The sequence below is a fragment of the Streptomyces sp. NPDC111606 genome (assembly GCF_055656945.1).
Map to the genome: position 1 here is coordinate 1 of NZ_JBVKBY010000012.1, position 57,671 is coordinate 57,671.

Below are 57,671 nucleotides of genomic sequence, written 5' to 3' on the forward strand. Positions count from 1 at the left end.
TACCGGATTGTGTTGACGGGTCATCACATTCTGTGGGACGGCTGGTCGGTTCCGGTGCTGGTGGAGGAGTTGTTCCGGCTGTATGCGGCCGGGGGCGAGGACGCGGGGCTGCCGGCGGTGACGCCGTATCGGGAGTATCTGGCGTGGCTGGCGCGGCAGGACCGGCCAGCGGCGGAGAAGGCGTGGGCCTCGGCGCTCGAAGGGCTGCCCGAACCGACCCTCGTCGCCGCCGGGACCACCCACGACCACAGCCCTGTACAGGACATGGTCCGTACGGAGATGCCCAAGGAACTCACCGGGGCCCTGGCCGCGACCGGGCGTCGGTACGGGGTGACGCTGAACACCGTCATCCAGGGTGTGTGGGGTCTGCTGCTGGCGCGGCAGACGGGCCGGGAGGACGTGGTCTTCGGTGCCACGGTCTCGGGTCGGCCGCCGGAGCTGGAGGGGGTCGAGCGGATGCTCGGCCTGTTCATCAACACCCTGCCGGTACGGGTGCGCCTGCGCCCGGAGGAGCCGGTGATCGGGTTGCTGACCCGGCTGCAGGCGGAGCAGTCGGCGCTGATCCCGCACCACCACTACGGGCTGTCCGACATCCAGCGGCACACCGGCTTCGGCGCCCTCTTCGACACCACCACGGTGCTGACGAACTACCCCCTGGACCCGTCGGTCCTCGACTCGGTTCTCGGTGACCTCGAGGTGCTCGACGTCGACAACGAGGACGCCACCCACTACCCGCTCCGCATGGCCGTCGTGCCGGACGGCGGCAGTCTCGGTCTGCGGCTGGGATACCTGCCGGATCTCTACACGCGCGACGAGGCGCAGCGGCTGCTCGACCGGGTCCTGCATCTGCTGGAGACCCTGGCAGAGGATCCTGAGCGCCCGGTCGGCGGCATCGACCTACTCACCGAACAGGAGCGAAACCAACTCCTCGTGGAGTGGGGAGGCTACTGATCCAACGGTGGCCGGAGCCTGTCACGGATGGCAGTGATGGCAGGCTCCTGCCACAGGTAGAAGTGGACATCAAGTGCGCTGGCGGCCCGTGGAATTGCCCTGAAATAATCGAACACGTCGAAACGAGGGTTGAAAAAGCAACAAGAAAGGTCCGTTGTGAAGGGCTTGAAACGACTGAAGCTCACTTTGCTGGTGCCTATTGTCGCCGTTCTGGCCGCGACGGCGGCGGGGGTCGCCGCGTCCCCGGTGAGCGCACACCAGGCCGGTCAGGTGTCCGGGTTCAGTGCGGAGGACGCTCCCAGTCCGCTGGACAACACCTGGGGACCGTGATCCGCAACCGGACGTCAACCGCGGAGCCAGCCCCGCGCGACGGCAAGCACACCGGCCTGGAAACGACTGGCCGCCTTGAGGCGGTTCATCATGCCGGCCGTCATGCGGCGCACGGTGCGCACGGACACTGCCAGCTTGCGGGCGATCATCTCGTCGGTGAGCCCCCGGGCGAGGAGCTCCAGTACGGCACGCTCCTGCGCGGTGAGCCCGTGTGAGTCCCGGGTGCGGTCCTCGCCGAGGGGGGACGCCTGGTCCCAGGTCCGTTCGAAGAGGGCCTGCAGGGCATTGACCACGCCCACGTCCTCAAGAGCGAGTACGGCGGCATCCGCGACCTGCGGGTTCACGGGGACGATCGCCAGGGCCCGGTCATAGATGAGCAGGCGTGTGGGCAGGTGCGGCACCGTCCGTACCTGCCCACCCTTCCGGGTCAGCCACTGTGCGTACGCCGTGGTGGCACCGTCGTTGCGGACGCTGTCGAGGTAGACGTAGCGCACGCTCACCCCCCGCTCCAGGACTGTGGAGTCGAGCGGCTTGGCCGCCTCCAGGCTCTCGGCCGGCTGGCCACCACCGGTGGCGAAGACGGCGACCTCGGACGTGCAGGTGTCGGCCATGGTCCGGATGAGGGACTGGATCGCCTCCCTGCCCTCCAGCCGCCGGGCCCCCCTGTGTTCGTCGGCCGGGCCGGCCTCGGCCTGCTCGGCGAGCAGCTGGAAGATCACCTGACGGCTGGTGACGATCTCCGCCTGGCGCCGGATCAGCTCCTCCTCCTGGCGGTCCAGGAACGAGATGAGGCTGCGCCTGATCCGGCTCGTTCTGCGCCTCGCGTCCTCGCTTCCGGGATTCAGTGAGGACATGTGGATCAGTTTGTTGAAGGCCGCGGTCACTCTTTCCGGAGACCAACCGAGAGTTTCGGAAAGGCCGGCCACGTTGAGATTCGGTTTTTCCAGCAGTACTTGGTAAACGAATTCTTCGTCGCAGTCTATTTCCAGGTTGTCCGGCATGGTGTTCCCCCGTTTTTCTTGAACACGCAGACGTCCGCGTCGCGTGTCGGCTGGATATTCTGCCCCAACGCCGTGCGGGCAGAATGAGGATCACCCAGTGGCCTTCGGCTCGGCCGCCGTGCGCGGTGTCGCGTCCTGGGGCTCGGGTGGCAGCACCCAGCCGCGCGTTGCCGCCAGTACGCCCGCCTGGAAGCGGCTGCGCGCGCCGAGGCGGTTCATGAGCCCCGAGGTGAGGCGCCGACCGGTGCGGACGGACACCCCGAGCCTGCGCGCGATCACCTCGTCGGTGTCGCCTGCGCACAACAGTTCGAGCAGAGTGCGTTCCTGGTCGGTGAACTCGTCCGCGTCGTCGTCCGCCGTCGAGCCCAGGGGGGTGGCCTGCTCCCACACGTGGTCGAAGAGGGTGAGCAGGGCCCTGACGGCGCCCGTGCCCTGGATCGCCACAGCCTCGGCGTCCGGTTGCGCGGGGTCGATGGGCACGATGGCCGAATAACGGTCAAAGATGATCATTTGGGGCGGCAGATGCCGCGCCGTACGCACCTGTCCGCCCCGGGTGGTCAGCCGGTCGGCGTACTGGACCGTAGCCGTGTCGCTGCGCGCGCCGTCGGGGTAAACGCGGCGGAGGTCGACCCGGCGGTCCAGCATCGCCGAATCGAGTCGCTCGGCGGCCTCCAGACGCTCGGCCGAGGAGGAGTTGTTGACCTCCAGTGCCGCGATCTCCACGTGGCAGGCCGCCGCGAACTGGTCGATCCTCTCCTGCACCGCATCCGGGCCCGGCAGTCGTACGACGTCGGGGCGGTCTTCCGGGGCGTTGTACGCGGCTATCACCTGGGTGACCGCGGTGCTGCTGGCGGCCACCCGCTTGCGGTGGTCGAGCAGAGTGGCCTCCTCGTCGAGGAGCAACGCAGCCAGGGCCAGTTCGGGCCGGACGAGCACCGGCCGGCCGGAGCTGTTCGGGGGGAGCCGTACGAGGGAGCGCCGGGCCAGGCGGTTGATGGCGGCGGAGACTCTGCCGGTGGGCCAGCCGAGGTGGGTGGCGAGCTCGGTGACGCTCATGTGGGAGTTCGTGAGCATCGCCCGGTACGCGGACTCCTCGTCCGGATGCAAGCCGAGACTGTTGGTTAACACCGGCGTCTCCCAAGTGGCCCTGCGTGCTGGCCTGATTGCTCACTGGAGGGGAATCAAGTGCGGGGCTGCACGTCATCCAGAAGATTCCATCCCGTGGCAGCTGTAGATAGGTCGTGTGATCGGCGTAGATCTCCTACGGATTGTAAATCAGTCGGTTCGATCTTGTGACGGTAAATTTCACAACTTCACTATTCAGGAGATTTCCTGAATAGTCCCCGTAGCGAGTTCTTCGAAAGGTCAGTCAGCGGCCGGAACGAGCCAGGTCAGGTCGGCGTCCACGGCGGCGGCTGCCCGGGCGAGCGCGGTCGTGGGGACAGGGGCGTCGACGCAGAAACCGGCCAGCGCGGTGGTCCGGCCGGAGTCCCGGGAGACCTGCATGGCGGCGATGTTGACGCCCTCCGCGGCGAACTCACCGCCGATCAGGCCGACTGCCCCCGGCCGGTCCGGGTAGCGCAGGAAGCAGAGGTCGCCGGCGAGCGGCAGGTCCAGCTCGTGACCCAGCGCCTCGACCAGCCGCTCCTGAAGACGCATTCCGGCGAGCATGCCGGTGACGGTGACGACACGGCCGTCGGAGAAGATGCCGTGCAGGGTGATCGTGGAACGGTGGCCGCCGCCGTCCTGGCAGGTCGTCAGCCGCGAGGCCAGACCACGCTCCCTGGCGACCAGCGAGGCGTTCACATGGCTCACCGCGCTCGCGGCGGCTCCGTCCAGCACCCCCTTGAGCGCAGCGAGTTCCAGCACCGGCGTGGCCGACTCCGCGATCTCGCCCGACAGCCGGACCTCCAGCTGGACGGGGGTGCCGCCCGCGGACCGGGTGAAGACCCGGCCGAGCCGCTCGGTCAGCGCAATCCACGGACGCACCGCCTCCGCGACCGGGCCGCCCTGGACGTTGACGGCGTCCGGCACATGTTCACCCGCGAGCGCGAGCCGGACGGAACGGGCCGCGGCCACGCCCGCCTTCTCCTGGGCCTCCGCGGTGGAGGCCCCCAAGTGCGGTGTGACCACCACGTTGTCGAGCGCGAACAGGGGCGAGTCGGTGCACGGTTCACTGGCGTACACATCGAGTGCGGCGCCCGCGACGCGGCCCTCCTTGAGTGCCGCGTACAGCTCGTTCTCGTCGATGATGCCGCCACGGGCCGCATTCACGACGCGCACGGTCGGCTTCACCTTGCGCAGGGCGTCGAAGCCGATCAGGCCCGTCGTCTCCGGAGTGCGCGGCAGATGGACGGTGAGGAAGTCGCACTGGGCGAGGAGTTCGTCGAGGGACAGCAGCCGCACCCCGACGGCGGCCGCCTGGGCGGCGGTCACATACGGGTCGTAGGCCACCAAGTCCATCCCGAAGGCGGCCATGCGCCGGGCCACCAGGCCGCCGATGCGGCCGAGGCCGACGATGCCGAGGACCTTGCCGCTCAGCTCCACGCCGGACCAGCGGCTGCGCTGCCAGGAACCGCTCTTCAGCGCGGTGTCGGCCTGGGGGATGTTGCGGGCGACGGCCAGCAGCAGACCCACCGTCAGCTCGGCTGCGCTGGTGACATTGGAGACCGGCGCGTTGGCGACCACGACACCGGCCTCGGTGGCGGCAGGGATGTCGACGTTGTCCAGGCCGACCCCGGCCCGGGCGACGATCCTCAGCCGCGGGCCGGCGGCGATCGCCTCCCGGTCCAGCCGGGTGGCGCTGCGCACCAGCACCGCGTCGGCGTCGGCGAGGGCGGGCAGAAGGGCGGCGCGATCGGAGCCGTCGACGTGGCGCACGTCCACATCGGGGCCGAGGGCGTCGACGGTGGCCGGGGACAGCTCTTCGGCGATCAGGACGACGGGGTGAAGCGTCACGGGGGACTGGCCTGTCTGTGCGGGCCGGGCAGGTCCGCCCGGCGGGAGGTCGGGGGAGGAAGGCCGCCGCACTCGTGCGGATCACGGTGCGGCGGCGGCCGTGGAAGTGAGCGGGGCCAGGGCCGGTGATGTACCGGGCCCTGGCCCCGCTGCGGGCTGGAGTCGGAGAGCGCTCAGTCCGACATGGCGACGAGGACCCGCCGCGGCCCGGTGAACGGGCGGCGCCCGTGGCCCACGAGCAGGTTGTCGATGACCAGCAGATCGCCCTCGTGCCAGTCGACGTCGACAGCGTGCTCCAGGCCCCGGTCGCGCACCTGGAGCACATATGCGTCAGGGATCGGGGAGCCGTCCGCAAAGGTCACGTACTGCGGCAGTTCGCTCGCCGGCATGATCTGGGCCAGGGCCTTGGCCGTCTCATCGCCGAGCGAGGCCGGGTGCCACTGGTCGGACTGGTTGAACCAGACCTCGGTCCCGGTGTCCGGGTGGCGGACCGTGGAGTGGCGCACCTGGCTGACCATCAGGCTGTTGCCCGGCCCCCAACTCCAGTCGGCCCCGGCATCCTTGAGGAAGGCGTCGACCTCGTCCTGCTGCTCCGTCTCGAAGGTGTCCTGCCAGCTCTTGCCGAGTCCCTTGCCGCCGTGCAGGTTCTGCGTGTAGCGCACACCGCTCCGGAAGGCCTCGCGCACCTCGTCGTCCAGGGACTCCAGCCACAGCGCCGCGTCCACGACCGGAGTGGCGCCGCCGGTCGCGGGCGCGACCGCACAGTAGAAGGCGAGGCGGGTGGGCCAGGCGTGGGCGTACGACATCTCGTTGTGCATCGAGATGGTGTACTCCGGCGGGTACTCCGTGGAGGTGTATACGTTCGAACCCACCTTGGTACGCGGCGAGTTGCCGTGCACATAGGCCAGGCGGCGCGGCAGCAGGCGGTCGAGCACCGGGTCGAGTCCGTCGGCGGGCACCTTGAACCCGCGGAAGACCACGGCCTTCTCCCGGACGAGCAGTGTGTCCAGGTCGGCGGAGTTCAGGTGCTCGACGAGTGCCTCGGGTGTGCCGTCGGCGCCGATGTCTCCCGGCGTCACCTCCAACGGCGCCCAGCCGTTGCGGTCGCTCATGGATCGGTTCCTCTCGTGTGGTGCGGTGTGGATCAGCCCGCGGTCGGCGGGGCGAGCCGGGACAGGTGAGGAGTGAAGGGGCTGAAGACGCCGTCGCCCGAGCTGGTGACGGCGTACAGCGAGCCGTCGCCGGCTTCGGCCAGTTGATCGACGTCCGTGCCCTTGGTGAGCGTGGTGTCCTGCGTCCACGCCGTGCCGTTCCAGCGGAGCAGTTTCGGGTGGTTGCCGAAGCTGTTGACACCGGCGTGGACCTGACCGCCGTGGGAGCCGAACGACACCCCGGCACCGGATTCGCCGGAGACGTCGTGGCGCGTCCAGACGCTCCCGTTCCAGTGGCTCACCCGCTTGCCGGAGGCGACCCACACGTCGTTCGGCCCGTTGCTGATCACATCACGCAGGATGTACATGCTGTCCGGGGTCTCGGGGACGGGGACCTCACGCCAGCCGGTGCCGTCGTAGTGCATGGCGAGCGGCTGGTAGTCGCGCTCGGTGTGGGTGACATTCCTGTCGCGGTACCCGACGGCCCAGATGTCGTTCTCGGACCGCACGTCGATGGCGTCGAACGTGCCCTCGAAGTCGAACTTGGTGGTCTTCCAGCCCTGGCCGTCCCAGTGACTCACGGCGGGGTACCAGCCGGTCGGGGCGCCCTCGACGCGGACACTGCCCGCGCCCCACACGCTGTTCCTGGCGACGGCCTCGGCGTCGGCGACCTCCAGGCCCTTGGGGTCGGGGCTGAGGTTCGCCGACCACGTGCTGCCGTTGTAGTGGTGGATCCGGTTGCTGCCGGTGGACGCCCACCTGGTGCCGAAGACCCACAGGTCGTCGGTGGCGGTGCCGGCCATGACGTCGGGCGCCGCCTCGGCGGGCGGGACCAGCTGCTTGTACGTGTCGCCGGTTTTCTGCCACAGCCGCACGGTGGGCGTGCACTCGTCGAAGCAGATGCTCTGGGTCCGCGCGAAGAGGTTCTGGCCGTCGACGGGCAGAACTGACGTCCTGTGGTTGGCGACGGGCACGGTCAGTGAGTCCCAGCCGGTCGCGGCGCTCGCCGGCGACGCCACGAGACCGAGACCGACGGCTGCGGCGGCGGCCGTGGCGAGGACCGAGGCGACGCGTCGCCCGTGGGAGGTGCTTCTGGTCATGTGTGCTCCCGTGTCGATTCCGGCGTGGTGCGTACGGTCATGACGGGTCGAGATCACGGCAGGAAGCCCTCCACCTCCACACCGAGCCCCTGGGCGCGGGCGGCGGTGAGGACGTCGTCGGCCAGGGCGATGTCCAGGACACCGAGCCCGAAAGGTGCGTAGACGACGGTGCGGCCCGGCGCCGGGACGAACGCCTCGTCGGTGCCTTCGTCGAGGAGCAGCCGGCCGATGGGCGGATCGATGAACTCGCGGTGACCCGCGGCCTGTACGGCCAGGTCCAGCGAGGTGCGCTCGCGCACCGCGTGATCGACGTCGTCGACGATGTTGTGCGCGTCGAGCAGCGACTCGGGCAGCAGGTCGCGCAGTGAGATGTGCAGTACGACCGTGCCCGGCACCGCCGCCTTGAGGTCCAGGTGCGGCTCGATCGCCGAGGTGGCGATGGAGACCAGGCCGTGCGCCGCGAGCGCCTGCTCCGCGCTGTCGAGCGTGACCACCTCGGCACCCGGCAGCACCGCGGCGGCCCGGGCGGCGAACTCGGCGGCCCGCTGCGGGGAACTGTCGTACAGGGACAGCGTCCTCAGACCCGGCAGAGCCGCCCGCACATGGCGCAGGATCTCCATGTTGATGACCCCGCAGCCGACCAGCGCCAGGCCGTCCGGGCGACGGCCGCGGGTGAGCACCTCGGCGGCGAGCGCGGCGCTGGCGGCGGTGCGCGTGGCGGAGATCAGAGAGCCCTCGATCAGGGCCTCGGGCCGCCCCGTCTCCAGCGAGTTGAGGATGATCGACGCGCTGGCCCGCTCGATGCCCCGCTCGATGTTGGCGGGGAAGGAGGCGATCCACTTCATGCCCGCGACCGGCTTCTGCCCGCCCCGGTAGGCGGGCAGGCCGATGATGCGGTTGCGCGGCTGACCGGGAAAGCGGAGGAACACGGAGTGCGGCACCGCGGTGTCGCCCTGCGCGTGCACGCGGTAGGCGTCGGCCACGGTCCGGATGTTGTCGAGTTCACGGCCGTCGAGGATCTGCGCGACCTCGGAGTGCCGCAGGATGAGCATGACGGGATTCAGTCCTTCCACAGGTGCGCGCGGCCGCCCGGGAACAGCAGTCGGCGCCGGCGCGTCGGATCGGAACGGATCGTGTCGGGGTCGAGAGCGCGATCACCGCCGCCCGGCCCGGGAGGCGGACACAGCCGGGGCCGGGGTCTCCCCCAGGCACCGGCCACACGGATCACCGGGTACGACGGTCACCTCCCGCGAATCGATCCTGCGGGGAGCCCCTATCAGGGGCCTATACCGCCGGTATGCCGTCGTCCTCGCGAGCGGACGGGCCCGGGTCGGGGTCGCCCGAGGCCGGATGGGCGGCGGCCCGCACGGCGGGCACCGCGGCCGCCGCGAGCGCGGTCACGGCCATCAGCGCGGCGACCAGGAGGACGGTGCTGCGACTGCCCCAGGCGTCCAGCAGCACCCCGCCCGCGAGCGCTCCCAGGGCGCTGGCGCCGTACGCGAACATGCCCGCGGCCCCGGCGGAACGGCCCAGCAGTTCGTCCGGGGTGATCCGGAGCTGGTAGACGGCGGCCACCACGTTGAACAGCCCGCTGACATAGCTCATGGCCCCGCATGCCGCTCCCATCAGCAGCGGTTCACGCACGACCGCCAACAGCGGCACGAGCAGCGCCCACAGCGCGAGCCCGCCGATGAGCACGGTCCGCAAGTACAGGCGGGGGATCCACCACTGGGCGCTGAGCGCCCCCAGCATTCCGCCGATCCCGCCGGCCGCCAGCACGACGCCGACCGCGACCGGGGACCGGCCGTCCTCCTCCACCAGCGCGAACGGAACGGCCAGCATCATCACTTGGAACAGCACGTTGGTGGCGGCCACCAAGGACACCGCAGCCCGCAGGAACCGCTGCCCGAGAAGCCACGCCACCCCCTCCCGCATCTCCCGGACCAGCGACCGCTTGTCACGCTTCCTTCGGTCCTGGAACTCCCGGCGGATCAGGAGCAGGGCGAGCAGCGACAGCAGCTGCCCGAGGGCGGCGAAGGCAAACGGCAGCCAGCGGGTCAGAGCGAACAGAGCGGTCCCCAGAGGCCCGCCGACCAGCCCCGCCGCCCGGAACCGGGTCTCGTTGCGGGCGAGGGCGGCTCCCAGCTGGTGCGGAGCGACCACATGGCGTACGGCACCCTGCTCGCCCAGCTGATGGACCAGGCCCAGGCTCGTCTCCACCAGGGCCACCGCCATCAGATGCGGCAGCCAGAACCGCCCGGTGGCCGCAGTGACGGCCACGCTCAGCAGTGCCAGTAGCCGGCCGATCTCGCAGGCCACCATCAACCGCTTGCGGTCCCACCGGTCGACCAGCACGCCGGCCGGCAGCTGGACGACCAGGTTCGGCAGCAGCGCGGCGAACGCCACCAGACCGGCGGCCTGCCCCGACCCCGTGTGCCAGAGCACCAACAGCGCGTACCCGGCGGCGCCGGCCCGCGAGCCGAGCACGGAGAGCCCGCTGCCGGTCCACAGCAGCCAGAAGTCCCGGTTGCGGCTCAGCGGGGGTATCCCGTCCACCGCGTCCCGGTCGGCCACGGTGCTCATCGCGCACCACCGATCCGGCGCAGCACGTCACCGAGCGTCCGGCCGATGGCGGCCACAGGAGCGGCGTCCAGCATTCCGGCGTGACTGGACTCGATGCCGTACTCCTCGATCGGTCCGGCCGTGTATGGCTCCCAGGCCGTGACGTCAGGGCTGCCCGGCGGACGTTCCAACAGCGCCGTGAAGTACAGCAGCGGCACATCCAGCGGCTCGGGTACGTAGTCCCGAAGGATCAGGCTGGTGTTCACCGACGTGTCCCACATGGCGCCGATCTGCTCCCGGGACAGCCCCTTCATCACGCTGAGCTCCCTGCGCAGGGTGCGTCCGAGCTCGGATTCGTCCCGGTCGAGCCACTCGAAGTCCGCCGCGTCCACGTCGAAGTCGGCGACCACCTTGTGCAGCCGCTCACGCTCCAGCGCGGGCGTGGGCTTGTCCATCAGGTCGCTGGGGCAGGAGTCGAGCAGCGCGACGAGTGCGACCGGCTCACCGAGCCGACGCAGCCGTACGGCGACCGCGTGCGCCACGTTCCCGCCCACCGACCAGCCGAGCAGCTGGTACGGCCCGTGCGGCTGCACCCGGCGGATCTGCTCGACGTAGTCGTCGGCCATCTCCTCGATCGTCCCGGCCGGGCGCTGCCCGTCGGCGGTGATGCCCCGGGCCTGCAGCCCGTACACCGGGAACTCTTCGCCGAGATACGGCACCAGCCGGCCGTAGCACCAGCTGAGACCGCCCACCGGGTGCAGGCAGAACAGCGGTGTGCCGGTGCCCTGCGGCCGTAGCGGCAGCAGGACGTCGAGCGAGTTGTCGGCCGCGTCGTCCTGCTCGACGAGCGCGGCGAGCGCGGCCGGCGTCGGCGCCTGGAACAGGCTGCGCAGATGCAGTTCCACGCCGAGCACCGCCTGCACCCGGCTCACCAGCCGGGCCGCCAGCAGCGAATGCCCGCCCAGGGAGAAGAAGTTGTCGTCCACCCCGACCCGGTCCAGCCCGAGGACATCGCAGAACAGCTCCACCAGCGTCTTCTCGACCGGCGTGGCGGCGTCCCGGCCCTCGCCGTGAGCCTGCTCCGGCATGGGCAGAGCCCTGCGGTCCAGTTTTCCGTTCGGACTGAGCGGCAGCGCGTCCAGCAGGACGAACGCCCCCGGCACCAGGTGCGCGGGCAGTCGCTCCTCCAGGGCCCGCCGCAGGCCGTCCGCCGTCGGCTCGGCCCCGGGCTCGGGCACCACATATCCGGTCAGCAGCTGCCGCCCCGGTACGTCCTCCCGCACCAGGACACCGGCCTGCGCGACCCCGTCCACAGCCGCCAGCACCGCCTGGATCTCGCCCAGTTCGACGCGGACGCCCCGCAGCTTGACCTGGTCGTCGGCGCGTCCGTGGAACTCGAGCGTGCCGTCGGCCCGCCACCGCGCGATGTCGCCGGTCCGGTACATCCGGGCACCTGGACGCGTTCCGTACGGGTCCGCCACGAACCGCTCCGCGGTCAGCCCCGGCCGGTTGGCGTACCCGTCCGCCAGATCGTCACCGGCGAGATACAGCTCACCCATGGAGCCCGCCGGTACCGGCCGCAGCCACCGGTCGAGCACATAGCAGCGGGCACCCGCGATCGGCCGCCCGATCGGCACCCGAGCACCCTCCCGCGCATCCTCCTCCGTCACCGGATGGAAGGCCGCGGTCATCGTCGACTCGGTGGGCCCGTACTGGTTCACCAGCCGCCAGCTCGCGCCGATCGCCGCGGCCCGCCGCACATGCGCGGCCGTCAGCTCCTCGCCGCTGACCAACCCCATCCGCAGCCACGGCGACGGTACGTCGTCCGCCTCGGCCGCATCCCGCGCCGCGTCCGCGAGCGCGTCCAGCATGGTCGGCACCAGCGCCGGAAGCACGGTCACCCGGTGCCGCAGCAGCAGCCCCAGCAGCGCCGCCGGGGACGTCGCCTCCTCCGGCTCCGCCACGACGAGCCGCGCACCGGCTGTCAACGGCCCGAAGATGTCCCGCACGGACGGGTCGAAGGACACCGAGGCGAGGTTCAGCACCGTGTCGTCGGCGCCGAGTCCGGTCAGCTCATGCAGGTAAGCGAGGTAACTCACCACCGCCTCGTGGCGGATGACCACACCCTTGGGGCGCCCCGTCGAGCCGGAGGTGTAGATGACGTACGCGGGCAGCCGGGCGGCCGTATCCGCGTCCGCCGGGCCGTGCGGGTCGGTAGTGGGCCACGCGCCCGGCTCCCGCACCTGCTCCAGGTCGTCCAGGAGAGCGACCGACTCGACGTCCTCCAGCATGAACGTGATCCGTTCCGCCGGATAGGTGGGGTCGACCGGCAGATAGGCGGCCCCCGACTTCAGGACCCCGAGCAGCGCGACGATCAGCTCCACCGAACGCGGCAGCGATACGGCCACGACAGTGCCGGGCCCCGCCCCGTCGGAGACGAGCCGGTGGGCGAGCCGGTTGGCCCGGGCGTTGAGCTCGGCGTAGGTGAGCTGTTCGGCGCCATGGACCAGGGCGATCCGGTCGGGGGTGGCTGCGGCCCGCACCTCGAAGCGGTGATGGAGGGTGTCGGGGGCCGTCGCGGACGGGGCGCCGTTCCAGTCCGTCAGCAGCCGGTGGTGCTCCTCGGGGCTGAGGAGGTCGTACCGCGAGAGCGGTTCGTCGGGATGCTCGGCGACGGCTTCGAGGAAGCGGACGAGCCGTTGTCCCAGCAGATCGACGGTCTCCTGGTCGAACAGGTCGGCCGCGTACTCGATCGCACCCAGCAGCCCGCCGTCCGCGGCGCCACGCACCGTGAACGACAGATCGAACTTCGCCTGCCCGGCATGCACTTCGACCTCGCTCACCGCGATGTCGTCCGCCAGGTCCAGGACGCCTTCGCTGTTGTTCTGGAAGTTGAGGGCGACCTGGAAGAGGGGATGGCGGGCGAGGGACCGCTCGGGGTTGAGGACCTCGACGAGGCGCTCGAAGGGCGTGTCCTGGTGGGTGTAGGCGTGGAGGTCCGTCTCCCGGGCACGGTGCAGCAGGGTGCGGAAGGTCGGGTTGTCGCGGGTGTCGGTGCGCAGGACGAGGGTGTTGACGAAGAAGCCCACGAGGTTGTTGAGCGCTTCGTCGGTGCGTCCGGCGATGGGCGCACCGATGGGGATGTCCTCGCCCGCGCCGAGCCGGGTGAGCAGTCCGGCGAGGGCGGCCTGCACGAGCATGAACAGACTCGCGCCGGACTCCCGGGCGAGCGCCTCCAGCCTTCCGAGCAGCTCCGCGTCGACATTCCAGTACGAGAAGCCGCCCCGGTGGCTGGCCACCGCGGGCCGCGGCCGGTCGGTGGGCAGGTTGAGCTCGGTGGGCAGTCCGTCGAGTTCGGAACGCCAGTGGGCGAGTTGGTGAGCGGCTCGGCTGGCGGGGTCGTTCTCGTCGCCGAGCAGTTCCTGTTGCCACAGCGTGTAGTCGGCGTACTGGACGGGCAGAGGCTGCCAGTTCGGTGTCTCGCCCTGGGTCCGGGCCCGGTAGGCGCCGGACAGGTCGCGTGCGAAAGGAGCGAAGGACCAGCCGTCGCCGGCGATGTGGTGCACGACGAGCAGCAGTACGTGCTCGTCCTCGGCGAGCCCGAACAGTACGGCCCGCACGGGGAGCTCGGCGGCCAGGTCGAAGGGCTGCGCGACAGCGGATGCCAGCAGCTCCGTCAGCCGATCCCCCGGGACAACCGGCCGCCGCACCAGCACCGGCCTGTCTTGGGTCCCCTCCAACACCTTCTGCAGGGGTTCGCCGTCGTGTTCTTCGAAGGTGGTGCGGAGGCTTTCGTGTCGGTGGATGACGTCGGTGAGGGCCTGTTGGAGTGCCTTGGTGTCGAGGTTGCCGTGGAGGTGCACGGCGAGGGGCATGTGGTAGGTGGGGCTGCCGCCTTCCATCTTGTCGAGGAACCACAGCCGGCGTTGGGCGTGGGAGAGGGGAGTGTGCTCGGGTCTGGCGCGGTGCGCCGTGAGGACCGGCCTGGGCTCGGCTTCGCCGTGGATGCGTTCCACGAGTTGGGCGATGGTCGGCGCTTCGAAGATTGTGCGGAGGGGGAGTTCGGTGCCGAGGGTGGTGCGGATGCGGCTGGCCAGGCGGGTGGCGAGGAGGGAGTGTCCGCCGAGGGTGAAGAAGCTGTCGTCGATGCCGATGGGGGTGCTGGTGCCGAGTGTTTCGGCGAAGAGGGTGCAGAGGAGTTGTTCGTGGGGGGTGCGTGGGGGGCGGGTGTTGCTGGACTGCTGTGTTGCGTTGGGTGTGGGGAGGGCTTTGCGGTCGAGTTTGCCGTTGGGGGTGAGGGGGAGGGTGTCGAGTTCGATGTAGGTGGTGGGGACCATGTGGTCGGGGAGGGTGGTGCGGAGGGTGGTGAAGTCGGGTTCGGCGTCGAGGTTGGTGCTGGGGTTGGTGACGTAGTAGGCGGTGAGGCGGTCGTTGTGGATGAGGACGGCGGCCTGGACTATGCCGGGGAGGTTGGCGATGTGGGTTTGGATTTCGCCGAGTTCGACGCGTTGGCCGCGGATTTTGATTTGGTCGTCGGTGCGGCCGAGGTAGCGCAGGGTGCCGTCGTTTTGCCATTGGGCTATGTCGCCGGTGTGGTACATGCGGCTGCCGGGGGTGCCGTGGGGGTCGGGGAGGAAGGTGTTGGCGGTGAGGTCGGGTCGGTGGGTGTAGCCGCGGGCGAGTTGGATGCCGGCGAGGTAGAGGTCGCCGGGTCTGCCGGTGGGGACGGGTTGGAGGTGTCGGTCGAGGACGTAGACGCGGGTGTTCCAGACGGGCCGGCCGATGGTGACGCTTGGGTCGTCGGGGTGGCAGGGGGTGTGGGTGACGTCGATGGATGCTTCGGTGGGGCCGTAGAGGTTGTGTAGTTCGGCGTGGGGGAGGGTGTCGAAGAAGGCATCTCGTGTTTCGGTGGGGAGGGCTTCGCCGGAGCAGATGACCCGGCGTAGCGAATTGCAGGCACCGCTGTGGCTGTCTGTTTCGCTCAGGAAGACCTGCAGCATCGATGGCACGAAGTGGGCTGTGGTGACGTTGTGTTGGGTGATGAGTTTGCGGAGGTAGGTGGGGTCTTTGTGGCCGTCGGGTTCGGCGATGACCATGGTGGCGCCCTGGAGGAGGGGCCAGAACAGTTCCCAGACGGAGACGTCGAATCCGGTCGGGGTTTTGTGCAGGACTCGGTCGTGGGTGGTGAGCTGGTAGGTGTGCTGCATCCATTGCAGGCGGTTGACGATGCCTTCGTGGGGGATGATGACGCCCTTGGGGCGGCCGGTGGAGCCCGAGGTGTAGATGACATACGCCGCGCAGGCCGGGTCTGTCGTGATATGTGGATCATGGTCGGGCTGTTGGTCGAGCAGGCCCGCAAGGGTGGTGTCGTCGATGACGTGTGCGGCGCGGGCGTTGGCGAGCATGTACTGGCGTCGCTCAGTGGGGTAGCCGAGGTCGATGGGCAGGTAGGCGGCCCCGGCTTTGAGGACTCCGAGGAGCGCGGCGACCATGTCGGTGGAGCGGTTCAGGGCGACGGCGACCACTGACTCCGGTCCCACACCCCGGGCGATCAGACCGTGAGCGACCCGGTTGGCCCTGGCATTCAGCTCCCCGTAGGTGAGCTGTTGTTCGTTGAAGCGCAGGGCGCAGGCGTCCGGTGTTGCTGTGGCCTGCTTCTCGAAGCGCTCGTGCAGGGTGCCGGGGCCGGCGACCTCGACAGCGGTGTCGTTCCACTCCACCAGCACCCGATGCCGCTCTGACTCCTGCAGAACGTCCACGCGGTGGAGCAGAGTGTCGGGCGCTGTTTCGAGTGCGGTGACCACGCGCTCGGCTGTCACACTCACTTGTTCACACATCGCCTGCGGATCGATCGGCGCCGCAGTCTGGGCGGTGATCGTGAACGCGTCGCCGCTGTCGTCCACCGAGACGGTGACCGGATAGTTGGTGCGCTCATGGGCGTGAACCAGCTCGATGCCCTCCAGCACCGTGCCCGTGGTGGATGCTTCGTCGAAGTCCTGGCTGTGGCGGTAGTTCAGCAGCGAGGTGAACAGAGGCGTGCGGGCCGGCACGCCGCTGAGCTGCTGTGCCAGGGACAGCGGTGCGTGTTCGTGGACGATGAGGGCGGCCAGCTGGTCCCGCATGCCGGACACGGCTTCCCCGACGGTGACCGAGCTGCCGCGCGCTCGTACCGGCAGGGTGTTGATGAAGAGGCCGGGTACACGGTCCGATCCGGCTCCGGCGTGCATGCGGCCGAACAGGACGGTGCCGAAGACGACGTCGTCCCGTCCGGACGTCGCAGCCGTCATACGGCTCCATATGACGTGGAACAGCGTGGCCGGGCTGGCGCCATGACGCCGAGCCTGTTCGCGCAGGCGATTGGAGAGCTCGGAGTCCAGCGACAAGGACGCCTCGGCGGTACCGGAGCCGTCGCCGTGGATTTCGAGCACACCGAACGGAGCGGTCGGCTCGGTCACGTCGCCCAGAAGGGAGGAGAAGTAGGCCTGATGTTCCTCCTGCGGCACGCCCAGGCGCGCCTGCGCGACCACGTCGCGGAACGGGAGGGGTGTGGGCAGCTCGTGCTCCCGGGCATCAAGAACGGCCCGGACCTCCTCCAGTACGACGGAGAGTGCGGTGTGGTCCAGGATCAGGTGGTGGAACTGAAGAACGGCGTGCAGTGGCTGACCCTCGTCCGGTTCCGTGACGTGCAGGTGCATCAGGGGCGCCGCGCGCAGGTCCATCACGGACGGACAGGCCGTCAGGATCCGCTCCACCAGGTCGCTACGGCCCTGTTCGGGGCGAACAGTGGTGACAGGGATTTCGGCGTGGCGCAGTACGACCTGGACGGGTTCCCCAAGCCCTTCCCAGAGCACTGCGGTGCGCAGGATGTCGTGCCGATCGACGACCTTCTGCAACGCCGAGTGGAAGCGGTCGAACCGGTCCCGGGAGTCGAAGCGCAGGATCACCGGCAGTACATAGACGTCGTCACCACCGCGCGCGGTCATGAGGTGGTGGAAGTGGATGCCTTCCTGCAGGGGTGCCAACGGGTAGACGTCGGCGATGTTGGACACTCCGCCGGACACCTGGGCGACGATCGCCCCCACTTCCTCCGTGCTCAGGTCCACCAACGGCAGCATGTCCGGAGTGATCGCCACTGCATCCGCGGGGATGAGGTTGGGCGGCACCGCGACCTCGGTCCGCCCGGCCGCAGCGGCCAGACTGGCCACGGTCGGGTGGGAGAACAGCGCCCGTACGTCGATCGACACACCTCGTTCGCGCAGGCGCTGCACCAGGGTGACGCCCAGGAGTGAGTGTCCGCCGAGGGTGAAGAAGTTTTCGTCGATGCCGATGGGGGTGTCGATGCCGAGGACTTCGGCGAAGAGGGTGGAGAGGAGTTGTTCGTGGGGGGTGCGTGGCGGGCGGGAGCTATCGGACCGCTGTGTTGTGTCCGGTGTGGGGAGGGCTTTGCGGTCGAGTTTGCCGTTGGGGGTGAGGGGGAGGGTGTCGAGTTCGATGTAGGTGGTGGGGACCATGTGGTCGGGGAGGGTGGTGCGGAGGGTGGTGAAGTCGGGTTCGGCGTCGAGGTTGGTGCTGGGGTTGGTGACGTAGTAGGCGGTGAGGCGGTCGTTGTGGATGAGGACGGCGGCCTGGACTATGCCGGGGAGGTTGGCGATGTGGGTTTGGATTTCGCCGAGTTCGACGCGTTGGCCGCGGATTTTGATTTGGTCGTCGATGCGGCCGAGGTAGCGCAGGGTGCCGTCGTTTTGCCATTGGGCTATGTCGCCGGTGTGGTACATGCGGCTGCCGGGGGTGCCGTGGGGGTCGGGGAGGAAGGTGTTGGCGGTGAGGTCGGGTCGGTGGGTGTAGCCGCGGGCGAGTTGGATGCCGGCGAGGTAGAGGTCGCCGGGTGTGCCGGTGGGGACGGGTTGGAGGTGTCGGTCGAGGACGTAGACGCGGGTGTTCCAGACGGGCCGGCCGATGGTGACGCTTGGGTCGTCGGGGTGGCAGGGGGTGTGGGTGACGTCGATGGATGCTTCGGTGGGGCCGTAGAGGTTGTGTAGTTCGGCGTGGGGGAGGGTGTCGAAGAAGGCATCTCGTGTTTCGGCGGGGAGGGCTTCGCCGGAGCAGATGACCCGGCGGACGGAACGACAGACTTCGGCATCGGCTTCACGGAGGAAGGCCTGGAGCATCGATGGCACGAAGTGGGCTGTGGTGACTCGTTCTTGGTTGATCAGGCGGGTCAGGTAGACGGGGTCTTTATGGCCGTCGGGTTCGGCGATGACCATGGTGGCGCCTTGGAGGAGGGGCCAGAACAGTTCCCAGACGGAGACGTCGAATCCGGTCGGGGTTTTGTGCAGGACGCGGTCGTGGGTGGTGAGTTGGTAGGTGTGTTGCATCCACTGAAGGCGGTTGACGATGCCTTCGTGGGGGATGATGACGCCCTTGGGGCGGCCGGTGGAGCCTGAGGTGTAGATGACATACGCCGCGCAGGCCGGGTCGATGACGGTGGCCGGGTTGTTTTCCGGCTGGCCTTCCCGGAGTCCGGCAAGGGTGGTGTCGTCGATGACGTGGGCGGCGTGGGCGTTGTCGAGCATGTACTGGCGTCGTTCGGCGGGGTAGCCGAGGTCGATGGGCAGGTAGGCGGCTCCGGTTTTGAGGACTCCGAGCAGGGCGGCGACCATGTCGGTGGAGCGGTTCAGGGCGACGGCGACCACTGACTCCGGTCCCACACCCTGGGCGATCAGACCGTGAGCGACCCGGTTGGCCTGGGCGTTGAGTTCGCTGTAGGTGAGCTCGTGTCCCTCGAAGCGCAGGGCGCAGGCGTCCGGTGTCGCGGTGGCCTGCTTCTCGAAGCGTTCGTGCAGGGTGCCGGGTCCGTCGGTCTCGGCAGCGGTGTCGTTCCATTCCACCAGCAGCCGATGCCGCTCATCGGGCCTCAGGAGTTCGTATTCGGCCAGCGGGCGGTCGGGGTCGGCGGCGACGGCTTCGCAGAGCCTGACGAATCGCTCGGCCATGCCCTGAACGGTTCCCTGATCGAACAGATCGGTCGCGAAGTCGACGGTGCCGCGCAGCGCGCCGTCGGCAGCCGTGACCACGTTGAACATGAGGTCGAACTTGGCCGCGTCGATCGCGACTGCCTCGGCGCTCACTTCAATGCCGGGAAGTTCGAAGGAGGAGGCGGCCAAATCGTCTTCGAGGTTCAGCATGACCTGGAACAAGGGGTGCCGTCCGGCCGAGCGCACGGGGTTGAGCTCTTCGACGAGGCGCTCGAAGGGGATGTCCTGGTGGGTGTAGGCCTGGAGGCTGGCTGCTCGGGTGCGTTGGAGGAGAGTGCGGAAGGTCGGATCGCTGCTGGTGTCGGTGCGCAGGACGAGGGTGTTGACGAAGAAGCCGATCTGCTGGTGAAGAGCTTCGTCGGTGCGTCCGGCGATGGGCGCGCCGAGAGGGATGTCGTGGCCGGCGCCGAGTCGGGTGAGGAGCCCGGCGAGCGCGGCATGGACGAGCATGAAGAGGCTGGCCCCGGACTCCCGCGCGAGCTCCTCCAGTTTCTGGCGTACGCCGGCCGGGAGTTCCCAGGCCACGCTGCCGCCCTGATGACTGGGGTGACGCGGCCGCGGCCTGTCGTAGGGCAGCGCGAGCTCGTCCGGCAGATCGGCGAGCTCACCTAGCCAGTGGGCGAGTTGGCGGGCGGCGCGGCTGGTGGGGTCGTGCTCGTCGCCGAGCAGTTCTCGCTGCCACAGGGTGTAGTCGGCGTACTGGACGGGCAGTGGCCGCCAGTCCGGTGCCGTGCCCTGAGTGCGGGCCCGGTAGGCGGCGGACAGGTCTTGGGCCAGCGGCGCAAGGGACCAGCCATCAGCCGCGATGTGGTGCACGACGAGCAGCAGTACGTGTTCGCTCGGGCTGACGGTGAACAGCGTCGCCCTTAGCGGCAGATCTGCGTTCAAGTTGAAGGGACGTGCCGCGGCGGGCGACAGCAGGTCCGCCAGTCGTCCCTCGGATACGACCACTCGCTCCAGCTCCGGCTGGGCTTCGGCACAGGGCAGCACCTTCTGCAGGGGTTCGCCGTCGTGTTCTTCGAAGGTGGTGCGGAGGCTTTCGTGTCGGTGGATGACGTCGGTGAGGGCTTGTTGGAGTGCCTTGGTGTCGAGGTTGCCGTGGAGGTGTACGGCGAGGGGCATGTGGTAGGTGGGGCTGCCGCCTTCCATCTTGTCGAGGAACCACAGGCGGCGTTGGGCGGGGGAGAGGGGGGTGTGGTCGGGCCGGGGGTGGCGCGCGGTCAGGGGCGGGCGTCGGTCGTCCGCGTCCTCCACATGTTCAGAGAGCAGTGCGGCCGTGGGGGCTTCGAAGATTGTGCGGAGGGGGAGTTCGGTGCCGAGGGTGGTGCGGATGCGGCTGGCCAGGCGGGTGGCGAGGAGGGAGTGTCCGCCGAGGGTGAAGAAGCTGTCGTCGATGCCGATGGTGTCGATGCCCAGGACTTCGGCGAAGAGGCTGCAGAGAAGCTCTTCGCGCGGGGTGCGTGGCGGGCGGGAGCTATCGGACCGCTGTGTTGTGTCCGGTGTGGGGAGGGCTTTGCGGTCGAGTTTGCCGTTGGGGGTGAGGGGGAGGGTGTCGAGTTCGATGTAGGTGGTGGGGACCATGTGGTCGGGGAGGGTGGTGCGGAGGGTGGTGAAGTCGGGTTCGGCGTCGAGGTTGGTGCTGGGGTTGGTGACGTAGTAGGCGGTGAGGCGGTCGTTGTGGATGAGGACGGCGGCTTGGGTGATGTGGGGCAGGTTGGCGATGTGGGTTTGGATTTCGCCGAGTTCGACGCGTTGGCCGCGGATTTTGATTTGGTCGTCGGTGCGGCCGAGGTAGCGCAGGTGGCCGGTGGGGGTCCAGGTGGCTATGTCGCCGGTGTGGTACATGCGGCTGCCGGGGGTGCCGTGGGGGTCGGGGAGGAAGGTGTTGGCGGTGAGGTCGGGTCGGTGGGTGTAGCCGCGGGCGAGTTGGGTGCTGGCGAGGTAGAGGTCGCCGGGTGTGCCTGGGGGGACGGGTTGGAGGTGGTGGTCGAGGATGTAGACGCGGGTGTTCCAGACGGGTCGGCCGATGGTGATGTCGGTGTCTGGTGTGCAGGGGGTGTGGGTGACGTCGATGGATGCTTCGGTGGGGCCGTAGAGGTTGTGCAGTTCGGCGTGGGGGAGGGTGTCGAAGAAGGCATCTCGTGTTTCGGCGGGCAGGGCTTCGCCGGAGCAGATGACCCGGCGTAGCGAGCTGCAGGTACCGGTCTGGCGGTCTGTTTCGCTCAGGAAGACCTGGAGCATCGACGGCACGAAGTGAGCGGTGGTGACGCTCTGTTGGGTGATGAGGTCGCGGAGATAGACCGGGTCTTTATGGCCGTCGGGTTCGGCGATGACCATGGTGGCGCCCTGGAGGAGGGGCCAGAACAGTTCCCAGACGGAGACGTCGAACCCGGTCGGGGTTTTGTGCAGGACTCGGTCGTGGGTGGTGAGCTGGTAGGCGTGCTGCATCCACTGCAGGCGGTTGACGACGCCTTCGTGGGGGACGATGACGCCCTTGGGGCGGCCGGTGGAGCCCGAGGTGTAGATGACATACGCCGCGCAGGCCGGGTCGATGACGGTGGCCGGGTTGTTTTCCGGCTGGCCTTCTCGGAGTTCGGGCAGGGTGGTGTCGTCGATGACGTAGGCGGCGCGGGCGTTGGCGAGCATGTACTGGCGTCGCTCGGCGGGGTAGCCGAGGTCGATCGGCAGGTAGGCGGCCCCGGCTTTGAGGACTCCGAGGAGCGCGGCGACCATGTCGGTGGAGCGGTTCAGGGCGACGGCGACCACTGACTCCGGTCCCACACCCCGGGCGATCAGACCGTGAGCGACCCGGTTGGCCCTGGCATTCAGCTCCCCGTAAGTGAGCTGTTGTTCGCTGAACACCACCGCCGTGTTGTCCGGTACCGCGGCAACTCGGGACTCGAAGAGGCTGGGGAGGGTTGCCGGAGCAACCTCGGCAGCCGTGCTGTTCCACTCCTCCAGCAGTTGATGGCGCTCACCCGGCAGCAGGAGCGGCAGGTCGGCGATCTCTGAGTCCGGACTGTCGGCGAAGGCGGCGAGAAACTCGACGAACCGGCTCAGGTGGGAAGCGAGTTCGGTTTCGCTGTACCGGCCGGGGTTCGCGGTGAGCTGGAGCTGGAGGCCGCCTTCACCGGGCACCGGGTAGACCGCGAACTCCATGTCCTCGATGGGGCCCGCGGTGAGCCGATGTGCCGTGCCGGGGGTGTCGGCGAAGGAGAAGTTCAGGTCGAAGCCGAGGACGTTCACCACGGGGCCGAACTGCCGCCCCGCGCGCGTCGAGCCGGCGCCCGTGGCAGAGGGGGTGGCCTCGCGGAGATCGCGCAGGATCTCCTCGTACCGATACTGCTGGTGACGCAGTGTCTGTCGGGTCTCGTCCAGCGCCCGGCGGATGAGGGAGCGGACGGTCGTGCCCCGGCCCGAGTCGACACGCACCGGAAGGATGTTGGCAGTCATGCCGGGGGTCTGCTTCGCCATGGCGGTGGCGCGGTTGGCCACTGGAAGGCTGAACAGGATGTCATCCCGTCCGGTCATCCGGTTCAGATAGGCGACGACGGCGGCGATGAGGCCGGTCGACCAGTTGGTACGGGCGAGGCGGGCCGTGGCGGTGAGGCGGTCCAGGGTCTCCTGCGGGATACGGCCGGCACAGCGCAGCGGGTTGTACGCGGCTGTCGGTACGGCGAAGGCGCCGTGGCTCAGCGTGGAGGCTTCGGGCAGGTCCACGAGCCGTTCGGCCCAGTGGGCGCGGTCGGCGGCGTACCGTTCTGAGGCCCGGTACGCGGCCTCGGCGGAGTGCAGCTCGGCGAGGCCGGGCAGCGCGCCTTCGGCCGGGTCCCGCCCTTCACGCAGGGCCGTGTAGATCTCCGCGGTCCGGCGCAGCACGAGGACGCCACTGTGTCCGTCGAGGGTGAGGTGATGGGCGCGCTGGTAGAAGAGGTGGTGCTCCGGCGAGATCGCTATCAATGCGTAGGTGAACAGCGGGTCACGGGAGACGTCCGTGGCGCGGGCGAGGTCGGCGCGCATCCAGGCCTGTGCCGCTTCCTCGTCCACGGCCTCGACCACAGGCAGCGTCCAGTTGCCGTCGAGATCCCCGATCTCCTGTGTCGGCCCGCTCTCGTCGTCGTCCGCCACGAACCGGACCCGGAGCGCCTCGGTCTCGGCCACGGCCTGACGCGCGGCCGTACGGAAGTCCCGGAGATCCAGTGGGCCTCTGATGACGGTGTAGAGGCTGACGTAGTACTGCTGTCCGGCGGCGCCCAGCTGCAGGTCGAACCAGATTCCGGACTGCCCGGCGAGGAGCGGGAGGCGACGTGCTGTGTCAGCCGGAGTCGTTACGGGCGCGGGGTCGGGGCTGGACATCGGTCACTCCATCCGGGAACGGGATTCGAGACAAGTGGGCATGCGGCTCAGGGCGACAGGCGGCTGACGTCTGGTGGCAGGCGATCAGCGACTGGCGACCGGGGGCGAGCGCGGAGCCGGGAAGCGAGGGGAAAGGCGGGACTTCGATGCGGCTGAGCCGAGCGGCCACGTCCGTCCTGCGGGCGGAGTCGACGTGGAGTCGCCGAGTGGGCCGGAGCGCGAGACACGGCCCTCGTGATGCACCCGGGGCGCAAGGCGCCGAGCTCAGCAAATGTGGCGGGCGTCGTGCGGGGCCGCGTAGCAGCTCGGCGCGATCCCAGGACCGCCGTAGGTCGGGGCGCGGGCCAGTTCCACCGCAGGTCTGTCGCGCGGGCCGGTCAGTACGGGGCCGCCCGCCCCGGGCGCCAAGCGGTGGCGGTGGCCGTCATGGCGGGGTGGCGGAGCACGGATCCTCCAATGGCGGGCGGTTGTGTGCAACGAGCACCCACCAAGATTCAGGACCGATCTATATCCCGCCTCTTACGAGATGCCTAACTTTGCACCAGCCCGGTCCCGCCAAGTCCGGATCCGCAGCGGGGTGCCGTCGGCGGGGGCGCCGGCGGTCGAGCAACGGCGCGACGTGGCTGCCGGGCTTGAGCGACGGCCTGGTCGCACCCGCCCACCGGTCCGGACAGCACCGGGGCCGCGGCCGAGGACGAAGCCTTCTCGGCCGCGGTCGCTTTCACCGTGGTCCATGAACGGTCAGGCTGTCCGGCGGCCCCGGCACTCGGCACTCGCCGAGCGGCCGTGAACAACGCTGAATGAGACGTCAGTTGAGACGGTTGGGCGACTGCAGGCCGGGTCGGCGCCGCTGACGCCCAGGCCGACCGCTACGCCTTTCTGACGTGCAGCACATTGCCGTCCAGGGGCAGTGGTGACTGGTCCACCAGCGCGAGGCCCGCGTCGGCGAAGAGCCTGCCGTAGTGGTCGGCCTGCCGTTCGCGCCCGCCGACGTTGCACATCATGTGGAGATCCCAGGCGGTGGCCAGCGAGACCGAGCCGTCGGAGGGCAGTACGCGTTCGACGACGAGCAGATCGGCGTGATCGGGCATCGCGCGGGCGCAGTGGCGCAGGATCTCGCGGCAGCGCTCGTCGTCCCAGTCGTGCAGGACGCGGGACAGGACATAGACGTCGCCGCCCGCGGGCACGTCCGCGAAGTCGCCGGCCACAAATGCGCATCGCGTGCCGAGTCCGGCCTCCTCAAGTCGGCGGCGGGCGGCTTCCACAGCGTGTGGACGCTCCAGCAGGACCCCGTTCAGACTCGGGTGCGCGGCGAGGACGCGGCCGAGCAGTTCCCCGTTGCCACCCGCGACGTCGACCACCGTGGCCCCGTCGGGTGCCTCGGCCGCGGCAGTGAGCGCCGGATGCGTGGGGACCGGGTCGAACATGGCGGATCCGGCAGCCATGGACTGGTCGAAGAGTTCCGCGAGTTGAGGGTCGCGGGCGAAATGGTCGAAGTGGTTCTCGCCGAAGAGGTGCTCGAAGGCGACCTGTCCCGTGCGCACCGTGTGCCCGAGTCCGGCGAAGGACTCGTAGAACGGGCCGCCGTACATCAGCGCCAGCGCCCGCATCGACCCCGGGACGCCGGCCCGCAGCAGTGCGCCCAGCTCGGTGAGCCGGAAGCCGTCGCGGCCCTCCGTCACCGCGCCCAGCATCGTGAGATAGCGCAGCAGTGTCGCCAGGTTCCGCGGCCTCGCGCCGACCTCCCGCGCCAGTTCCTCGACGCCGACCCCTCGCTCGACATCCATGGCGTCGGGTACCCGGAGCTGAGTGAAGGTGCTCAGGGCTTGTGTCGTCCACGCCCCGGTCAGCAGCCGCAGGAGCGTTTCGGCGGGCTGCCGGGCGCGATGCTCGTCGAGGTGGGCGGTGAGCAGGTCGCGGTGGTCGCCGGGGACGTACAGCTCCACGCGCCGGTACTCGACCTTGGCTTCGGCGGGCGCGCCGAAGTAGAAGACCGTGCCGTTCTCGTGCGGGTTGTAGCCGCCGCCGTCCGGGGTGGCTCCGTAGCGCGCGAAGGTCGCGCACAGACCACGCAGCACCAGCGGATCGGGCGCTACGACCTCGAAGGCGACGTGTGCCTCGTGCTGCCGCTCCCGCTCGGCCACAGCAATCGCGTCGAGACCCGATCCCGTCGGCACGGTCAGCGCGAGCACCTCGACCGTACGGCGCGCCCCGTCCGCCCCGACCACTGTGGGGCGCAGGATGCCGACGTCCAGCTCAGCCGCCTGTCGCTGGTGTCGCACGGCCAGTCGCCCGCGTACGACAACACTCGGCTGCGGTGGCAGGACCGCGACGAGCCCGCAGTCGGTGAGCATGGCACACAACTCCGCCTCGTCCGACGGGAAGACAAGCAGCGCGGCATGGGAGAAGTGGCAGTACTCCACAAGAGTCCGCAGCTCCGGACCGTCGAGCCCGGGGAACAGGAGCGGAAGCAGGGTGGCGGTGTCCTGCTCCTTGACGAAGTCGACCGTCGAGAGCAGGCGGGACGTGTCGCCCGACAACGTCGTGATCATTGCGGGGTCCTCATTCAGATCTGGGATGACGCGGTACAGGAAGAAACAGGGCGGAGGGAGGGACAGACCTCATACGCCGACGTAGTGCTCGGCGAACCAGTCCTGGTGGCTGCGCGACGTACGCAGCGAAGCGATGCGGGAGCGCCGCAGGGAGTTGTGGAACAGGGACGGCCCGTCCGAGCCGGACGGGCCGTGCAGCAACCGGATCATCCAGTGCGAGAACTCCTGCGCACGCCAGATGTACGCCAGGCACCGCGCGGAGTAGGCGTCGAGCCCCTCGGAGTCGCCGTGGACGAGGTCGTCGACCAGGGCGCCGGCGAGGATCTCCGCCTCCAGGACCGCGAGGTTGGCGCCCTTCGCCGCGGAAGGGCTGATGACGCCGGCGGCGTCGCCGGCCAGCAACAGCGAACCGTGACGCAGTGGTTCGAGCACGTCGGACTCCAGGTCGACGACGGCTCGCTGCACGACGCGGCCGCGGTGCAGCGGGCCGTACTCCGTCCCTCGCATCCGTAGATCCAGCTCGTCCCAGATCCGGTCCTCGGACCAGGCATCGGCCGGGGTGCCGCGCTCCCACTGCACGTAGTAGCGGGTGATCTCGCTCGTGCGCGCCATGTGCCCGGCGAAACCTCGCTCGTGCACCGCGTACCCGACGGCGTCCAGACTGGGCGGCGCCTCGGCGAGCAGTCCGAGCCAGGTCACGCCGTGGTCGCAGTGGTGGCGGCGCACCGAGTCGGGCGGCAGCGATCGCCGGGCCGCGCCGTGCCGCCCGTCGCACCCGGCCACGTACCGCGCCCGCCATCGGCCGGGCCGCCCGTCCGCCTCCCGTACGGTCACCGAGGGCCGGTCGGTGTCGGAGTCGAGGACGGCCACCGCCTCGGTGGTGAAGTCGACCCGCCCGCCGGCGGCCAGGAACCTCGTCAACAGGTCGGTGACCAGCTGCTGTTGGGGATAAACGGTGTGCCGCTCACCGCGCCCGAGTCCGCTGTAGTCCAGCCGGAACCTGCCGTCCACGGTGCGGAACTCGCACGTGCTGTGCGCCTGTCCGTGCCGGTGCAGCCCCTCGGCAAGCCCGTGTCGCTCCAGGATCCGTACGGTGTTCGCCGCCAGGAACCCGGCGCGCGCCCGCGTCTGGATGTGCGCGCGCTCGGCACGCTCCAGGATGACGCAGTCGATCCCGCTGTCCTGAAGGAGATTGCCGAGCACGAGCCCGGCCGGTCCGGCGCCGAGGACGACCACGTCGGTTGCTCTCCGCGTCTGTCTTTCTGTCACGAGACGGGATAGTACGTCCGGTGAAGTGGCTTACTGGGCGGAAAATCACCTGAACGAGGAGAGCCGTAGCAGTGAGGTGGGGCGCGCGGGGCAGAGTGGCGCGCCGACCCGGTGGACGTGCGCGGCCACCGAACAGTCGCGGATGATGCAGACCTGTCAGCCGGTCAGTTGGGCCCGTCCGGGCTCCGGGAGAAGGCCGTGTCGCCGGCCGTCGCCACGATCGCGTCCTTGACGAGCAGCACGCGCGGCGGGGTGTCCTGCGCAATGTCCCCGGGGTCGTCCAGTGCGGGGGTGCGCCATGCCTCCGCTCCGGTACGGCTGTCGAGAGCCAGCAGGCGGCCGAAGCGGTTGGAGAAGTAGACCCGCTTGTATGTCGCTGACACCACGGGCGCGGACAGACTCTCCATGTCCGTGGCCTTCTGCCAGAGTTGTCTGCCGCTGTCCGCCGACACCGCGGTGACCGATCCGTCGGCCCGGACGAAGTAGACGACGCCGTCCACCAGGGTGGCCGCGCCGGTCAGCGGACGTGCCAGCGGTATCCGTCTGACCTGCCCGGTTTCCGGGTCCACGCGCAGCAGCGCGTTGTACGGCCGTTCGTACCCTGACTCGTACACGTCCTTCGCGGTCTGAGGGGCGAGGAACAGGGGTCGCCCGCGGACAGCGCCGAGCGCTTCCGCCTTCCGGGGCAGCGTGGCGGTTTCGGTCATGCTGCCGGGTTCGAGCCTCATCAGGTCGACCGGGGTCTGGCCGGGCTCGGTGCCTGCCTCGCACAGGGCGTGAGGGACGCCTCCCAGCGCCGACGGAGCGCAGTACTGGTCCAGCGAGGGCGCCTGCCACAGTTCCTTGCCGGAGGGCCCGTACGCGATGAACGACGAGGAGTCGGGGGACAGGGTCAGCAGTCCGCCGTTGTACAGGACCGGGTCCGCGGCCTTGTCGATGTCGCGCTGCCAACGCCGCTGCCCGGTACCGGCGTCGAGGGCCACCACGCGCCTGATCGTGTCGTCCGGATCCTCGTACGCATAGACCAGCCCGTCGCGAACGCCGATCGGCTGCACTCCCTGAGGACGGGTGCCGGCCCGCCACAGGGTGCGGCCGGAGGCCGGGTCGATCCTGGCGACGGTGAAGCCCGTACCGCCGCAGAACAGGGCGTTCCCGTTCGCCACGCAGCCGGGGCGCTGGTAGTCGAGGGGGACGCCCTTCACGTCGTCCCGCAGGGCCGTACGCCACGGCTTCCAGCCGTTGGGCAGGGACGCGGCACGGGTGGTGGTCGTGGCGGAGGCGTCGGCGGCGGTGGTCGTGTCCTGGCCCGCCACGAAGACACCCGCCCCGATGCTCAGCCCCATGACGGCCAGTGCCGCGGCGAGGCCGGTGAGCAGCATCCGGGACCGGCGGCCCTTGCCGGTGCCGGTGCCCACCGAGGTGGTGGCCGAGCTCCGGGGAGTGGGTCGGGGCCGGGGTGTGGCGAACTCCCTGGCCTTCAGGGGCGCGGTGGCGTCGGACTCCGGCAGCGCCTGGAGCATGCGATGCAGATCCGCCAGTTCCGGCCGTGCGGCCGGGTCCTTGTCGAGGCAGCGCTCGACGATGCGCCGGAGCGCTTCGGGCACGCCTTCGAGGTCCGGGGCCTCGTGCATCACCTGATAGCCGGTCATGTAGGGGCTGTCGGCGTCGAACGGCCCTGTGCCGACGGCCGCGAACACCATCAGTGACCCCAGCGAGAACACGTCCGAGGCCGGGGTGACGTCCCGGGGCGAGGCGAGCTGTTCCGGCGACATGAAGGGCGGAGTGCCGATCACCCGCCCGGTCACCGTGAGGCTCTGGTTGTCGGCGGCGCGCGATATGCCGAAGTCGATGACGCGCGGCCCGTCGTCGGTCATCAGGACGTTGGCCGGTTTGAGGTCCCGGTGCACCAGGCCCGCCCGGTGGATGTCGCGCAGCGCCTCGGTGAGCCCCAGCCCCAGCGCGCGCAACTCCCGTTGGCTCAGCGGGCCGTCCTTCTTCACGACATCGGCGAGGTTGAGCCCCGGCACGTACAGCGTCGCCATCCACGGCCGGTCGGCATCCGGGTCGGCGTCCACGACCGGCGCGGTGAAGGCGCCGCTGACTCTGCGCGCCGCCGCGATCTCCTGCCGGAAGCGCGTTCGGAACTCCTCCTCCTCGGCGTACGACCCGTGCACGAGCTTGACCGCGACCTGGCGTCCTGACGCGGAAACTCCCAGATAGACGACCCCCATGCCGCCTGCCCCGAGCCGACCGAGCAGGGCGTACCCGCCTATGGACTCCGGGTCCCCGCTGCTCAGGGGCGTCATCGCCGATCATCCTTCCGCGTGCCTGCCTACCTCACGGGGATCAGCGTAGGGCCTGCCGTCGCGGAGGCGGAGTGGCGCCCTACCACGGCGCGGTGTCCCTGCGTCACTTCACCAAGCGGTACTTCAGGTGGGTGGCGAGGGGCGTGGCGACCACCCGCACCGGCTCGAGGGTCCGCCGCCCGGCGCCCAGGCCCTCGAAGAGCCGCAGCCCCGCACCGAGAAGCGCGGGCACCACGTGCAGTTGCAGTTCGTCGATGAGTCCCGCGCCGAGGTACTGCTGCACGGTGCTCGCCCCGCCCGCGATGTCGACGTTCCTGTCCCCGGCGGCGGCCTTCGCCCGGTCGAGGGCGTTGTGGATGCCGTCGGTGACGAAGGTGAAGGTGGTGCCGCCCTCTCTGACCAGGGTGGGCCGGGGGCGGTGGGTGAGCACGAAGACCGGGGCCTTGAAGGGTGGGTCGGCGCCCCAGAACTCCTCACCCGTGTCGTACATCATCCGGCCCATGACCACCGCTCCGGTGGCGTCGAACCACTCGCGCATCAGCTCGGAGTCGCGGTTCTCCACCCCGCCGGTCATGCCCTGGCGCCGCCGCCAGCTCGCCAGGTCGTGGATCCATGCGAAGAGCGGCTCGGCGCCGTCGCCTCCCGGGTTGTCGAGGGTGATGCCGGTGCCGGCGATGAAGCCGTCGAGGGAGATGGCCAGGTCCGCGGTTACGGTCACGACGAGTGCTCCTGAAGTCCTGGGATGTGCTGCCTTCACTCCCACGTCGATCGGGAACGGGCACATTCGACACTCCCGGAGAGACATCGTGGGCGCGACTGCTCCCGCCATGGTGGCGCCGCACATGAGACCGGCCGCGGGCTCTTCACCTGCGGGCGTGCAGGAAGGCGGGAATGTCGTCACGCTTCGGGTAGTCCGGCAGGGGCGCCGGCCTGTCCTGAAGGAATGCGGTGATGACGGCCGCGGCTCGGTCGTCGTTGTCGTCCAGGCCGTTCCACATGTGGTGCCCGACTCCGGGCATGTACTGCGTGCGCCGGACGGCGGGGTCACCGGCAAGGACGGCGGTCGCCCATTGACGGACCTGGGAGGAGCACTCGGCGATCATCAGCATCGCGGGGACCTGGGAGCGCTTCAGCTGTGGGGCGATGGAGGGTGAGTCCTTGGTCGTCCGCTGGACGCGGAGGCTGGCGGCGGGGCTGAAGGAGAAGTTCCGTGCCGTGTCCTCGGTCGGGATGCGGTGCGCGTCACGCGCGCAGTAGGCGGATGCGGTGTCGCTGCCGAGGTCGGCGGCGGTGAACGCGTTGTCCCCTTCGGCCTGTCCGACCAGGCCCGTGTCGGGGGTGAGCAGCCCGAGCCGCATGAGGCCGAATGCGACGGCGTACCGGGGGACATGCGTCGACCGCGGTCCGGTCATCGCCGGAGCGAGGCCGCGCGCCGAGGGTCGGCCCTTGTGCCCGGCGATCCGTGCGGTCGGGCCGTCCATCGGGCCGGGCTCGGCGATGATCGCCCGGTGCAGGCGTGCTGCGACACGCGGGTCGGCCAAGGCCCGGGTGAGCACGACCCCGCCCGAGGAGAATCCGAGCATGTCGACCTTGCCCCTGCCCAGGCGGTCGATGAAGGCGCCGAGGTCACGCACCGACCTCGAGATCGTGTACTGGCCCATGGGCAGCAGGTCGCTCCGTCCGCCGCCGGCCTGCTCGTAGGCGTAGACGTCGTAGCCCTGTCGCGCCAGGCGTTGCAGGAACCGGTGGTCGAGTACCGAAATGCCGCGGACCGGCCCGCCGTTGAGGTACACCAACGGAACGGGGTGTCGGGCGCCGGTCGTCACGGGCGGATAGTGATACACCGCGACCCGGCTGCCTGTGGCCAGGCTCCAGTGCTGCGTGGCCACGAACGGCAGAGCGGGCGGGCGCTGCCGTGCCGTGGGCACGGTCGGGACGCAGACCGACGCGGTCAACGCCGCCGCGACGACCACCGGCAGGAACGGGGCGAGCCGCGCCGCCCGGGTACGACGCCGGCCCCGCCACAGTGCGGCGGCAGTCCCGATGCCAAGGGCCGTCAGCCATGCGGCGAGCCCCGAACCGGCCCCGTCCGTGAGGACGATCGCGACGAGAAAGGCGACGACCAGCGTCGCGACGGCGGCCAGGGTCAGCAGTAAGCGTCCGGTGAGGCGAGCCAGGCGTATGGCGAGGGTGGGCACAGAGGACCTCCGTGGTCGGCATGGTTCCGCAGTTGCGTAACGCGGTTTCAGAACGCTGTTTCAAAACGACGTTATCAAACAAGGTAGGCTTCGTGGCATGGGTAGGCCGAGAACGAACGACGCGACCGTCAAAGCGCGCCTCGTGGAGTGCGCGACCGAACTGCTCGCCACCCGCCCGCAGGAGTCGGTCACCGTCCGCGCCGTGGCCACGGCCGCCGAGACCTCGACGGCGGCGGTCTACTCCCTGTTCGGCGACAAGAAAGGACTGATCGGAGCGGTACGCGACAGATCCGTCGCCAGCCTTTTCCAGGCGGTGACGGTGGTGCCGACCTCCGAGGACCCCCTCGCCGACATCTACGCACTGGCCGCCGCGTACCGACGGTGGGGACGCGAACACCACCACCTCTACTCGGTGTTGTTCGGCGGAGTGCAATCCTTCGAGCCGTCAGGCGCGGTCGGTACCAGTGACCCCGTCCGCCCGCTCATCGCGGCGATCGATCGAGCCGTGACGGAGTCCGTCCTCGACGGCGAAGCGACGACGATCGCTGTCTCGCTCTGGGTGACCCTGCACGGGCTCGTGACACTCGAACTCGCTGGCGCCTTCGACGCCCCGACCGCAGAGACCGCCTTCCGGTCGACGATCCACGCCACGCTGCGCGGCTGGACGACCCCCGAGGTGTTCCGCAGCCTTCGCGAGGACGAACCCGCCTCCTGAAGAGAGGGCTGGTCGTCCAACTCCACGGCGCTGCCGAGCCGTTCGGAGGCAGCGCACATGCGGTTCCGCGCGCGTAATAACCGGAGGACAGTGGGCCGAGGGGCGGGGCACACTGCCGAAGTGACTGATCATGATGGGACCGAGCCGGCCCGTGCTTTCCGCATCAAGCCCACCCTGAGTGGGGAGCTCGTCGTGCTGCGACCGGTCACGGTGGATGACGTGCCCGCGTTGCTGCCCATGTTCCGGGACGCCGAGGGGTCGCGCCTGACCGGCAGTCACGGCGACGAGGAGCCCGACGAGGCGCGCATCCGGGCGTGGTACGACTCGCGAGGTGACCAGGACGATCGGCTGGACCTCGCGGTGGTTGAGCGGGCGACGGGGAACGTCGTCGGAGAAGTGGTGCTCAACGAGTGGGACCCGGACAACGAAAGCTGCGGCTTCCGAATCTCCCTGGTCCCGGGCGCCTTCGGACGCGGCCTGGGAACAGAGGCGACCCGGCTGATCGTCGGGTACGGCTTCGAGGAGCCTGGCCTGGGTCTGCACCGCATCTCGCTGGAGGTGTACGCCTTCAACCCGCGCGCTCGCCGCGTCTACGAGAAGGTCGGCTTCGTCACCGAGGGCGTACTGCGGGACGCTCTGCTGTGGGAGGGCGAGCGGGTTGACGCCACGGTGATGTCCATTCTCAGGCCGGAGTGGCTCCGACACCGGGGGCGGGACGGGGCGGTTGGGCGGGTGGCGTCATAGGGCGGGAGGCCTCATAGGCGGGCCTTGTCGCTTCAGCGCTCGTCGTTGCTCGCTGCGGCGTTCCCGTCCGGGGCTGTCGACTCGGCGGCTTCGCCGTACATGCTGACGCGGAGGCGCTCCTTGGCCGCGTCGAGCCGCTGGGAGTAGTCGGGCATGAAGATCTCGCTCAGCGTCGTGTCCAGCGTTCCCGAGATCGCGTGGATCGGCGACCAGACGGCTCGGTCGCGCACGATCCCCTCAAGGTCGTCGGACTGGAACATCACTTGATGGAGCCAGTCCGACAGCACGAACGCCTGATCGTGCGTGAGCTTGATGGTGATCGCTTCATCCTCCACGAGGGTCAACCTAGCTGCCCCGGTCGAGGGTGTCCGGGCCCAGCCGGACGGAGGCGCGCTCTCGGCTTCAGGGCCTGAGCCGGCCCTGTTGAGGGTCGAAGCAGACCAGCTCCATGGAGTCCGCGAGAGCGGCCGCGTAGCCGGCAACCTCCTCAGCCGTGCTCCATCGCATCGGGAAGTAGACGAGGGGGCCGCACGCCGCTTCGATCAACGGCCCCGTCGACCAGGGCGAGGTGTCCGCCACGTCCTCGGTCAGGTCGCACCACCGTTCCAGGAGCGCGGCGACGTAGGCCGCTATGCGCTCGGTCGCCGGATGCTCCGTATCGGTGTCGACGTAGCGGTCATAGAGGTCCGTGAACGCCCGCCCGGCCGCCTTGTCGTCCGCCGGGCGCTCGCCCTCCCACACAGCCAAGTCGTAGCTCATGCCCGGAGGCTCTCACGCCGCACTGACAGGCCGACCGCGCTACTGGCCCGGAGCTCAGAGCCCGGGTTCTCCACGTCGGGGCCCGAGTGGTCACCACCGCGCTGTTACTCACTTTCGGGTGATGGCCCGATCCCTGCAGGGGTGGCGCACCGCGGCGGGGCGACGTCACACCCCAACGCCCGCAAGGCTTCCCGGCCTGTCAGCGCGTCAATACTCGGCCATAGAAGGCATACATGGATGTTGCATCCGAGAGTCATAGAAATATGGACAACAGGTAACAGACGTGATGCCTTCTCCTGAAGTTCTCCACGACGTGGACAAGGTGTGCGTGCGGCCAGCCGGCCGCCAACCCACACCACACCGACTCCCGGCAGCCCGTAACGGCCTCTCGGGAAGGTGCCCGCACCATGGGAGACCCCTTGTCCGCTTCCGCTTCTGTCAGCGCCCGCCGTCTCGCCGCCGCCGCGCTCGCCGCCGGCGCTCTGGTCTCGGTCGTCACGCTGCCGGCCTCCGCCTCCGACCACGTCCGTCCCGAGCGGCCGAAGGTGAAGATCTCGGACGTCCAGTACGACTCCCCGGGCCGTGACGACCGCAGCAACCGCTCCCTGAACCGGGAGTGGGTCGAAATCACCAACACCACCCGCCGCACGGTCAACCTCGACGGCTGGACCCTCGAGGACGAGGACGGCCGCACCTACACCTTCGACCACTACCGCCTGGAAGGCCGCGCCACGGTCCGCATCCACACCGGCATCGGCCGCGACACCGACAGCGACCTCTACCAGGACCGCCGCCACTACGTCTGGGACAACCGCTCCGACACCGCCACCCTCCGCAACGACCGCGGACGCTTCATCGACAACAAGTCCTGGGGCTACGACCGCCACCACGGCGGGCACCACGGCGGGCACCACGGCGGGCACCACGGCGGGCACCACGGCGGCTACCACCACCACCGCTGACCCCAACACCACGTGCGTGACCTGAACACGTTCCCCACGCACCGCTGAGCCCCTGGCGCGCCCGCCCTCTCCCGAGGCCGGGCGCGCCTCAGCGGTCGGCACCCAACGCGCCAAGCAGGGCCCCTCCCTGACGCGCTGAGTGATGGATCACAGAAAATGCGCGGCCTACGCAGGCAACTGTGCACGTAAGTGCCATTTGTGCGCACGCTGTGCACGCTTCTCCGGCAGAGGCGCGAGAAACCACCTGCGGTCTTGATCAGGCAGGTCATACGATCGCCGCGGCGTCGCCCCGCGTGAGCAGTCCGCAAGCCCGACGCCCAGCGCACCTTTTCGCCACCCGACCAGGGGTCCCTTGTGAAGATTCGCCGTGTTCTCGCGACCGCCGTCGCCGCCGCCGTGACCGCCCCGGTCGTTCTCCTCTCGACCGCACCCGCCTTCGCCGACGAGAAGCCGGCCGCGCAGACGCAGAAGGCGAAGCCGACGATCGAAGAGCTCGAGCAGGCCGTCGAGCTCGCGCAGAAGGAGTACGACGCCGCCGTCATCGCGGTGAACGACGCCATCAAGTTCCTTGAGGAGGGACTGGAGGCGGAGACGTACCCGACCAAGGCCGCGGTCATCGAGACCAAGAAGGCCGCTGAGGACGCCGCCAAGGCCAAGACCGAGGCCGACCAGGCCGTCGTGGATGCCCAGGCCAAGCTGGACGCCGCCACCACCGACGAGGAGAAGGCCGCAGCGCAGACGGTGCTGGACGAGGCCGAGAAGGCCGCCCAGGACGCCGCGGCGGCCAAGACGGCCGCGGACACCAAGGCCGCCGCGGCGCGTACCGCCCACGACGACGCCCGCGTCGCCCAGGCCCGGAAGATCGGCCTGCTGCAGAAGACGAGGGACGAGGCCAAGAAGAAGCTGGACGACGCGAAGAAGGCGCTCGCGGACGCCGAGGCCGAGGAGGGGGAGGAGGAGTCGGGCGGCGAGTGCGTCCCCGAGCCCGAACTCACCGCTGTCGTCAGCGGGTTGGCGGACAAGGTCGTCGGCGGAACCACGGAGAACTTCACGCTGCGCGTCACCAACGGCACCGACAAGACGATGGACGAGGTGTACCCGTACGCGGCCGTCCACGCCTTCGACGACAAGGGCTTCAAGGAACTCGACTCCTACCTCGACCTGGAGTGGTCCACCGCCGCGAACCCGGACTGGCGCGACTTCGACCTGTTCGACGGATCGAATGTCGGCTCCCTCAAGGCGAAGGCCTCGGTCGACGTCAAGCTGCGGCTGAAGGTCGACGCGGACATCCCGGCCGGGCAGGGCGCCGTCTTCGTGTCGGCCGACTACGTCAACGCCGACGACTCCTGCGGCGGTTACCCGGACCTCGACCACCGCGAGTTCCAGATCCTGGCCAAGGCCGACCCGGGCAAGACCGACGAGACCGAGGGCAGGACCGACAACACCACCGAGCAGGGCGGTTCCTCCACCACTCCGGTGAACGGAACCGGCGGCAGCGGCAGCGGCTCGCTCGCCGAGACCGGCTCGAGCGACGTGCTGCCGAAGGTCGCCCTGGCCGGCGGCGCGGCGCTCGTGCTCGGCGCCGGCGCGGTGGTCGTCGCCCGTCGCCGCAAGGCGGGCGCCAACGCCTGACCGGCAGGGTGACACGCGACCGGGCCCGTTCCCCCGAGGGGAGTCGGGCCCGGCTCATGTGCGGCGGCGACCGCGTCGCCCCCGGTCATGTCCGCGACGCCCGTGCTACCGCGCACCTCGGTCGGTCGTGTCGCGGGGCGACGGTCCGCGGGAGGTGAGCGGGGTTTCGGACTCGACGCGGGTGAGTTTTTCCGGGTTGCGGACGTAGTAGAGGCCGGTGACCTGTGCGTTCTCCACGCGGAAGGCCAGCACACCGTCGATCTCGCCGTCCAGGCGCAGAATGAGTCCGGGGTTGCCGTTGACCATCGTGAACTCACCGGTGAGGGTGCCGCCGGCCTTGTTGATGCTGCCGGCCATGTAACGGAGCGCCTTGTCGGCGCCGACGACCGGCTGCAGGGCCGCCAGCTTGAGGCCGCCGCCGTCGCTGACGAAGACAACGTCCGGGGCGAGTACGTCGAGCAGCCCCTGCAGGTCCCCGGTCGCGAGCGCGCGCTGGAACGACTTCGACGCCTCCCGGGCTTCCTCCGGGGAAGCCGGTGTGCGCGGTCGGTGCGCGTCGACGTGTCGGCGGGCGCGGTGGGCGATCTGACGTGCGGCGGCGGGCGTCTTGTCGATCGCGGCCGCGATGTCGTCGTAGCCGAAGTCGAAGACCTCGCGCAGTACGAACACGGCGCGTTCGGTCGGCGAGAGGGCCTCGAGGATGAACATGAGTGCCAGCGACAGGTTCTCGGACAGTTCGACGTCCTCGGCCACGTCCGGCGCGGTGAGCAGGGGCTCGGGCAGCCACGGGCCGACGTAGGCCTCCTTGCGCCGTTTGAGGGTGCGGAGCCGGTTGAGCGCTTGCCGGGTCGTGATCCGGACCAGGTAGGCGCGCTGGTCCCGCACCTGCGCCAGGTCGACCTTGACCCACCGCAGCCAGGCCTCCTGGAGGACGTCCTCGGCGTCCGCCGCCGATCCGAGCATCTCGTAGGCGACGGTGAACAGCAGGTCGCGGTGGGCGACGAAGGCCTCGGTCGCGGGGTCGTTGACGCGGTCGTTCATGTCGTGCGCTTCGCTCTCTCGTGGTCGGCCCCATGGGCTCGAAGCAGGCCGTGGAACATGTACCCGGTCCGGTGCCGGGGTCGTCGGCAGCGGCCTCCCTGCGACCGGGCCGTGCGCGGTGGGCGCGCTGGTGGGAACGGCGTCCCGGCGCCCGGCCACGGCCTGCGCACACCTGGTCGCGGCGGCGTGTCCCGGTCAGTCCGGCTCGGTCCTCCTCGGGCCGGACCGTGCAGTCCGGCCCGAGGAGGACCGGACGGCTAGGCCGCGCGTCGGGTGCCGGACGGCGTCGTGGGGTGTTCCGGCTGAGGCGATTCCGGGCGGTCGGTGCTGTCGCCGCGGGATGCGCGGGAGCCGGCCTTGCGTGCCCCGGACACCAGCTTGTTGAGGGTGAACCGGCAGGCGATCTCCTTGACGCCGGCACCGAGGCCCCCGCTGATGCTGAGCGCGTTCACCTTGTCGTTCGGGTACGAGAACTGGGTGACGCCCTCCTTTCGGCCGAGGCTGAGGCACTGTCCGGCGAAGAACATGCGCACGGGGGCGGTCTTCTTCCCCGCGATCCGGCGCAGGATCGTGTCGGCGGCGGCCGGGCCCAGCTGTACGGCGGCCTGGCAGCTCATCCGGAACGGGTGGTCCGGCATCACCCCCGCGTCCCCTGCGGCGACGATCCGCTCGTCGTCCACGCTGGTCAGCGTCGTGTCGGTGAGCAGGCGCCCTTCGGCGTCGGTGCGCAGTCCGCTGCGGGCGGCCAGGTCCGGGACACGGAATCCCGCGGTCCAGACCGTCACCGCGCCGGGCAGGACGCGACCGTCGTCGAGCCGTACGGCGTCCTGGGTCACTTCCGTCACCTGCGCGCCGGGACCGTCGAGGACGGTCACACCCAGCTTGGCGAGCCGGCGGGCGACCGGGCGGCGAACCCGGGCATGCAGGGAGGGGCCGAGCACGGCGCCGCAGACCAGAGTGACCTTGCGGCCCGCTTCCGCCAGCTCGGCGGCGGTCTCCAAGCCGGTCGGGCCGGCCCCGACCACGGTCACCGGAGCCGACGCGGGCGTCGCGGCCAGCGCCGTCCGCAGTCGTTGTGCCCCTTCCAGATCGGACACCCAATGAGCGAACTCCGCCGCTCCGGGGACGCCTGGATCGGAGGCGCCGCTGCCCACCGCGTAGACGAGGTAGTCGTACCCGACCGTGCCACCGCCCGCGAGGGACACCTGGCGGTCGGCGGCGTCGATCCGGGTCGCGGTGTCGACCACCAGCCGGACGTTTCCGCCCAGGACCTTGCCGAAGCTCTCGACCGCGTCGTCGGAGCCGGTCACGAGCTGGTGCAGGCGGATCCGCTCGACGAAGTCGGGACGCGGATTGACCACTGTCACCGACACGCCATCGCGCCGAGCCAGGCTGTTGGCCGCCGTCACGCCCCCGTACCCGCCGCCGACCACGAGCACCTGCACGTTCCCGTTCATCATGTCTCCCTCGCGTTGTGGTTTCGGCATGGAGACACCGGTGGCGCGGGCGGTGTGACACCCCGCGGATGAGACGTGGCGCACATCGGTTGGCGGCGGGAACGTCGCCCCTTCCGAGGCGAGTGGCGTGACGCGCAGCTGCACCGGGGCCATGCCCCGGGGATGACGACCTGGCGTCCCCGGCGGGGACACGGGTCATCTGGTTCCGGCGGCGCCCGTCGCGACGAGTCCCAGCAGGTTGGCGTGAATCTCGCTGAACCGGGCCCGCACCGCCTCCGCGGCCTTGGCGACATCGCGTGCGGCGGGGTCGCGAGGCCGTTCGAGCAGCAGTTGGACGGTGTCGCCATCACCCAGGTCCTTTCCCGCCCTCCCACCGATACCGGCGACGACCGCCCGGCCGGGCGTCGGTGGCCAGGCACGCCGACCGGGACCGTCATCCAGTCATCCCGTCATCACTGGGAGCCGCCCGTACCGGAAGCCCTCCGTAGCAGCCCCCTCTCCAGTGCCACCACCACCGCCCTCGTGCGGTCGTTCACGCCGAGCTTGGCGAACAGGCGGAGCAGGTGGGTCTTCACCGTCGCTTCGGCGATGACAAGTCGCCGCCCGATCTCCGCGTTGGTCAGACCGTCGGCCACAGCGTTCAGAACGTCCGCCTCGCGGGCTGTGAGCGGGACCTGGGCGGGCTGCCGCATACGGGCGACGAGCTTCTCGGCCACCCGGGGCGCCAGCACCGTCTCACCCCGGGCCGCCGCGTGGATCGCGTCGACCAGCTGCTCGCGGGTCGTGTCCTTGAGGAGGTAGCCGATGGCCCCGGCCTCCACTGCGCGCTCGATTTCCGTGTCGGTGTCGTACGTCGTCAGGATCAGCACCCGGGTACGAGGAAAGCGCGCCACGATCTCGGCCGTCGTGGCCACTCCGTCGAGCACCGGCATCCGCAGGTCGACCAGGGCTACGTCGGGCTCGTACCGCTCGACGAGTTCGAGGGCCGCGCGGCCGTCGCCCGCCTCGCCGACGATCTCGATCGTGATCTCGGAGGCGAGGAGGGCCACTACTCCGGCCCGCATGACGGTGTGGTCGTCCACCACGATGATGCGGATCGCTCCGCCGGACACCCCGGACACTCCTGCAACCCGTCGGTCGGTCACGCCGCCGCCTCGCTTTCACCGGGCGCCTGGGAAGCCATGGGAATCAGCGCCAGCACCCGCGTTCCGTCACCCACCGAACTCGTCACCGTCAGCCTTCCCCCCAGCTCCGCCAGCCGCTTGCGCATCCCGTCCAGACCGAAGCCCCTCGACTCCTCCACCACGAATCCGGCCCCGTCGTCGGTGATCTCCAGCTCCACCCCGTACGCCTGCCGGGTCAGGACCACGCCGACCGTGGTCGCACGCGCGTGCTTGCGTACGTTGGCAAGGGACTCCTGGGTGCAGCGCAGGAGCGCGATCCGGGTCTGCTGGTCGCACACCAGGTCCTCCAGTTCGGCGTCCACGGTGAGCCCGGTGTCCTCCGTGAAGCGGTCCAGGGTCCGGCGCAGCGTCTGCGCCACCGAACCGGCCGCCGACTGGCCCGGCCGGTGCGCCGATCCGACCAACTCCCGGGCCTCGGCCAGGTTCTCCCGGGCCGTGGACTCGATCGACCGCAGCTGTTGGACACTGCGCGCGGTGTCGGAGTCGAGCCCCGCCCGGGCCGCCTCCGCGAGCACGATGATCGAGGCGAAGCCCTGCGCGAGCGTGTCGTGGATCTCCCGCGCCATCCGCTCGCGTTCGTCCGCCGCGCCCTGCCGCTGGTGCGCCTCGGACAGCTGTGCCTGGGTCTGTTCCAACTCGGCGATGAGCCGCGCCCGTTCCGTGCTCTGCGCCACCACCGAGTGCGCCCACAGACCGATGAGCGCCCCCACGGCGACGACGATCAGCGTGGAGACGACCGTCTCGCTGAAGAACTCCACCGTCCAGCCGTCCTGCCGAAGCACGCTCCCGGCCAGGGTGCCGATCGTGGCCAGCCCCAGAAATCCCATCGAGGCTCTCGGTGAGCGCCCGAACATCCAGTAGTGCGGCAGCGTCACCATGAACAGCGCCGCGTAGTTGCCACGCAGATACGCGAGCCCGCCCAACGCCAGCGCCAGCACCGAGAGATAGACGTGCGGTCGTACGACGGGGTTGTCCGGGAAACGGTCGAGTACCGCGTAACACAGCACCACGCTGCCCAGGAGCGCGAGCGCCACGTACCTGCTCCCGCCGGGCCGGTCCATCGCCGCGAGACCGAGGGCCATCACGGCGAACAGCACCCAGCACACCGCGTTCCAGCGTCGCAGTGACGTGGCCCAGAAGGCGTCGGCAGCGGGCCCGGCGAGAGCGGTCATGGCGATCAACGTACGTCGACCGCCGAACGCCGTGTGACCCCTTTTTCCGACCCGCTCGTCACCCGAGGCAAGCGCGAGGGCCACCAACTCGCCTCACCCAGCAGCAGCATCGCCGACGGCAGCACCATGACCCGGACCACGAAGGCATCGAGCAGCACTGCCGCCGCCAGCACGAACCCGATCTGCTTCATCTCGATGATGTGCAGGAAGACGAAGCTGGCGAAGACGGTCGTCATCACGACCGCGGCACTGGTCACCACGCTCGCCGAGCTGCGGATTCCGTCGAGCACCGCCTGACGCGTGGGTACTCCCGCGAGCGCGGCCTCCCTGATCCGACTCACCACGAACACCTGGTAGTCCATCGAGAGCCCGAAAAGGATCACGAAGAGGAACAGCGGGACACGCGATCCGATCGATCCCGTGGAGTGGAAGTCCAGCAGCCCCTCGGCCCAGGTCCCCTGGAAGACCAGGACGAGCAGACCCAGGGCCGCCGCCGCGGACAGCAGGTTCAGTACGACACCGATCAGGCCGAGCATCACCGAGCGGAACGCGTACACGGTCATCGCGAACGTCACCAGCAGCAACGCGCCGAGGACCAGCGGGAGTTTGCTGTTCTGATGGGCGGGATAGTCGGTGTAGCGGGCGACGTCGCCGCTCACGCCGTACTCGGCACCGTCGATCCGGCCGACGGTGACGGGCAGGAAGTCGTCCCGCAGCCGGTCCAGGGAGTCGTACGCCTGCTCGGAGTTGCCGAGATGCGGCACCTTCAGCTCCAGGGTGCTGGTGCGGTGGTCGGCGGACGTCCGTATCCGCGGGGTACCGGCGAACAGCGGGTCGGCGTCGGCGCGCCGGGCCACCTCACTTAGAGCCGAGTCGACCTCGGCGGCCCGGGAGGCGTCGGCGCGTACGACGATCTGGTGGGTGACCCGTTGCTCGGGGAACGCCGCGTTGAGCCGGTCGTACACGCGCATCGCGGGGATGTCGCGGGAATGCGTGTCCCGGCTCATCTCGGTGATCTTCAGTCCGGCCAGCGGCGCGACGAGCGCGAGCAGACCGAGGACCGAGACGCACAGGGTGGCCAGCGGATGCCGGGCGGCGGGCCGCAGCAGCGCGCCCCACACCCGTCCGCCGCCTGCGCCTTCTCCCCGGCCCGGCGTCCGGCGTGCGGGCTTCCCGCGCCGCGCCCGCCGCAGCGCCTTGCGCTCCTCCCGCTTCCCGAGCTTGACGAGGAGCGCGGGCAGCGCCGTCAGCGAACTGGCCACCGAGACCAGGACGACGACGATGGTGCCGGTCGCGAGCGAGGAGAAGATCACGTCGGAGGCCAGATACAGCGTCGCGGTGGAGGCGACCACCGCGAGCCCGGAGACCACTACCGCCCGGCCCGACGTGGCGGCCGCCAGTTCCACCAGTGCCTCCGAGCCGAGCCGGCCGCCGGAGCGGGCCCGCTCCTCGCGCTCACGCTTGAGGTAGAAGAGCGTGTAGTCGACGCCGACCGCGAGGCCGATCATCAGGATGACGTTCGTGCCGACCCCGGTGTCGGGGGAGAGGTGCGAGGCGACCATGGACAGCCCGATCGCCGCCGCGATCGACGACAGCGCCAGCAGCAACGGCACCCCGGCCATGGTGACCGACCCGAACACGACCAGCAGCGTGATCAGCGTGACCGGCAGGGTGATCGCCTCGGAGAGCGCCAGATCGTCGCTGCGCTGCTGGTCGACTCCCTTGCTGATGGACGGGGATCCGGTCTCCTGGAGGAGGCGTCCGGGGTGGCTCCGCTGCACCGCCGTCGTCTGCTCCACGAGCGCGTCGACCTTGTCATCCGCCTCCCGCTCCTCGCCCTTCAGCGTCACCTCGACCATGAGGATCGTGCGGTCCTCGGAGAGCAGTGGGGTTGCCACGCCCGCCACTTCGGGCAGCCGCTGCATCCGCGCGGTGAGATCCTTCGCGGCGGCTTGTGCGGCGGCCCGGTCGAGAGCGCCCGACTTGGCGGAGATCAGCACCTGCTCGGTGGACCTGCGTTCCAGGTGTCCCTCAGCGGCCAGGGCCTCGGCGCGGCCGGCCTCACCGACCCGGTAGTCCGCCGTATTCGCGCTGTTCATGCCGACGGCACTGCCGACCCCCAGGCACAGCACCACGAACACCAGCCAGCCGACGATCGCCCGCCAGGGATGGCGCGCGCTCCAGCGAGCCATGCTCACAGAGATTGATTTCATGCCCAAGAGCCTTGTTGAACAGGGCAGTTGCCCGACAGAGGTACTCGGTTGATCCTGTCGTCCACCGTTCGGTGGACACCGACGCTGGGGAAAACCCCACGCGTGCCGGAGTTCTCTTCCGGGCGCGGTGTCCTTTGCCCGTCCCCGGAGAGATGAGGCGATGCCGAGCCTGGCGGCAATGACGTCCTGAGTAGCCAAGACGCCGCGCCCAGGCCCCACCGAAGGGCAGACTGCGGGCATGAAGGAAGTCGTCGCTGTCGCGCTCATCACGGCAGTAACCACCCTTGCGGCCGGCGCGATCGCCGGTGGGTTCACGTATGGCGCTGCGCGGCGGCAAGCCGCGAATGGCGGCCCGTGACAGTGAGGCTCTGCTGGATGTCCACTCCGTGCAGTACACGGAGTTCACCGACCGCCGCGATGAGCTTGAGCAGGTCTTCGTCGAAGCCGCCAGGAAGGTGCTGGGCGGGGGCGTTGGGGATCCGCCGGCCTGGTGATCAGTCTGGTTGGTCAACCCGTTGGCCGCTGCTCGATCGGGCACGCAAGGGGCACGGTGGCCCTTCTCCCGGCTTCCCGGATGGCGGCCGCCTAAGTCCCGGCCCGATCGAGCCTAGTCGGTCCTCAGGCGGTCGTCCGCGGCTGTCGCGCTGATAGGGCCCTCACTGCTGAGCCCGAGACGAGCACTCCTGACAGAGCGATCAGACTGGTCAGGATGTCCTGGATCTGTGCCGCCGGGGCATAGACGATCACGATGACGATGACCAGGGCCGCCCAGTCCTTCGGGCGAGCGATTGACAGTACGGAGCGGGTTGGAGCCACACTCATAGCGGTACCTCCTGGTACTCAGTGCCCGCCTCACCGATCTTGCCGCCAAGCCCGTTCGGTGGTGCGGGCCTCCTGCTTAGGCACATAGTGGCGTCTCTTTTGTCAGGACGTATCTTGAGCGCCTCGGACAAGGCCTACGGTCCCTCGGACGGGTGATTGCGCGGGCGTGCGCTTGTCGCTCGACCGCCCCAGCCGCACCGGGTTTCGCTCCGCGCCCGCGCGCCCGCAAGGCCCGCGTCACGGCCGGCGGTGTGTGCGCCCGGCGTAGATCCGTTGGCCTACGCTTCGGTTCATGGGGGCGGTGATCCGGAGCGGCGTCCGAGAGCGGGTGGAGACTTCGGCCCGTGCTGAGAGGCGCGGGAGAGCTTCGGCGCATGGGGCATGTACGGGGGAACGGGGCACTACTTCCAGCTTGCTGATCCGCTGTCAGAGAAGGGTGTCGCCGGGGCGGAGGCTCAGTGGGGTGTCTCGCTGCCTGCGGACTACCGGGCCTTCCTCCTCGAAGTCGGCGCCGGCGGTGCCGGACACTTCTATGGACTCACGACCCTGTCCCGCACAGATGACAGGTGGCTGTGGAGGGACCCCGGTGGCGGCACCGTCCACGAGAGACTGCGTTTCCCCTTCCCGGATGCGGAAGAGCATGTGTGTGCTCAGGCCGAGCACGAGCGCAAGGCCCCGTCGAGTCCGACTTCGAGGACGAGTGAGCGTTTCAGGTGGCGTACCGCGCCTGGCTGGAGGAGGACGAGAAGCAGTCCGACGGGTTCTTGTTCGGTGCGGTGTGCCTCAGCCACGAGGGGTGCGGCTACTTCGACTGGCTGGTCGTCTCGGGCCCACAGCGCGGGCAAGTGTGGCTCGACGAGCGTCCGGGGGACGGCTGAGGCTGTCGTACGGCGTGGCCGCTAGGACGGTTGGGCCCTGACGTCCGGACCATGTCGGCGTCGTGGGGCGGCTGGAAGGCGAAGTTCCTCTCAGCCGACCTGGTCCGGACGACGGACCCTGGGCCGGGCACCCTGACAGATGTCAGGTACCCGGGGCCGCCCCCGTGCCCTTCACTGAGGTCAGCACACGCAAACCGCGACCTCTCGGGGGCACGAAAATGATCCGCAGTAAGAAGATGTTCGTCGCAGGTCTGGCCACCACCGTCTCGGCGGCGGCCCTGTCCGTCGGCGCCATGGCCGCCCCGGCGTCGGCCGCGGGTTCGGTCGACTGCCGTGGCGCGGTCCACGGTGTCGACACGGACCGGGGCATCGCCAGCTGCACGAACAACAGCGACCGCACCATCCGGTTCCGCGCCGAGGTCGTCTGCGGCCGAGCCCCCGACGTCTCCGGTGACTGGGTGACCCTGAACCCGGGCCAGTGGGGCCAGTCCTCCGCCACCTGTGCCTGGTACAGCACGGGTGTCGGCAGCGTCGGCTGGACCATCGAGTAGGACCCGGTCGAACGGGGGAGGGGCGGCGGCCGGATGCTCTCAGGAGTACGGCCGCCGCCCCAGGGCTTAGGCCGTTTCCTTCGGATCATCTGATCGTGGGTTTGGTTGTGTGGCTGACTGACGCCCAATGGGCGCGGATCGAACCGCTGTTACCCGATCGGGCGCCGAAGCGGGGCGGGCGTTGGCGGGATCACCGGCAGGTGCGCGACGCGATCGCGTGGAAGCAGCGGGGCTGCCTGATGGCCAGCAGCAAAGGCAGGCCAGTACCGGAGCGTGCGGCCGCGGAATTCATCTCCTCCCACACTGTCGGCCGGTACGAGGCGCGCCATCCGGTGCCGGACGGCGTGATGCGTCCGGCCCCGGTCACCTTCGAGACGACGGCTGACACGGACGACTGGCCTGCCGAGAAGCAGACGGAGATCCGCCGCGGCGAGCGGCGTGATCCTCCAGCGCTGATCTACCAGCACTCTGACGAAGCGCGGCAAGGGAAGGTCGCCGCCAGGCCGGAGCGACGGTTCGGAAGGCTCGTGCCGCCGTGGGTGCGGAGAAGGAGCCTGACAAGCCAGCCGGGCCTGCTGGCCAGCTGGCCTCGCCGCGGTCGCGACGGCCCTCCTGCTGACCGCGGCCCCCGCCGGTGCCGGCTTCTGGCTGACGGCAGCGGTCCCAGCGACGCTGGTTGCCCTGTTCTTGCCGGCAGGGGTCGCGGTGGCGCACACCACCGCGCGCACCACCGCGCGCACCGGCCCGACCGGCTCGCGCTCATGAGATGTCCCCGGCCGATCCGCTGGTGGTCCGGGACGCCCTCTGGGAGGAAGGCGGCCCGGACACGGGTCACTTCGAGACCGTCACCTTGAGCGGGGCCAGATCCGGGCTCGGAACGGGCTTGCCGGTGCTCGCGGACAACGGCTGGGAGGCCGGGCTCTGCGGGAGGGCACCCTTGTAGTACGGGGTGTACGCGTAGGTGCTGTCCACGCCGATGGCCCTGCCGATCAACGGGACCACCTTCGCGTCGACGGAGCCGTTGCCGCCGAACACGGCCACGTGGTTCAGGCTCGCCGACGCGCGCATCATGTACCACTTGGTGTCGTACGTCAGCGAGGTGACGTCGGTCCACAGCAGCGGGCCGAAGGTGGTCATCGCCGACGACGCGGAGACGCCGCCGGTCCAGCTGTTCACCGAGGCCACCGCGGCGTCCGAAGGCGACGACCACCAGAACTCGGCGAGCCTCGCGGCGACCGGCGCCGGACTGCCGCCGAAGCGGTAGTAGCTGTACTTGCTGGGCCAGTGGGGCAGCTTGCCGGCGTTGTACGCCTTGGTCAGCGCCGACTCGGCGTCGCCCCCCACCGTGATGATCTTCGTCGTGCTCGGGCTGTACTTGTTCAGGTAGCCGTACACGGACGCGGTCATGGTCGAGCCCTGGGTCAGCAGTACGACCGCGGTGCCCGATGTGCCCATGGCGCCGGCGGCGGAACTGGCCGCGAGGGCGTTGTGGTAGTCGGTGCCGGTCGCCAGGAACACGTACTTCGGGGCGCTGGTGATCGTCTTGGCCACGGCCACCGAGGTGGAGTAGCGCGAGACGTCGGACAGCCGCTTGGCGACGTATCCGAGTGAGGTCACTTTGGACGCCACCGAGCTGCTGAGGATGCTGGTGCCGCCGACCAGGTAGACGGTCTTGCCCTTGGGCAGCATGCGCTTCAGCTCGGTCTGGACGGAGGAGTCCAGGCCCGTGCGGGAGGTCATCAGCACCGGTCCGTGCTTCTTGCCGGCCAGCGAGGTCGCGGTGGTGGCGTACGCGGAGTCCGACTTGCTGATCAGGACGGCCGAGCTCGCGTTCATCAGGCCCGGCACGCTTTTGCCGAGGGTGTTCCACGTCCACTTGGACGACGCGATGTTGGTGTCGTAGGTGTCGGAGCCGTAGACCCGGGAGATCGCGTTCTTCCGGAGCGGCTGCCAGGCCACGTCGGTCCCGTCGGCCATGGGCACACGCGTCTCCGTGCCCGTGCCGAGGTCGTGGATCCATATCTGCGAACCGCTGGGGCCGGTGTCCGGGCCGCCGGTGAAGTAGGTGTCGTACGCGATCCGGTCGCCCTTGGGCGACCAGGCGGGACGGTTGTGGTCGGCGGGGTCCGTGGTGACCTGGGTCAGCCCGGTGCCGTCGACCTTGACCGTGAAGAGCTGTTTGTGTCCGGCGACGGTCCGGGTGAAGACCAGCGACTGCCCGTCCGGGGACATGCTCGGCTCGTCCGCGTCGGCGGCCACCTTGGTGAACGTCTTGGTGGGGCCGTTGTAGACCCAGACGGCCGGACTGCCGGTGGTGGAGCAGCTCGTGCCGGTGCGCACGAAGGCCAGCTTGCCGTTGACGGCGCCGCCGGCCTTGGAGTCGCAGCCGTCGACGTCGGTGCCGAACAGGGCCGCGGGAGCGCGGCCGCTGTTGGCCACGGCCACCCGCAGTCGGCCTCCGGCGGTGAAGACGATGTCGCCCCCGCCGCCCCAGAACGTCGGATCGGTCGGCTGCCAGCCACTGCCCGCCGGCATGACGATGTCGTTGCCCGATATCGACTCCTGGGCGTACGTCTTCGTGCGGAGACGGCCGTCGGCGGAGCCCACATAGGCGATCTGGCTGCCGTCGGCGGACCAGGCCGCCTGATTCGCGGTCTCGTAGAACTGGGCGCTCTTGGTCCCGTCGGGGTTGATGTAGCGCAGCGAGCCGAGTTCGTTGTACAGCAGCCGGCCGTCCGTGGCCGGCCAGCCGGCGGTGTCGGCGGTCGCGTGGCCCGGGAGCCCGGCGACGAGACCGGCCGCGAGTGCGGCGACGGTCGTGAGCGCCGCGAATCCGCGACGCGCAGGGATGTTCAATGTGCCCCCACAGGTGAATGGATGGCTGCGTTGCCCCTCCCCCGAGGCGAACGGACGGCATCGTGTTCGTCGTCCGTACGGCAGCGGCGAAACTTTAGCGCCGTGCCACGGCATCTGCGGATGCAGGGGCACCGGGTGCCGACGCGCCCGTGGTCCGCTATTGACAGCCCCCTCTCTCCGATTCCTGCACCGGGGGCACTCACCACGGACTGGGCGGACCAACGGGCCGCTCTCACCCAATTCCTGCGCCTGGATCTGTCGCTGGCTCAAGCGTTGTCCCCGACACTGGGATCCTCGCTCCCTTCGCAACCAGCGCTCTGAGCTTGGTGCTACCCGGCGGGTAGTGATCTGGCATGGAACATCGGCTTGCGTAGCTCAGTCTTCTACGGCCCAATGTCGGCTGGCCTGAGGGGAGTGGGCGCCGCGGCTCGGTGGCCGTGGAGCAGGCACCTGTCTTTGGAGGCACCTGAGGGCGCTTTCGTGCATATATCTGCCCCCTCTGTGCGCTGGCGCTCGCCCCATGCGGTGAACTGCACGCCCATCCTCTGGCCGTAACCTCACACGCCCCGTTTCACTGGGCACTCACTCGCTTTCAATGCACGTCACCAACAGGCACGCAGCAGTCATAAGTGATCACCCGGTGCGCCAGGGACAGAAGCAGGGAATGCGGCCCCCTCGGACTGTGCCGCACTCGCCAATGACCGGCCATGACCTGCCGGTTGGGGTACGGAAGCAGCAACGCCGTGTGGGACCACCCGACCATGGCGTCTGCTTCGGTCGGCTCCGCCCAGCCTCAGGGCGGTCTCCCTTCTCACGTCCTGCCCGCTCCCCGGATGACCAAGGTGATCCGTCGGATCAGCCGTTGACCCGCCGGGCTCCGAAGCCCGACATGACGCAGGAGGTTTGTGATGGCACTGGCGCAGTGGACCAACGCCGTGGAGTGGCTGGCCGCCGCCGCACGGGAACCCCGGTTATGCAAGGAGGACTGGCAGCGCGGCACCACCGGCGTCCAACTCCTGGCCGCCGGACGATTCTGGGACGTACTGATCGTCCCCGCCTGCCTCGGCCTGCGCACGGCCGACATCATGGCCGGCATGCCTCGCCTCGAGCCCGGCCCGGCTCTGTTGGACAGCAGGCGGCAGCACGTCGGCTTCTTCCTGCCGCCCGCACCCATGACCATCTGGGTCGGGCACGACATCCGCTACCTCACCACGGGCGGGTGGATCGCCACGCCCGCCCCGCACTGCCGCTGGGGCGATCTGCGCTGGATCTGCCCGCCCGACGGAAGCGGCGCCCTGAACGCACCCGCGGCTCTGGAATTCGCGCTGCATGAATCAATGCTCGAACTGGCCCGCGACCACGGCACCGCACACCACCTCGACGCCCCCCACCGACACGCGGACACACCAGCAGCGCCCCCTACGACCCGCGCCCCACACCTCCCGCGGCCGTGACTGCTCGAACGGCCCCAAGACGGTCCGGAGGGTGCCCAGTGCGTGGACGGCCGCTCCCTCGCCGAGCAAGCGCGGACTTCACCCGCTTGTTGAACACCCACGCAGTGCGTGGGCAGACCCAGGACGCCAAGCACTTGCTCCACCCGCACGTCGGCCCCTTGACGCTCACCTACCAGGCGTTCGACGTACGCGACGCTCCGGGCCGGCAACTCGCCGTCCACCAGGCCGAACCGGGCAGCCCCAGCGCCCAGGCACTGGGCCTTCTCGGATCCATCCACGCCACCTCGAATCAGGCCGCCATACAGCCGAAGTGAACGGCCGGATCCTGCGAGCAATTCGCTTGAGTGGCTGCTCGACTTCGGACACCACTAGTGCGCCAGCCCGGAAACGCCGGGATCCCGTCCGTGCAATCCGATCGGACGGGATCCCGTCAATCACGCAGACTCGCTCAGGCGCCAGCAGTTGACGCGCTCCGTGACGCCCTCCGGGATGCTGGCCTTGATCGCCGCGCCGACGCAGCCGGCGTACCCGCGGCCCGCCTCGTTTTGCCGCGGGGTCGGGTGACGCCGTCCAGCCGGGTGCTGGGCCGCTGCCGAAGCCGGCCGTGCGTGGGCGGGGTGCTGAGGGTTCGGCGTTCACAGCCGGAGGGCGAACCAGGTGGTCTTCCCCCGCTCGTCGGGGCGGACGCCCCAGTTGTCGGCGAGGGTGTCGACAAGGATGAGGCCGCGTCCGGACTCCTCGTCCTGGGCGGCCAGCCGCGGCTGGGGCAGATGCGGGCTGAGGTCGCTGATCTCGACGGCGAGTTCGGCCTCGGTGCGACGCAGGTGGAGGACGACAGGGCCTTCCGCGTGCTGGACGGCGTTGGTGAGAACCTCGGAGACCAGCAGTCTGGCGTCGTCGGCTTTGTCGGCGCAGCCCCAGGCCGCGAGGGTCTCGACTACGAAGGAGCGGCCCGAGGCCACCGCGGAGGCAGTGGCCGGCAGTTCCGTACGGGCACTGTCCAGCGGGGCGGCGGGGAGCTGGGCCAGAAGAAGGGTGACGTCGTCGTCGTGACCCTCGCAATCGGGCAGCAGCGTGGCGAGTACGTGGTCGGCGGCACCCTCAAGGCCGCTGGAGAGCGTGAAGGCGTCGTTGAGGACCTCGGTGAGCTTGTCGATCTCGTACTCGATGTCGCTGCCGGGGGTTTCGACCAGGCCGTCGGTGTACAGCACGAGGGCGGCGCCGGGCGGTATGGCTGCGCTGGACTGCTGGTAGAGGATGTCGCCGACGCCGAGAGGGGCGTTCACCGGCGCGGGAAGCCGACCGACGCCGTTGCCGGGGGTGGCGACGAGGGTGGGCAGATGGCCGGCGGAGCACATGGTGACGGATCCGGCGTCCGGGGCGATGACCAGGTAGCAGCAGGTGACCAACTGGTCCGGGACATCGAGGTCGGCGACGACCGCGTCCAGGGCCTGCATGAGCTGACGGGGCTGCATTCCGGTCTTGGCCAGGGCATGGGCGGCGGAGCGCAACTGACCCATCACGGACGCCGCTTCCAGACCTCGGCCCATGACGTCGCCGATGAGGATGCCGACCCGGCCGGCGCCGAGCGGGATCAGATCGAACCAGTCGCCGCCCACGCCGGCGCCCTGGGTCGCGGGCCGGTAGCGGCTGGCAGCCGCCAGACCGGGGATGGCGGGCGGGGTGCCCATGAGGCTGCGCTGCAGGGTGAGGGCGATGTGCTTCTGCTGTCTGTACAACTCGGTGAGTTCGGCCTCGGCGCGCTTACGGTCGCTGATGTCACGGACGATGGCGCAAGCGCCGACGACCGTTCCGGTGGCGTCCCGGGTCGGCCACAGGGTGACATCGACATCGAGCATGTCACCGGTGCTGGTGACCCGCAGGGTTTCGAAATGCTCGATCTTCTCGTCCTGCCGCAACCGCTCCAGCAACTGGATGATCTCGTCCTTGCGCTCCGGCGTGGCCAGCATGGACACGTGCTGCCCGACGGCTTCCTCGGCCGTATAGCCGTACAGCCGCTGGGCGGCGGTGTTCCAGTATGTGATGCGGCCGTCGAGCGTCTTGGCGAGGATCGCGTCCTGAGAGGACTCGACCAGGGCGGCGAGCTCGGTGATGCGCGCCTCGGCGGCCTTGCGTTCACTGACATCCCGTACGGCCGCGGAGACGAGGAGCCCGTCAGCCGTCTCCAGGGGGCTGAGGCTGATCTCGACGGGGAACTCGCTGCCGTCCTTGCGCAGCCCGTGCAGTTCGAGCCCCGCGCCCATCGGCCGCACCTGCCGGGCGCCGGCGTAGCCGTCCCGGTGCCTGGTGTGGTGGGTCTGGAACCGCTTGGGTACCAGCAACTCGACCGGACGGCCGAGGAGTTCGTCGCGCTGGTAGCCGAAGAGGGCTTCGGTCTGGGCGTTGACGAGTTTGATGGTTCCCTTGTCGTCCACGATCACCATCGCGTCCGGGGCAGCCTCCAGCAGTGCCCGGAACCTTTCTTCGGCGGCCTTGCGTTCGCTGACGTCCCGTACGGCCGCGGAGACGAGGAGCCCGTCGGTCGTCTCCAGGGGGCTGAGGCTGATCTCGACGGGGAACTCGCTGCCGTCCTTGCGCAGCCCGTGCAGTTCGAGCCCCGCCCCCATGGGGCGCACCTGCCGGGTGACAGCGTATCCGTCGCGATGGGTGGCGTGGTGGGCGTGGAATCGGCTGGGAATGAGGATCTCGACGGGATGGCCGAGGAGTTCGTCGCGCTGGTAGCCGAAGAGGGCTTCGGTCTGGGCGTTGACGAGTTTGATGGTTCCCTTGTCGTCCACGATCACCATCGCGTCCGGGGCAGCCTCCAGCAGCCCCCGAAACCGGTCCTCGACTGTTTTGGGCGTGCTCGCACGGCTCCTGGCGCCGCGTCGGCGGCCGGCCTGCTCGGCAGCTCCTGCTCTGCCGGTCGACCCTGATGTGATCGTGTCGCTCATGTCGGCCCCAACTGACTGGCAGGTTGCGGTGAGTCGGGCCATCCCAGCGCATCCCGGTCAAGCCCGCCCCGGTCTGCCCCTTACTGGCCCCGAGACGGCCGTACCTGCCTGATTTGCGACCGGACGCTGTTCCTGTCTGGCGAAACGAGAGGGAGGCGCGATGCCACTGGTCCAAATCGTCCGACCACGTGTTCGACGCATCCCGGCGGGAGCTGTTCATCGATCCCCTGCACCGGCGGGACACCGACGCGCAGAGCGACCGGGAGACCCGAGTGGCGTGCCTGCGCCGAGCCGTCACCGAGGCCAAGAGCAAGCGGCTCATCCGCAACCTGGAGCTCGTCGACACCCCTGCTGGCCGGGCTCCGCCGCAGGGATGTCGCCATCCACATGGAGTTGCAGGCAGGTAAGGGAACGGGCGGGCTCGTCTTCCTCGGCGAGAGGCGCGCCCGTTCCGTCGAGGGCATCCTTGAGACGTCCGTCGACGACGACCTGAGCAGCCGCAACCCATGTCGAATCAAGGGAGCGGGCACGGAGTCAGCCGCTGCACGCCGTATCGCCACCGTCGGTCAGGTCGACGCTCCTGCCGACGCCATCGGGATGCGCTGGCGCCTCATGGTCGACCTCGGCACGTACGGCCCGATGCGGCCGTAGGAACTGGCCGGCCTTCGTCGCAGGGACGTCGATCTCGACAACCTGGTGATCCGTGTCCGCGTCGCCGAGCCGGAGCGGACCAACGGCAAGCGGCCCCTGGCGGGACCAAGGCCGACGCGGGTGTCCGCACCGTCGTCCTCCCAGCCTTCCTCCGCAAGGAAGTGAAGCGGCACCTCGTCTGGTACGCCGAGAAGGGGCCCGGTGGGCTTCTCTTCGTGGTGAGAAGAACGCTGCTTTCCGGCGCACCTCCTTCGGTCGGAAGTGGCGTCATGCAGGCGTAACCAAGGACACGATGGTCCGCGGGATCGAGTCCTCCGAGGAGGCCGCGCTGATCTACCAGCACGCCGACGAGGAGCGGCAACGCGAAGTGACCGCCGGCCTCCACGACCTGGTCCGCACCGAGCGTGCGCGGGACGACCGTGACAATCCTGCGCAACACAACGAGGAGTCCGCCGAAAGCTAATGGTGCGGTTGTGGTGCAGGACTGACCCACCGGTCTAGACAACAAGAAAACCCCCGGGTCCCTGACCTGGGGGTTTCGCATGGAGCGGGTGACGAGAATCGAACTCGCGCTCTCAGCTTGGGAAGCGACGGCGCTCGGGCGAGGACATTCCTTCTGACCTGCGGATATGTGCTCCACGGTAGCGGTGTGATCTTGCGTGGACGCACTCCTGTTGCCCGTGGTTGTCCGCTCCTATGGGCACGCTGTGGGCACGACGTTGCTGAGCAGTCCGGCCAGGAGCACAGGTGGCGCTTGCGCTGGCCGATGCTCGCTGTCTTTCAGACAGATCGGCGCCTTGGTCGCGAGTGCACATGGCAAGGGGCTGCCTGTCTCGGTACCCGTCGACACACGCGCTGCTCACCGCGCCTACAAGGACGAAGCGGTGCTCAGCGCCCCGGCCCGCCGTAGGACGGTCGGCCAGGGCGCCGGGCGGAGGGGGGGTCAGCCCTTCAGGTTGGTGTTGTAGAAGTCGGTTAGCTTGGCGACGGCCTGCAGGACGAACGGGTCCTTGTAGTACAGGTCCATGTGGCTGGCGCCCTCGATGTCGAACAGCTCGGCGGTCGGACCGGCCAGGGCGACCGCGTTCTCGCTGAAGTGACGGGTGTCCGCCTCGGTGCCGGCGATCATCAGCAGCGGCCTGGGGGCGATCCAGTCCTGGTGCTCGAACGGCCGGAAGTGCGCCAGCACGTCGAACTGCAGCAGCCCCCACCCGAGCGAGTTCGGGTGCTTGCCGATGCCGTCGACGTAGTAGTCGTACGACTCACGGAACATGCTCCGCTCCGGGTACGCCTCCGCCTCGGTCGGGGTCCCGGGGTTCACGTGGGTCAGGAACGCCCCCTCACCCTTGCCCGCGAGGTTGCGCAGCACGCCCGCCTGGTTCAGCAGGAACTCGCGCGTCTCCGGGTCCTCCAGCAGCTCACCGGCGGGGTCCACCGCGCTCACCGTGGCGACCGCGCGCATCCGGCGGTCGGTCTGCGCGGTATAGGACACGTAGCTGCCGCCCGCGCACACCCCGAGGATGCCCACACGGTGCTCGTCCACGAAGCTGCGGGTGGACAGGAACGTGACCGCGCTGCGGATGTCCTCGGCACGTTGGAACGGGTCTTCGAGCTGACGCGGCTCACCGCCGCTCTCACCCTGACGCGCCGCGTCGAAGGTGAGGGTCGCGAAGCCCTTCCTGGACAGCTCCTCCGCATACCGGCCCGCGGTCTGCTCCTTGACGCCGCCGGCGGGGTGGGCGACGACCACCCCGGCCAGGGTGCGGCCGTCGTAGTCGTCCGGGATGTACAGGACGCCGGCGATCTCGATGTCGTTGCTGGAGAACGTCACGGAAGTCTTCATGAGCGCTTTTCCTTCGGGGGTTCGTGTTCGGGCGTGGGTGCGGTGAGGGGTTATGCCTTCAGGGCGCTGCCGAAGAAGGCGGCGAGCTTGTCGACGGCCTGCGGCACGTACTCGTCCTTGTCGTACAGGTCGATGTGGCTGGCGCCGTCGATCAGGAACAGCTCCTTGGGCTCGGCGGCCAGTTCCACGGCTTTCTCGCTGAAGGGGAGGGTGTCCGCGTCGGTGCCGGCGATGGCGAGGAAGGGGCGCGGGGAGATCCAGTCGTTGCGGCCCCAGGCGTCGAACTGTGCGGCGACGTCCAGGCGCATCGGGCCCCACTGGGTGGAGCGCAGATGGGCGGCGCGGTCGGTGCGGTAGTACTCCCATGCCTCGCGGAACATGCTCCGCTCCGGGAAGGTCTCGGCCTCACCGCGGGTGGTGGGGGTGTGCTTGGTCCAGAACAGTCCCTCGCCCCGGGCCTCAGCGGTGCGCAGCAGTGCGGCCTGGTCCAGGAGGAAGTCGCGGGCCTGGTCGGACTCGAAGATCGCGGCGGTCAGGTCGATCGCGCTCACCGTGGCCACGGCCTTGATACGGCGGTCGGTCTGGGCGGCGTGGGGCACATAGGAGCCGGAGGCGCAGATCCCGAGCGCGCCGATCGCCTCGGCGTTCACGTCGCTGCGGGTGGCGAGGTAGGAGACGGCGGACTTGATGTCCTCTACCCGCTGGAAGGGGTCTTCGAGCCCGCGCGGCTCGCCCTCGCTCTCGCCCTGGTAGGCGGCGTCGAAGACCAGGGTCGCGAAGCCATGGTCGGCGAGGCGCTCGGCGTACAGGGAGGCGGTCTGCTCCTTCACACCCCCGGCGGGGTGGGTGATGACGACGGCAGGCAGCTCCGCGCCCATCCAGTCGTCGGGCTTGAACAGAATCCCGGCCAGCTCGATGTTGTTGCTGGTGAACGAGACGAACGTCTTCATGGCGGGTGCGGTCCTTCTCCGGTGTCGTGGCGCCGTCCGATCCGATCCGGACGGCATGACATCCACCATCTGTTTTCGACCGAAGCCCAGGCAGACCGGACCGATGCGGGGGCTGGCGAGAGGGGGTACCAACAGGGCCCCTCACGTATGCCTGGCACGGGTGGCGGCGGCGGAGACAGTCCGAGCTCGCCGTGTCGATGGCCCGGGGACCGGGCAGGTCAGCGACGCGGGCGCTCGGCGGCCGGCCTGCCGGGTCCGGGCCGGGCGGCGGGGGCCTCTCTGCCGAGCTCGTCGAGGCGGGTCAGGGCCTCGTGGCTGGGCGTGCCCGGCTCGGCCGCGTAGATCATGAGCTGTTGTCCTGGTGTCCCGTCCAATCGCATGGACTGGAAGGTCAGCTCCACGTCCCCGACCTCGGGGTGGTGGAAGACCTTGACGCCGCGGGATCGGCGGCGCACGTCATAGCGGTCCCACACCCGCGCGAAGTCCGGGCTCTTGACCAGCAGCTCGCCGACGAGCCGGGTGAGGTCCTCGGCGTCCGGCTCGGTCCCGGCCAGCGACCGCAGGTCGGCCACCATGGCGGTCACGTGATCGTCCCAGTCGTCGAAGAGGCCGCGGGCAGCCGGATGGAGGAAGACGTAACGGCTGATGTTCCACTTCTCCGGCGCCCAGTCCTCGATGCCCGGCAGCAGACTCATTCCCGACGGGGTGGCGGCAAGGATGTCTCCGACCCGGTTGGCGACATAGGCAGCGCTGGGACGGACCTGCTCCAGCATCACCCGCGTCGCGGTGCCGACCTCGCTCCGGCGTTCCGGACCGGCCCCCTCGGCTCCCGCGCCGCCATGTTCGGCAGCGGACAGGAGTTCGCGCAGATGGGCGTGCTCATCGGGGTCGAGACGCAGCGCCCGGCCGAGGGAGTCGATGACGGAGGCGCTGGGCCGGGCCTCCCTGCCCCGCTCGATCCTGGTGTAGTAGTCGATGCTGATCCCCGCGATCGCCGCGAGCTCCTCACGGCGCAGGCCGGGAGTGCGGCGTACGCCTGAGCCGGGAGGCAGACCGACATCGGA

At 69.7% G+C, this 57,671-nt stretch carries 36 protein-coding genes and 3 pseudogenes (1 of these 39 running past the window's edge); 14 read left to right on the plus strand and 25 right to left on the minus strand.

Annotation, left to right across the window (positions count from 1 at the left end):
* Positions 1 to 951: condensation domain-containing protein (locus tag ACZ7M7_RS34685; RefSeq protein ID WP_472123883.1), on the plus strand; the 951-nt coding region annotated here is incomplete at its 5' end.
* A 344-nt stretch (positions 952 to 1,295) separates the two neighbouring features.
* Here the strand turns inward: ACZ7M7_RS34685 and ACZ7M7_RS34690 are convergent.
* The 13 genes from ACZ7M7_RS34690 to ACZ7M7_RS34750 form a co-directional block, all read right to left on the minus strand.
* A complete protein-coding gene (locus tag ACZ7M7_RS34690) occupies positions 1,296 to 2,135 on the minus strand; it encodes a helix-turn-helix transcriptional regulator (protein ID WP_472123886.1) in 840 nt (279 codons plus the stop codon).
* Positions 2,136 to 2,372: 237 nt separating this feature from the next.
* Positions 2,373 to 3,410: a helix-turn-helix domain-containing protein gene (locus ACZ7M7_RS34695; RefSeq protein WP_472123889.1), complete on the minus strand. Its 1,038-nt coding sequence runs from the start codon at positions 3,408 to 3,410 to the stop codon at positions 2,373 to 2,375.
* Between the two features lie 237 nt (positions 3,411 to 3,647).
* A complete protein-coding gene (gene serA, locus ACZ7M7_RS34700) occupies positions 3,648 to 5,240 on the minus strand; it encodes a phosphoglycerate dehydrogenase (RefSeq protein ID WP_472123892.1) in 1,593 nt (530 codons plus the stop codon).
* A gap of 173 nt (positions 5,241 to 5,413) precedes the next feature.
* Positions 5,414 to 6,352 (minus strand): TauD/TfdA family dioxygenase, encoded by a 939-nt coding sequence (locus tag ACZ7M7_RS34705; protein WP_383633596.1) that lies wholly within the window; start codon positions 6,350 to 6,352, stop codon positions 5,414 to 5,416.
* A 32-nt stretch (positions 6,353 to 6,384) separates the two neighbouring features.
* The gene (locus ACZ7M7_RS34710; RefSeq protein WP_472123895.1) at positions 6,385 to 7,491 is read right to left on the minus strand and encodes a hypothetical protein; all 1,107 of its coding nucleotides are present in this window, start codon (positions 7,489 to 7,491) and stop codon (positions 6,385 to 6,387) included.
* A gap of 53 nt (positions 7,492 to 7,544) precedes the next feature.
* Positions 7,545 to 8,543, minus strand: coding sequence for a 2,3-diaminopropionate biosynthesis protein SbnB (gene sbnB, locus ACZ7M7_RS34715; protein WP_472123898.1), 999 nt, complete (start codon positions 8,541 to 8,543; stop codon positions 7,545 to 7,547).
* A gap of 232 nt (positions 8,544 to 8,775) precedes the next feature.
* Positions 8,776 to 10,074 (minus strand): MFS transporter, encoded by a 1,299-nt coding sequence (locus ACZ7M7_RS34720; RefSeq protein ID WP_383617068.1) that lies wholly within the window; start codon positions 10,072 to 10,074, stop codon positions 8,776 to 8,778.
* Positions 10,071 to 23,444: an amino acid adenylation domain-containing protein gene (locus ACZ7M7_RS34725; protein WP_472123902.1), complete on the minus strand. Its 13,374-nt coding sequence runs from the start codon at positions 23,442 to 23,444 to the stop codon at positions 10,071 to 10,073. The genes ACZ7M7_RS34720 and ACZ7M7_RS34725 overlap by 4 nt, the downstream gene beginning before the upstream one ends.
* 869 nt (positions 23,445 to 24,313) lie before the next feature.
* Positions 24,314 to 25,996 carry a methyltransferase gene (locus tag ACZ7M7_RS34730; protein ID WP_472123905.1) on the minus strand — a complete coding sequence of 561 codons (1,683 nt, stop codon included), beginning with the start codon at positions 25,994 to 25,996 and terminating at the stop codon, positions 24,314 to 24,316.
* A gap of 69 nt (positions 25,997 to 26,065) precedes the next feature.
* Positions 26,066 to 27,232 (minus strand): 4-hydroxybenzoate 3-monooxygenase, encoded by a 1,167-nt coding sequence (locus tag ACZ7M7_RS34735; RefSeq protein WP_472124481.1) that lies wholly within the window; start codon positions 27,230 to 27,232, stop codon positions 26,066 to 26,068.
* A 197-nt stretch (positions 27,233 to 27,429) separates the two neighbouring features.
* Positions 27,430 to 29,571, minus strand: coding sequence for a protein kinase domain-containing protein (locus tag ACZ7M7_RS34740; RefSeq protein WP_472123907.1), 2,142 nt, complete (start codon positions 29,569 to 29,571; stop codon positions 27,430 to 27,432).
* Between the two features lie 103 nt (positions 29,572 to 29,674).
* Positions 29,675 to 30,289 (minus strand): dihydrofolate reductase family protein, encoded by a 615-nt coding sequence (locus ACZ7M7_RS34745; RefSeq protein ID WP_472123910.1) that lies wholly within the window; start codon positions 30,287 to 30,289, stop codon positions 29,675 to 29,677.
* 145 nt (positions 30,290 to 30,434) lie between these two features.
* The gene (locus ACZ7M7_RS34750; protein WP_472123913.1) at positions 30,435 to 31,769 is read right to left on the minus strand and encodes an alpha/beta fold hydrolase; all 1,335 of its coding nucleotides are present in this window, start codon (positions 31,767 to 31,769) and stop codon (positions 30,435 to 30,437) included.
* A gap of 97 nt (positions 31,770 to 31,866) precedes the next feature.
* Between ACZ7M7_RS34750 and ACZ7M7_RS34755 the strand changes: the two genes are divergently transcribed.
* Together ACZ7M7_RS34755 and ACZ7M7_RS34760 are read left to right on the plus strand one after the other, a co-directional pair.
* Complete coding sequence (locus ACZ7M7_RS34755; protein ID WP_383615173.1) at positions 31,867 to 32,484, plus strand: TetR-like C-terminal domain-containing protein; 618 nt, start codon at positions 31,867 to 31,869, stop codon at positions 32,482 to 32,484.
* 174 nt (positions 32,485 to 32,658) lie between these two features.
* Positions 32,659 to 33,228, plus strand: a complete 570-nt coding sequence (locus ACZ7M7_RS34760; protein WP_472124484.1) for a GNAT family N-acetyltransferase — start codon at positions 32,659 to 32,661, stop codon at positions 33,226 to 33,228.
* A 32-nt stretch (positions 33,229 to 33,260) separates the two neighbouring features.
* Here the strand turns inward: ACZ7M7_RS34760 and ACZ7M7_RS34765 are convergent, their stop codons facing one another.
* Positions 33,261 to 33,563 carry a hypothetical protein gene (locus ACZ7M7_RS34765; RefSeq protein ID WP_383633109.1) on the minus strand — a complete coding sequence of 101 codons (303 nt, stop codon included), beginning with the start codon at positions 33,561 to 33,563 and terminating at the stop codon, positions 33,261 to 33,263.
* Between the two features lie 67 nt (positions 33,564 to 33,630).
* Positions 33,631 to 33,987: a hypothetical protein gene (locus ACZ7M7_RS34770; protein ID WP_472123917.1), complete on the minus strand. Its 357-nt coding sequence runs from the start codon at positions 33,985 to 33,987 to the stop codon at positions 33,631 to 33,633.
* Positions 33,988 to 34,394: 407 nt separating this feature from the next.
* On the opposite strand from ACZ7M7_RS34770, the gene ACZ7M7_RS34775 reads away from it, so the two are divergent.
* Both ACZ7M7_RS34775 and ACZ7M7_RS34780 read left to right on the plus strand, forming a co-directional pair.
* Complete coding sequence (locus ACZ7M7_RS34775; protein WP_472123920.1) at positions 34,395 to 34,949, plus strand: lamin tail domain-containing protein; 555 nt, start codon at positions 34,395 to 34,397, stop codon at positions 34,947 to 34,949.
* 354 nt (positions 34,950 to 35,303) lie between these two features.
* Positions 35,304 to 36,581: a peptidase gene (locus tag ACZ7M7_RS34780; RefSeq protein WP_472123923.1), complete on the plus strand. Its 1,278-nt coding sequence runs from the start codon at positions 35,304 to 35,306 to the stop codon at positions 36,579 to 36,581.
* A gap of 105 nt (positions 36,582 to 36,686) precedes the next feature.
* Here the strand turns inward: ACZ7M7_RS34780 and ACZ7M7_RS34785 are convergent, their stop codons facing one another.
* The 5 genes from ACZ7M7_RS34785 to ACZ7M7_RS34805 form a co-directional block, all read right to left on the minus strand.
* On the minus strand, positions 36,687 to 37,622 hold the full coding sequence (locus ACZ7M7_RS34785; protein WP_383615190.1) for an RNA polymerase sigma-70 factor: 936 nt from the start codon (positions 37,620 to 37,622) through the stop codon (positions 36,687 to 36,689).
* Positions 37,623 to 37,879: 257 nt separating this feature from the next.
* The gene (locus tag ACZ7M7_RS34790) at positions 37,880 to 39,079 is read right to left on the minus strand and encodes an NAD(P)/FAD-dependent oxidoreductase (protein WP_472124487.1); all 1,200 of its coding nucleotides are present in this window, start codon (positions 39,077 to 39,079) and stop codon (positions 37,880 to 37,882) included.
* A 452-nt stretch (positions 39,080 to 39,531) separates the two neighbouring features.
* Positions 39,532 to 40,191 carry a response regulator gene (locus ACZ7M7_RS34795; RefSeq protein ID WP_472123927.1) on the minus strand — a complete coding sequence of 220 codons (660 nt, stop codon included), beginning with the start codon at positions 40,189 to 40,191 and terminating at the stop codon, positions 39,532 to 39,534.
* A gap of 29 nt (positions 40,192 to 40,220) precedes the next feature.
* A complete protein-coding gene (locus ACZ7M7_RS34800; protein ID WP_472123930.1) occupies positions 40,221 to 41,435 on the minus strand; it encodes a sensor histidine kinase in 1,215 nt (404 codons plus the stop codon).
* 5 nt (positions 41,436 to 41,440) lie between these two features.
* Complete coding sequence (locus ACZ7M7_RS34805) at positions 41,441 to 43,648, minus strand: MMPL family transporter (protein WP_472123932.1); 2,208 nt, start codon at positions 43,646 to 43,648, stop codon at positions 41,441 to 41,443.
* Positions 43,649 to 43,965: 317 nt separating this feature from the next.
* Between ACZ7M7_RS34805 and ACZ7M7_RS34810 the strand changes: the two genes are divergently transcribed.
* From ACZ7M7_RS34810 to ACZ7M7_RS34830, 5 genes and pseudogenes are all read left to right on the plus strand, one after another.
* The gene (locus ACZ7M7_RS34810) at positions 43,966 to 44,142 is read left to right on the plus strand and encodes a hypothetical protein (protein ID WP_472123935.1); all 177 of its coding nucleotides are present in this window, start codon (positions 43,966 to 43,968) and stop codon (positions 44,140 to 44,142) included.
* A 709-nt stretch (positions 44,143 to 44,851) separates the two neighbouring features.
* Positions 44,852 to 45,064: pseudogene (locus ACZ7M7_RS34815) on the plus strand (SMI1/KNR4 family protein); the annotation flags it as partial.
* A gap of 119 nt (positions 45,065 to 45,183) precedes the next feature.
* Positions 45,184 to 45,348: a hypothetical protein gene (locus ACZ7M7_RS34820; RefSeq protein WP_472124527.1), complete on the plus strand. Its 165-nt coding sequence runs from the start codon at positions 45,184 to 45,186 to the stop codon at positions 45,346 to 45,348.
* 218 nt (positions 45,349 to 45,566) lie between these two features.
* Positions 45,567 to 45,899 carry a hypothetical protein gene (locus ACZ7M7_RS34825; RefSeq protein ID WP_472123938.1) on the plus strand — a complete coding sequence of 111 codons (333 nt, stop codon included), beginning with the start codon at positions 45,567 to 45,569 and terminating at the stop codon, positions 45,897 to 45,899.
* Positions 45,900 to 46,006: 107 nt separating this feature from the next.
* On the plus strand, positions 46,007 to 46,753 hold the full coding sequence (locus ACZ7M7_RS34830) for a transposase (RefSeq protein WP_472124490.1): 747 nt from the start codon (positions 46,007 to 46,009) through the stop codon (positions 46,751 to 46,753).
* Here ACZ7M7_RS34830 and ACZ7M7_RS34835 read toward each other — a convergent pair.
* Positions 46,731 to 48,755, minus strand: coding sequence for a cell wall-binding repeat-containing protein (locus tag ACZ7M7_RS34835; protein WP_472123940.1), 2,025 nt, complete (start codon positions 48,753 to 48,755; stop codon positions 46,731 to 46,733). The two genes, ACZ7M7_RS34830 and ACZ7M7_RS34835, sit on opposite strands and share 23 nt — an antisense overlap.
* Before the next feature lie 908 nt (positions 48,756 to 49,663).
* On the opposite strand from ACZ7M7_RS34835, the gene ACZ7M7_RS34840 reads away from it, so the two are divergent.
* Positions 49,664 to 50,209: a hypothetical protein gene (locus ACZ7M7_RS34840; protein WP_472123943.1), complete on the plus strand. Its 546-nt coding sequence runs from the start codon at positions 49,664 to 49,666 to the stop codon at positions 50,207 to 50,209.
* Positions 50,210 to 50,277: 68 nt separating this feature from the next.
* Positions 50,278 to 50,523, plus strand: a pseudogene (locus tag ACZ7M7_RS34845) (MmyB family transcriptional regulator); the annotation flags it as partial.
* 321 nt (positions 50,524 to 50,844) lie between these two features.
* On the opposite strand, the gene ACZ7M7_RS34850 reads toward ACZ7M7_RS34845, so the two are convergent.
* Complete coding sequence (locus tag ACZ7M7_RS34850) at positions 50,845 to 53,163, minus strand: SpoIIE family protein phosphatase (RefSeq protein WP_472123946.1); 2,319 nt, start codon at positions 53,161 to 53,163, stop codon at positions 50,845 to 50,847.
* A 188-nt stretch (positions 53,164 to 53,351) separates the two neighbouring features.
* Between ACZ7M7_RS34850 and ACZ7M7_RS34855 the strand changes: the two genes are divergently transcribed.
* Positions 53,352 to 53,570, plus strand: coding sequence for a hypothetical protein (locus tag ACZ7M7_RS34855; protein ID WP_472123949.1), 219 nt, complete (start codon positions 53,352 to 53,354; stop codon positions 53,568 to 53,570).
* Positions 53,571 to 53,610: 40 nt separating this feature from the next.
* Positions 53,611 to 54,277: pseudogene (locus ACZ7M7_RS34860) on the plus strand (tyrosine-type recombinase/integrase); the annotation flags it as partial.
* Positions 54,278 to 54,757: 480 nt separating this feature from the next.
* Here the strand turns inward: ACZ7M7_RS34860 and ACZ7M7_RS34865 are convergent.
* The 3 genes from ACZ7M7_RS34865 to ACZ7M7_RS34875 all read right to left on the minus strand — a co-directional run.
* Positions 54,758 to 55,657 carry an alpha/beta hydrolase gene (locus ACZ7M7_RS34865; RefSeq protein WP_472123951.1) on the minus strand — a complete coding sequence of 300 codons (900 nt, stop codon included), beginning with the start codon at positions 55,655 to 55,657 and terminating at the stop codon, positions 54,758 to 54,760.
* A gap of 50 nt (positions 55,658 to 55,707) precedes the next feature.
* Positions 55,708 to 56,607: an alpha/beta hydrolase gene (locus ACZ7M7_RS34870; RefSeq protein ID WP_472123954.1), complete on the minus strand. Its 900-nt coding sequence runs from the start codon at positions 56,605 to 56,607 to the stop codon at positions 55,708 to 55,710.
* A 218-nt stretch (positions 56,608 to 56,825) separates the two neighbouring features.
* Positions 56,826 to 57,671 carry the 3' portion of a helix-turn-helix transcriptional regulator gene (locus ACZ7M7_RS34875; protein WP_472123957.1) on the minus strand. The gene runs 75 nt beyond the window's last position, so 846 of the gene's 921 nt are visible here — the last part of the coding sequence; its start codon lies beyond the right edge, outside the window; the stop codon is at positions 56,826 to 56,828.

Excerpts from the sequence above, each read along its gene's own strand:
- ACZ7M7_RS34690 (WP_472123886.1), bottom strand. The coding sequence starts at position 2,135 with ATGTCCTCACTGAATCCCGGAAGCGAGGACGCGAGGCGCAGAACGAGC.
- ACZ7M7_RS34705 (WP_383633596.1), bottom strand. The coding sequence starts at position 6,352 with ATGAGCGACCGCAACGGCTGGGCGCCGTTGGAGGTGACGCCGGGAGAC.
- ACZ7M7_RS34710 (WP_472123895.1), bottom strand. The coding sequence starts at position 7,491 with ATGACCAGAAGCACCTCCCACGGGCGACGCGTCGCCTCGGTCCTCGCC.
- sbnB (WP_472123898.1), bottom strand. The coding sequence starts at position 8,543 with ATGCTCATCCTGCGGCACTCCGAGGTCGCGCAGATCCTCGACGGCCGT.
- ACZ7M7_RS34720 (WP_383617068.1), bottom strand. The coding sequence starts at position 10,074 with ATGAGCACCGTGGCCGACCGGGACGCGGTGGACGGGATACCCCCGCTG.
- ACZ7M7_RS34725 (WP_472123902.1), bottom strand. The coding sequence starts at position 23,444 with ATGTCCAGCCCCGACCCCGCGCCCGTAACGACTCCGGCTGACACAGCA.
- ACZ7M7_RS34730 (WP_472123905.1), bottom strand. The coding sequence starts at position 25,996 with ATGATCACGACGTTGTCGGGCGACACGTCCCGCCTGCTCTCGACGGTC.
- ACZ7M7_RS34740 (WP_472123907.1), bottom strand. The coding sequence starts at position 29,571 with ATGACGCCCCTGAGCAGCGGGGACCCGGAGTCCATAGGCGGGTACGCC.
- ACZ7M7_RS34755 (WP_383615173.1), top strand. The coding sequence starts at position 31,867 with ATGGGTAGGCCGAGAACGAACGACGCGACCGTCAAAGCGCGCCTCGTG.
- ACZ7M7_RS34770 (WP_472123917.1), bottom strand. The coding sequence starts at position 33,987 with ATGAGCTACGACTTGGCTGTGTGGGAGGGCGAGCGCCCGGCGGACGAC.
- ACZ7M7_RS34775 (WP_472123920.1), top strand. The coding sequence starts at position 34,395 with ATGGGAGACCCCTTGTCCGCTTCCGCTTCTGTCAGCGCCCGCCGTCTC.
- ACZ7M7_RS34785 (WP_383615190.1), bottom strand. The coding sequence starts at position 37,622 with ATGAACGACCGCGTCAACGACCCCGCGACCGAGGCCTTCGTCGCCCAC.
- ACZ7M7_RS34790 (WP_472124487.1), bottom strand. The coding sequence starts at position 39,079 with ATGAACGGGAACGTGCAGGTGCTCGTGGTCGGCGGCGGGTACGGGGGC.
- ACZ7M7_RS34800 (WP_472123930.1), bottom strand. The coding sequence starts at position 41,435 with ATGACCGCTCTCGCCGGGCCCGCTGCCGACGCCTTCTGGGCCACGTCA.
- ACZ7M7_RS34805 (WP_472123932.1), bottom strand. The coding sequence starts at position 43,648 with ATGAAATCAATCTCTGTGAGCATGGCTCGCTGGAGCGCGCGCCATCCC.
- ACZ7M7_RS34810 (WP_472123935.1), top strand. The coding sequence starts at position 43,966 with ATGGCGCTGCGCGGCGGCAAGCCGCGAATGGCGGCCCGTGACAGTGAG.
- ACZ7M7_RS34825 (WP_472123938.1), top strand. The coding sequence starts at position 45,567 with ATGATCCGCAGTAAGAAGATGTTCGTCGCAGGTCTGGCCACCACCGTC.
- ACZ7M7_RS34840 (WP_472123943.1), top strand. The coding sequence starts at position 49,664 with ATGGCACTGGCGCAGTGGACCAACGCCGTGGAGTGGCTGGCCGCCGCC.
- ACZ7M7_RS34850 (WP_472123946.1), bottom strand. The coding sequence starts at position 53,163 with ATGAGCGACACGATCACATCAGGGTCGACCGGCAGAGCAGGAGCTGCC.
- ACZ7M7_RS34865 (WP_472123951.1), bottom strand. The coding sequence starts at position 55,657 with ATGAAGACTTCCGTGACGTTCTCCAGCAACGACATCGAGATCGCCGGC.
- ACZ7M7_RS34870 (WP_472123954.1), bottom strand. The coding sequence starts at position 56,607 with ATGAAGACGTTCGTCTCGTTCACCAGCAACAACATCGAGCTGGCCGGG.